The organism is Nostoc sp. 'Lobaria pulmonaria (5183) cyanobiont', from assembly GCF_002949795.1.
Lineage (GTDB): Bacteria > Cyanobacteriota > Cyanobacteriia > Cyanobacteriales > Nostocaceae > Nostoc.
The window spans coordinates 1,021,200-1,078,870 of record NZ_CP026692.1 but is presented as its reverse complement, the minus strand read 5'-3'; the positions used below and the strand labels follow the sequence as shown (position 1 = coordinate 1,078,870).

Annotated in this window: 42 protein-coding genes and 3 pseudogenes (2 of these 45 cut by a window edge); 22 read left to right on the top strand and 23 right to left on the bottom strand. The window is 42.0% G+C overall.

The window, feature by feature from the left end; genetic code table 11:
* The 4 genes from NLP_RS04535 to NLP_RS04520 form a co-directional block, all read left to right on the top strand.
* On the top strand, nt 1-736 hold the 3' portion of the coding sequence (locus tag NLP_RS04535) for an ABC transporter permease (protein WP_104905343.1). It extends 161 nt beyond the left edge of the window; 736 of the gene's 897 nt are visible here — the last part of the coding sequence; its start codon lies off the left edge, out of view; its stop codon occupies nt 734-736.
* 65 nt (nt 737-801) lie between these two features.
* Complete coding sequence (locus tag NLP_RS04530; RefSeq protein ID WP_104909773.1) at nt 802-1,011, top strand: hypothetical protein; 210 nt, start codon at nt 802-804, stop codon at nt 1,009-1,011.
* Between the two features lie 82 nt (nt 1,012-1,093).
* Nucleotides 1,094-1,996 carry an ROK family protein gene (locus NLP_RS04525; protein ID WP_104905342.1) on the top strand — a complete coding sequence of 301 codons (903 nt, stop codon included), beginning with the start codon at nt 1,094-1,096 and terminating at the stop codon, nt 1,994-1,996.
* A gap of 3 nt (nt 1,997-1,999) precedes the next feature.
* Nucleotides 2,000-2,638, top strand: a complete 639-nt coding sequence (locus tag NLP_RS04520; RefSeq protein ID WP_104905341.1) for a type I restriction endonuclease subunit R — start codon at nt 2,000-2,002, stop codon at nt 2,636-2,638.
* A 139-nt stretch (nt 2,639-2,777) separates the two neighbouring features.
* On the opposite strand, the gene NLP_RS04515 is transcribed toward NLP_RS04520, so the two are convergent.
* Together NLP_RS04515 and NLP_RS04510 are read right to left on the bottom strand one after the other, a co-directional pair.
* Nucleotides 2,778-3,200, bottom strand: coding sequence for a hypothetical protein (locus NLP_RS04515; RefSeq protein WP_104905340.1), 423 nt, complete (start codon nt 3,198-3,200; stop codon nt 2,778-2,780).
* Between the two features lie 108 nt (nt 3,201-3,308).
* Nucleotides 3,309-4,946, bottom strand: coding sequence for a CTP synthase (locus tag NLP_RS04510; RefSeq protein ID WP_104905339.1), 1,638 nt, complete (start codon nt 4,944-4,946; stop codon nt 3,309-3,311).
* A gap of 84 nt (nt 4,947-5,030) precedes the next feature.
* Here NLP_RS04510 and NLP_RS04505 point away from each other — a divergent pair, with 84 nt between their 5' ends.
* A complete protein-coding gene (locus tag NLP_RS04505) occupies nt 5,031-6,785 on the top strand; it encodes an N-acetylmuramoyl-L-alanine amidase (RefSeq protein ID WP_104905338.1) in 1,755 nt (584 codons plus the stop codon).
* A gap of 131 nt (nt 6,786-6,916) precedes the next feature.
* On the opposite strand, the gene NLP_RS34625 is transcribed toward NLP_RS04505, so the two are convergent.
* The 4 genes and pseudogenes from NLP_RS34625 to NLP_RS04495 all read right to left on the bottom strand — a co-directional run bounded on the left by NLP_RS34625 (nt 6,917) and on the right by NLP_RS04495 (nt 10,967).
* Nucleotides 6,917-7,885: a tetratricopeptide repeat protein gene (locus tag NLP_RS34625; protein WP_325034752.1), complete on the bottom strand. Its 969-nt coding sequence runs from the start codon at nt 7,883-7,885 to the stop codon at nt 6,917-6,919.
* 18 nt (nt 7,886-7,903) lie between these two features.
* Nucleotides 7,904-9,064: pseudogene (gene rpoD, locus NLP_RS34620) on the bottom strand (RNA polymerase sigma factor RpoD); the annotation flags it as partial.
* Nucleotides 9,065-9,953: 889 nt separating this feature from the next.
* Nucleotides 9,954-10,184: a hypothetical protein gene (locus NLP_RS32790; protein ID WP_158680285.1), complete on the bottom strand. Its 231-nt coding sequence runs from the start codon at nt 10,182-10,184 to the stop codon at nt 9,954-9,956.
* Between the two features lie 3 nt (nt 10,185-10,187).
* Entirely contained in the window at nt 10,188-10,967 is a 780-nt protein-coding gene (locus NLP_RS04495; protein ID WP_104905336.1) for a Uma2 family endonuclease, read from the bottom strand.
* A 163-nt stretch (nt 10,968-11,130) separates the two neighbouring features.
* On the opposite strand from NLP_RS04495, the gene NLP_RS04490 reads away from it, so the two are divergent.
* The gene (locus NLP_RS04490; protein WP_104905335.1) at nt 11,131-11,508 is read left to right on the top strand and encodes a hypothetical protein; all 378 of its coding nucleotides are present in this window, start codon (nt 11,131-11,133) and stop codon (nt 11,506-11,508) included.
* Nucleotides 11,509-11,593: 85 nt separating this feature from the next.
* Here the strand turns inward: NLP_RS04490 and NLP_RS04485 are convergent, their stop codons facing one another.
* Complete coding sequence (locus NLP_RS04485) at nt 11,594-12,103, bottom strand: pentapeptide repeat-containing protein (protein WP_104905334.1); 510 nt, start codon at nt 12,101-12,103, stop codon at nt 11,594-11,596.
* Between the two features lie 303 nt (nt 12,104-12,406).
* On the opposite strand from NLP_RS04485, the gene NLP_RS04480 reads away from it, so the two are divergent.
* Complete coding sequence (locus NLP_RS04480; protein WP_104905333.1) at nt 12,407-12,886, top strand: YraN family protein; 480 nt, start codon at nt 12,407-12,409, stop codon at nt 12,884-12,886.
* Between the two features lie 70 nt (nt 12,887-12,956).
* Here the strand turns inward: NLP_RS04480 and NLP_RS04475 are convergent, their stop codons facing one another.
* Nucleotides 12,957-13,346 carry a hypothetical protein gene (locus NLP_RS04475; protein ID WP_012412259.1) on the bottom strand — a complete coding sequence of 130 codons (390 nt, stop codon included), beginning with the start codon at nt 13,344-13,346 and terminating at the stop codon, nt 12,957-12,959.
* Between the two features lie 272 nt (nt 13,347-13,618).
* Here NLP_RS04475 and queA point away from each other — a divergent pair, with 272 nt between their 5' ends.
* From queA to NLP_RS04460, 3 genes and pseudogenes are all read left to right on the top strand, one after another.
* Nucleotides 13,619-14,776 carry a tRNA preQ1(34) S-adenosylmethionine ribosyltransferase-isomerase QueA gene (gene queA, locus NLP_RS04470; RefSeq protein ID WP_199784762.1) on the top strand — a complete coding sequence of 386 codons (1,158 nt, stop codon included), beginning with the start codon at nt 13,619-13,621 and terminating at the stop codon, nt 14,774-14,776.
* Nucleotides 14,777-14,889: 113 nt separating this feature from the next.
* A pseudogene (locus tag NLP_RS04465) lies at nt 14,890-15,983 on the top strand (tetratricopeptide repeat protein).
* A 113-nt stretch (nt 15,984-16,096) separates the two neighbouring features.
* The gene (locus NLP_RS04460; RefSeq protein WP_104905331.1) at nt 16,097-16,939 is read left to right on the top strand and encodes a methyltransferase domain-containing protein; all 843 of its coding nucleotides are present in this window, start codon (nt 16,097-16,099) and stop codon (nt 16,937-16,939) included.
* An 855-nt stretch (nt 16,940-17,794) separates the two neighbouring features.
* On the opposite strand, the gene NLP_RS04455 is transcribed toward NLP_RS04460, so the two are convergent.
* The gene (locus NLP_RS04455) at nt 17,795-18,538 is read right to left on the bottom strand and encodes a response regulator transcription factor (protein WP_104905330.1); all 744 of its coding nucleotides are present in this window, start codon (nt 18,536-18,538) and stop codon (nt 17,795-17,797) included.
* Between the two features lie 162 nt (nt 18,539-18,700).
* Here NLP_RS04455 and NLP_RS04450 point away from each other — a divergent pair, with 162 nt between their 5' ends.
* Nucleotides 18,701-19,762 carry a YheT family hydrolase gene (locus NLP_RS04450; RefSeq protein WP_104905329.1) on the top strand — a complete coding sequence of 354 codons (1,062 nt, stop codon included), beginning with the start codon at nt 18,701-18,703 and terminating at the stop codon, nt 19,760-19,762.
* Nucleotides 19,763-19,856: 94 nt separating this feature from the next.
* Here the strand turns inward: NLP_RS04450 and NLP_RS34025 are convergent, their stop codons facing one another.
* Nucleotides 19,857-20,024: a hypothetical protein gene (locus NLP_RS34025; RefSeq protein ID WP_199784761.1), complete on the bottom strand. Its 168-nt coding sequence runs from the start codon at nt 20,022-20,024 to the stop codon at nt 19,857-19,859.
* A 491-nt stretch (nt 20,025-20,515) separates the two neighbouring features.
* Between NLP_RS34025 and hetI the strand changes: the two genes are divergently transcribed.
* Nucleotides 20,516-21,235: a 4'-phosphopantetheinyl transferase HetI gene (gene hetI, locus NLP_RS04445; protein WP_104905328.1), complete on the top strand. Its 720-nt coding sequence runs from the start codon at nt 20,516-20,518 to the stop codon at nt 21,233-21,235.
* 76 nt (nt 21,236-21,311) lie between these two features.
* Here hetI and NLP_RS04440 read toward each other — a convergent pair whose 3' ends face one another.
* The 7 genes and pseudogenes from NLP_RS04440 to NLP_RS34610 form a co-directional block, all read right to left on the bottom strand.
* Complete coding sequence (locus tag NLP_RS04440) at nt 21,312-22,115, bottom strand: SDR family NAD(P)-dependent oxidoreductase (protein ID WP_104905327.1); 804 nt, start codon at nt 22,113-22,115, stop codon at nt 21,312-21,314.
* Between the two features lie 677 nt (nt 22,116-22,792).
* The gene (locus tag NLP_RS04435; RefSeq protein WP_104905326.1) at nt 22,793-24,307 is read right to left on the bottom strand and encodes a thioester reductase domain-containing protein; all 1,515 of its coding nucleotides are present in this window, start codon (nt 24,305-24,307) and stop codon (nt 22,793-22,795) included.
* A 2-nt stretch (nt 24,308-24,309) separates the two neighbouring features.
* On the bottom strand, nt 24,310-25,986 hold the full coding sequence (locus NLP_RS04430; RefSeq protein ID WP_104905325.1) for a PfaD family polyunsaturated fatty acid/polyketide biosynthesis protein: 1,677 nt from the start codon (nt 25,984-25,986) through the stop codon (nt 24,310-24,312).
* Between the two features lie 207 nt (nt 25,987-26,193).
* On the bottom strand, nt 26,194-30,942 hold the full coding sequence (locus tag NLP_RS04425) for a PfaB family protein (RefSeq protein ID WP_104905324.1): 4,749 nt from the start codon (nt 30,940-30,942) through the stop codon (nt 26,194-26,196).
* 221 nt (nt 30,943-31,163) lie between these two features.
* Complete coding sequence (locus NLP_RS04420; protein WP_104905323.1) at nt 31,164-32,882, bottom strand: SDR family NAD(P)-dependent oxidoreductase; 1,719 nt, start codon at nt 32,880-32,882, stop codon at nt 31,164-31,166.
* Between the two features lie 248 nt (nt 32,883-33,130).
* Complete coding sequence (locus NLP_RS04415) at nt 33,131-38,581, bottom strand: type I polyketide synthase (protein WP_104905322.1); 5,451 nt, start codon at nt 38,579-38,581, stop codon at nt 33,131-33,133.
* Nucleotides 38,582-38,929: 348 nt separating this feature from the next.
* Nucleotides 38,930-39,192 (bottom strand): annotated as a pseudogene (locus NLP_RS34610) (hypothetical protein).
* A 1,335-nt stretch (nt 39,193-40,527) separates the two neighbouring features.
* Here NLP_RS34610 and NLP_RS04405 point away from each other — a divergent pair.
* From NLP_RS04405 to NLP_RS04375, 7 genes are all read left to right on the top strand, one after another.
* Nucleotides 40,528-41,736, top strand: a complete 1,209-nt coding sequence (locus NLP_RS04405) for an ABC exporter membrane fusion protein (protein ID WP_104905321.1) — start codon at nt 40,528-40,530, stop codon at nt 41,734-41,736.
* Nucleotides 41,737-41,803: 67 nt separating this feature from the next.
* Nucleotides 41,804-42,982 (top strand): ABC transporter permease DevC, encoded by a 1,179-nt coding sequence (devC, locus tag NLP_RS04400; RefSeq protein WP_104905320.1) that lies wholly within the window; start codon nt 41,804-41,806, stop codon nt 42,980-42,982.
* Nucleotides 42,983-43,189: 207 nt separating this feature from the next.
* Nucleotides 43,190-44,194, top strand: a complete 1,005-nt coding sequence (locus tag NLP_RS04395) for an NAD-dependent epimerase/dehydratase family protein (protein ID WP_104909772.1) — start codon at nt 43,190-43,192, stop codon at nt 44,192-44,194.
* A 221-nt stretch (nt 44,195-44,415) separates the two neighbouring features.
* Nucleotides 44,416-45,426: a glycosyltransferase family 2 protein gene (locus tag NLP_RS04390; protein ID WP_104905319.1), complete on the top strand. Its 1,011-nt coding sequence runs from the start codon at nt 44,416-44,418 to the stop codon at nt 45,424-45,426.
* 51 nt (nt 45,427-45,477) lie between these two features.
* Complete coding sequence (locus NLP_RS04385) at nt 45,478-45,945, top strand: DUF2141 domain-containing protein (RefSeq protein WP_199784760.1); 468 nt, start codon at nt 45,478-45,480, stop codon at nt 45,943-45,945.
* Between the two features lie 129 nt (nt 45,946-46,074).
* Nucleotides 46,075-47,334 (top strand): glycosyltransferase, encoded by a 1,260-nt coding sequence (locus NLP_RS04380; protein ID WP_104905317.1) that lies wholly within the window; start codon nt 46,075-46,077, stop codon nt 47,332-47,334.
* A 410-nt stretch (nt 47,335-47,744) separates the two neighbouring features.
* Nucleotides 47,745-49,022, top strand: a complete 1,278-nt coding sequence (locus NLP_RS04375) for a glycosyltransferase (RefSeq protein WP_104905316.1) — start codon at nt 47,745-47,747, stop codon at nt 49,020-49,022.
* Between the two features lie 539 nt (nt 49,023-49,561).
* Here the strand turns inward: NLP_RS04375 and NLP_RS04370 are convergent.
* Nucleotides 49,562-49,747, bottom strand: a complete 186-nt coding sequence (locus NLP_RS04370; protein ID WP_104905315.1) for a response regulator transcription factor — start codon at nt 49,745-49,747, stop codon at nt 49,562-49,564.
* 119 nt (nt 49,748-49,866) lie between these two features.
* Between NLP_RS04370 and NLP_RS04365 the strand changes: the two genes are divergently transcribed.
* Nucleotides 49,867-50,706, top strand: coding sequence for a sulfotransferase family protein (locus tag NLP_RS04365; protein ID WP_104905314.1), 840 nt, complete (start codon nt 49,867-49,869; stop codon nt 50,704-50,706).
* 96 nt (nt 50,707-50,802) lie between these two features.
* Nucleotides 50,803-52,329, top strand: coding sequence for a calcium-binding protein (locus NLP_RS35465; protein ID WP_158680283.1), 1,527 nt, complete (start codon nt 50,803-50,805; stop codon nt 52,327-52,329).
* An 8-nt stretch (nt 52,330-52,337) separates the two neighbouring features.
* Here the strand turns inward: NLP_RS35465 and NLP_RS32780 are convergent, their stop codons facing one another.
* The gene (locus NLP_RS32780) at nt 52,338-52,475 is read right to left on the bottom strand and encodes a hypothetical protein (protein ID WP_158680282.1); all 138 of its coding nucleotides are present in this window, start codon (nt 52,473-52,475) and stop codon (nt 52,338-52,340) included.
* A 174-nt stretch (nt 52,476-52,649) separates the two neighbouring features.
* Between NLP_RS32780 and NLP_RS04350 the strand changes: the two genes are divergently transcribed.
* Nucleotides 52,650-53,018 carry a hypothetical protein gene (locus NLP_RS04350; RefSeq protein ID WP_104905312.1) on the top strand — a complete coding sequence of 123 codons (369 nt, stop codon included), beginning with the start codon at nt 52,650-52,652 and terminating at the stop codon, nt 53,016-53,018.
* 284 nt (nt 53,019-53,302) lie between these two features.
* On the opposite strand, the gene NLP_RS04345 is transcribed toward NLP_RS04350, so the two are convergent.
* The 4 genes from NLP_RS04345 to NLP_RS04330 form a co-directional block, all read right to left on the bottom strand.
* Nucleotides 53,303-53,827, bottom strand: a complete 525-nt coding sequence (locus NLP_RS04345; RefSeq protein WP_104905311.1) for a DUF2085 domain-containing protein — start codon at nt 53,825-53,827, stop codon at nt 53,303-53,305.
* 42 nt (nt 53,828-53,869) lie between these two features.
* On the bottom strand, nt 53,870-55,981 hold the full coding sequence (argZ, locus tag NLP_RS04340) for a bifunctional arginine dihydrolase/ornithine cyclodeaminase (protein ID WP_104905310.1): 2,112 nt from the start codon (nt 55,979-55,981) through the stop codon (nt 53,870-53,872).
* A 292-nt stretch (nt 55,982-56,273) separates the two neighbouring features.
* Complete coding sequence (locus NLP_RS32775) at nt 56,274-56,453, bottom strand: hypothetical protein (RefSeq protein ID WP_158680281.1); 180 nt, start codon at nt 56,451-56,453, stop codon at nt 56,274-56,276.
* 449 nt (nt 56,454-56,902) lie between these two features.
* On the bottom strand, nt 56,903-57,671 hold the 3' portion of the coding sequence (locus NLP_RS04330; protein ID WP_104905308.1) for an AraC family transcriptional regulator. It continues 203 nt past the right edge of the window; only the last 769 of its 972 coding nucleotides appear in the window; its start codon lies beyond the right edge, outside the window; it ends in the stop codon at nt 56,903-56,905.

Below are 57,671 nucleotides of genomic sequence, written 5' to 3'. Positions count from 1 at the left end.
CAAAGATTTTCTCTCTAATCCAATTCACGAGCCACCCTCAGCTAAACATTGGTTTGGTACTAGTCGCCTGGGTTATGATGTGTTCTCCCGGACATTGTTCGGCGCTCAAGCTGCTTTGCAGGTGGTGATTTTAGCAACGGCGCTGAGTATGATTATCGGTGTGCCTTTGGGGATGCTCAGTGGGTATCTCGGCGGGAAATTGGATAAGGTGTTGCTATTTATTATGGATAGCATCTACACTCTACCGGGGCTACTCCTATCTGTGACACTGGCGTTTGTGGTGGGACGTGGGATATTGAATGCAGCGATCGCTATTAGCATTGCCTACATCCCCCAATATTACCGGGTTGTTCGCAACCACACCGTCAGCGTGAAAACTGAAGTGTTTATCGAAGCTGCTCAAGCAATGGGTGCTTCCACTTGGGTTGTGCTTTCTCGTTATCTGTTTTTCAACGTCATTCAAAGCGTACCCGTCCTATTTACACTCAATGCCGCTGATGCGATTTTGGTATTGGGCGGTTTAGGCTTTTTGGGGCTTGGACTTCCCGAAGAAGTGGCAGAATGGGGACATGATTTAAAACAAGCCCTAGAAGCTCTACCTACTGGTATTTGGTGGACTACGCTTTTCCCTGGTTTAACTATGACATTTATGGTGGTAGGGTTATCACTACTTGGTGAAGGGTTAAATGAATTTGTCAATCCCCGATTACGGAGAGAAAATAGAATCCGACAGTAATCATTGGTCATTAGTTTTAGACAAATGACAAATGACTAATGACAAATAACAATACAGAGATTTATATGAAAGATAATCTAACGTTAATTGCTGCCGCTACTGGCGGGTTTATCCTTTCCATTGCTCTTGCTGGTATCTTAAGAGGTGCGCCAATTACAGCTTGGCAGGAGCAATCGAGTTTCCGCAGCACGACTTTTGCTAATTTACAGAAATCGGAGTTGAAAGCTGCGCGTCTTCTCCCAAGCGGAGACACTGCGCGAACAGATCGGGGTTGAAAACGACTCGCGCCCAATAATAGGGAATAGGGAATAGCTGTTCACCAATTACCAATGCCCAATGACAAATGACAAATGACAAATGACAAATGACAAAATTCAAGTAATTGGCATTGATGTCGGGGGAACAGCAATTAAGCTGGGGCGTTTTGCAGATGATGGTACTTGTCTGCAATCTTTGACTGTGGTATCTCCTCAACCGACAACGCCGGAAGCGGTGTTGGCGGTGCTGGTAGATGCGATCGCTCAAATCGATCCAGATAATCAAGCTATTGCGATTGGTGTTGGTACTCCTGGCCCATCCGATGCCGCAGGACGCATTGCTAAAATTGCCATTAACTTACCTGGATGGCTCGATGTGCCTTTAGCAGACTGGTTAGAAGCTAAAACTGGCAAACCGACTGCGATCGCTAATGATGCTAATTGCGCTCTTTTGGGAGAAGCTTGGCTGGGAGCCGGTCGCCATTTTCAAAATCTGATTCTGCTAACTTTAGGTACTGGGGTTGGTGGCGCAATTATTCTTGATGGCAAACTATTTATTGGACATCAAGGAGCCGCCGGGGAATTGGGTTTAATTTCCTTAAATCCTGATGGCCCAATTTGTAATAGTGGCAATCGAGGCTCTTTGGAACAATATGCCTGTGCTACTGCAATTCGCCGCCGCACTCTCAAGGAACCCATCGAATTGGGTTTTCTTGCTCAACAAGGAGATGCCGCAGCCTTGACTTTTTGGCAAGAATATGGCGGAAACTTGGGAATTGGTTTGACGAGTTTGATTTATGTACTCACACCACAAGCGATCGTCATTGGTGGCGGTATAAGTGGCAGCTTTGAGTTTTTCTTACCAGGTGTAAAGGCAGAAATTGAGAAGCGAGTTCAGCCTTTATCACGAGAAGGTTTACAGATATTGCCAGCAGAGTTAGGCAATTTTGCCGGGATAGTAGGTGCAGCAAAGTTGGCATGGCAACTCTATTCAGGATTTTAGATTATGGTTCAAACAATCCCAGCTAGAGACATCAGTCTTTACGAATTAGAAGAAAAATTTGGTTTACAACTTGCCACAGACACCAACTTTTTTACAGAATGGACAGAAAATTTACCAACTCTGACTGATGGTGAAAAGCAAGCGATCGCGCGAGTAAAAAGCAACTATTTAAACTTGAATAAGCATCGTCTGATGTCAGAAGAGGCGGTAAAGATGGTAGTACTGTCTCCTTTACTCGATTTAGCTGGGTTTTATCAACTTCCTTTTGAGATTGAAACCGAGACTTCTGTTGAGATTTCTGCTGAAGACGATAGCTTTATCGTTAAAGGAAACATTGATGTTCTTGTCATCCAAAAACATTTTTGGGTACTTGTCATCGAATCTAAAAGCAGTAAATTTGATGTGATGACAGCCCTACCTCAAGCACTAGCTTATATGCTTGATCGTCCAAATCCTGCACAACCGACTTTTGGCTTACTAATTAACGGTAGGGAATTTGTTTTTGTCAAATTGATTCAACAAGAACATCCGTGGTATGCACGATCTTATGCGCTCTCAATTGAACGTGATTCCGAATCACACCAAGTACTCAGTATATTGAAGCGCCTTGGAGAATTAATCATGCTTTTACGCCCTGAATGACCAAATTGTGAACCATAACCTGACCAAAAGTTAAGGCCATCTCAAGAGTTATAGCCAAAACGGAACATCAAATTTTGTATCAAAAGAGCAAACAGATCCCAGCAGTAACAAAAAGTTGGGCAGACCTTACTAATTAATACTAAGACAAAGAATATCCTGTTACTTTCTTAACGTATTTCACAACTTTTTCATAAGATTCAGGATTACTTACAGGGTTGATAATAATAGGAATAGTGCCATCTGGCAACCAAAAAGTTATCCTGCCGTTCGGTTCATGACAAAAGGAACTGATGCAGTTGAGATTAATTACATATTCATTTTTTTCGTAAATTATTTTCACCCAGTGGGCACAATCTAATTCTAATCCTGTCACACATTCTAAATAATCAAGAATTTTTTGATAGTCTTCCAGGTTACTTTGTGGGTTAATTACTATGGGAATAGCACTATCGGGTAGCCAAAAAGTAACTCTGCCATTCAGTTCATAACAAAAAGCATGGACGCGTTCAAAATTTACTACATATTCTTTCCTTTCGTAAAGGATTTTCACCCAGTACGCCACAACATCTCCTCAAGTCCAAAATTTACGAATGATGCACCCTGTATGTCCAAATCTGCTGAAGCTTTAAGTTAATGTTGTAATTAATTTTGAATTATGAATTATGAATTTTTATGACACCTCCAATGGCGTTGGTGTACTAGATGTCGAAAGAGAAAGAGCGATCGCTGTTTGAATGAATCCTTTAAACAAGGGATGAGGTGTACTGGGGCGTGATTGAAATTCTGGATGAAATTGGCAAGCAAGAAAGAATGGGTGCTTGGGTAATTCCACAATTTCAACTAAGCGTCCATCGGGAGAAGTACCACTAATTACATAGCCAGACTTTGACAACAAATCGCGGTAAGCATTGTTGAATTCATAGCGATGTCGATGTCGTTCATAAATCACATCTTCTTGATAAAGCTTAAAAGCTAAAGTATCAGGGAGAACACGACAAGGATATAATCCTAAGCGCATTGTACCCCCTAAATCCACTACTTCCTGCTGTTCTGGCAATAAATTTATTACCGGATCAATTGTATAAGGGTCAAATTCAGCACTATTGGCATCTGTTAATCCTCCTACGTTTCTGGCCCATTCAATCACAGAACATTGCATACCCAGGCATAAACCCAAGAAGGGAATTTGGCGATCGCGGGCGTATTTAATCGCGGCAATTTTACCATCCACCCCCCGAACCCCGAAACCTCCTGGTACAACTATGCCATCGACACCCTCAAGATAATTTTCGGCTGATTCAGTTTCCAAATCTTCTGAATTTACCCAACGCAGACGCAGTTTGCCATAAGTGGAGATTGCAGCATGGTTCAACGCTTCCACTACAGATAGATAGGCATCACTTAACTGCACATATTTACCAACAATGGCAATTTCTACCTCGTGCTTAGGACTATGTAAGCGTTTTACCAGGGTTTGCCACTGCGTCAAATCTGGTTTACGTTGTTCCATTTGCAGCAAGTTCAGCACTTGTTCTGCCATTCCTTCTCGTTCTAGATTCAGCGGTACTTCATAGATACTTTTGGCATCTTGGGAAGTGATGACGCATTCTTCCGGCACATCGCAAAATCCCGACAATTTCTGCTTTAATCCTTTGGGTAAAGGGCGATCGCTCCGACAAACTAAAATATCTGGTTGAATACCAATGGATCTCAGTTCCTTAACTGAATGCTGTGTTGGCTTAGTTTTCATTTCACCCGCAGAGGCAATCCACGGCACCAGTGTTACGTGCATATACAGCACATTCTGCCGTCCCACCTCTTTACGGAACTGGCGAATCGCTTCTAAAAACGGCAGTGATTCAATATCTCCCACCGTCCCGCCAATTTCTGTGATTACTACAGAAGGGTTTGTACTTTTAGCTACTCGCAGAATCCGCTCTTTAATTTCATTGGTAATATGAGGAATAACCTGTACAGTACCGCCATTGTAGTCTCCGCGCCGCTCTTTATTGATAACTGCCTGGTAAATCGAGCCAGTAGTCACACAATTTAAGCGCGACATTGAGGTATCGGTAAAGCGTTCGTAATGCCCCAAGTCTAAATCTGTCTCCGCACCATCCTGGGTAACGAATACTTCCCCATGCTGAAAAGGACTCATTGTGCCAGGATCAATATTAATATAAGGGTCAAGTTTGAGAATCGACACCGAATATTTGCGCGACTTGAGCAAACGCCCTAGACTTGCTGCTACAATGCCCTTACCAATACTGGAAACTACGCCTCCAGTAACAAAGATAAACTTAGTCATAGTAGTTTGAATTTCTAACGACTTCTAAAAATACATCCCGTCATTGTGCCACAGTTATTGTGGTGTCATCTTCTGTGATTTGCTGTGAAAAACCTCTTAGGACTAGTAATATTAGGCTTTATTCTCTCTTCCTCCATAGCATTGGCACAGCCATCTCTTATAGTCATTTTTCCTCAGACAAACTACCAGACAAGTGCCCAAAAAATCTTTTTTCTGGGCACTGCACCACCAGATGGTCAGGTTTTGATCAATAGTAAGCCAATTACCCGCAGCAAAGCTGGTCATTTTTCCCCTAGTTTCCCCTTGCAATTGGGGGAGAATCTTTTTACTGTGCGTCGCCAGAATCAAGAACTTAAGATTAAGGTGATCAGGCTTAACACTAGCCCTGAGTTACCACAGGGGGTAGCCTTTGCGAAAGATTCCCTGACTCCCGCAGTTGACATTGCCAGATTACCGGGAGAAGTAATTTGTTTTAGCGCGATCGCACCCCCTAATGCTAATGTCTCTGTAACCCTGGCTAATCAAACTACTGCCCTTTTACCGCAACCTCAACAAGCACAACTACCAAGTAATTTGGCTGCTTTGACAGGGCAAAATCAGCCTCATGCCCAGTTTAGAGTAGGTAATTATCAAGGTTGCACCACAGTGGCAACAGCCGCCGATCTAGGAAAACCTCAATTTCAACTAACGCTTGACGGCAAGACGATAACTCAACCAGGATCTGGTAAGATTGAAATCCTCTCAAGAGCTCAATTGCCAGTTTCTGAGGTTACAGTAGAGTCAGGCGTTGCTCGTACTGGCCCTAGCACCGATCATTCTCGACTCACACCACTGCCCAAAGGCACACGCGCAACAGTGACAGGTAGGGAAGGTGAATGGTTGCGCCTAGATTATGGCGCTTGGATTAATAGTAAAGAAACCCGCATTCTACCTGGTGCAGTTCCGCCACAAACAATAATTCGCAGTGTCGGATACCGTCAACTCCCTAGTGTGACAGAGATAGTTTTCCCCTTGCAAGTTCCTGTACCCGTGAGCGTACAACAAAGTGAGGGTGCTTTCGCTCTCACTCTCTACAATACCACTGCCCAAACAGACATAATTCGCCTGGATGATGACCCCCTAATTTATCGCCTTGACTGGCAACAGGAAGCCCCAGGACAAGTAAAATACACCTTTAACCTCAAAAAAGCTCAACAGTGGGGATACAAGCTGAGATACGACGCTACAACCCTGGTTTTGGCTTTGCGTCATCCGCCTAAAATCGGGAACACAAGACGCAAGCTTTTAGCTAATTTCAAGATTGTACTAGATCCAGGGCATGGCGGTAAAGAATCTGGTGCCAGTGGCCCAACTGGATATTTAGAAAAAGATGTAAATTTGGTGGTATCTAAGTTGCTGCGCGACGAGTTGGTGAAGGAAGGAGCAACGGTAGTGATGACGCGGGAGGATGATAAGGAGGTTTCGCTAGTAGAACGTCAGACAATTATTAGTCGAGAAGAACCTGCGATCGCTATTTCCATACATCACAACTCTCTACCCGATGATGGTGATGCCGAAAAAATCAAGGGATTTGCCGCTTTTTGGTATCAACCACAAGCCCATAACCTCGCAATGTTTTTACATAACTATGTAGTCAAAAAACTCGGCAAACCTTCTTATGGTGTGTTTTGGGATAACCTGGCGCTGACACGTCCGACAGCTGCACCATCGGTGTTGCTGGAATTGGGTTTTATGAGTAATCCCGATGAATTTGAGCAGATAGTGAACCCAGAGGTACAGAAGAAAACAGCTGATGCGATCGCTCAGGGGATTACTGAGTGGTTTATGAGTGTTAAATAAATTTGGAGGTACAACACTAGTTCCTCATTGTATTTGGTGAAGTGCGATCGCTCTTTTTTAGCTAGTTGCTGCTCAATGTTGCGATCGTTCTTTGTTTAAGCTTTTTGACTTTTATAGTGCATCTAGTGGAATTATGAAGCGTTTTTTAAGTCCTCCATTGCACCTTGGTAATCTTTCAGGGCAGCACGAATGCTACTTCGTTTGTTATAAGCTTGAGAATTGTTAGGATTAATACGCAGTAATTGATTTAAATCTTCAAGTGCTTGTTGATAGTTTCCCAGATTGTAATGAACACTACCCCGGTTATAGTAAGCTTCGGTAAAGGCGGGATTGATTTTCAAAACTTGGTTATAGTCCTTAAGTGCTTTGATATAGTCACTTAAGTTCTCATGCACAAGTCCACGGTAGTAGTATGTTAGAGTATCTTCACAATTAATTTGCACGGCTTGGGAATAATCTTCAAGTGCTACTTGGTAATTTCCCAGGCAATAGTGTGCAAGCCCCCGCCGACTGTAAGCTTCAGCAAAGTTGGGATATATCTGTAAAGTATAATTGTAATCCTCAATTGCTCTATGTAAGTCTTTTAAGCGATAATAGGCAACTCCTCGGTGAAAATAAGCTTCAGCAAGGTCAGGCTTAATTTTCAATGCTTGGCTGTAATTACCAATGGCTTCCTGCATCTCTCCCAGATTGCTACGGACAAAACCACGGTAGAAGTAAGCTAAGGCTTCATTGGGATTAAGGAATATTATTTCGCTGTAATCCTCAATTGCTTTTAGATTATCTCCCAAACTGTAGTGAACATGACCCCTCTGGTAGTAAGCATCTATATATTGAGGGTTTAGGTTAATAGCTTGAGTAAAATCTTCAATCGCCTCTTTCTGAAATTCTCCTTTAGTATTGGCTAGCCCTCTTTGGTAGTGTAACTGGGCATTATTGGGGTTAAGCTCTAGTGCTTGGGTAAAGTTCTCAATTGCTCCCAAAAAATCCCGATCTCGATAACATATTAGCCCTTTTTGAACATAATTAGGAGCATTTTTTGTCTTTCCGGTATAATTCTGGTTCCCTTGAGATTGTTGTTTATATTTCTTCTGTTGCAAGTCATGTGGTTGGCATCCACGGATATAGTCTTTAAGAATACTATTACGGTTGGGGTGGCGTAACTTGCGGAGTGCTTTCGCCTCAATTTGACGAATCCGTTCGCGGGTGCTGTTAAAAATCTTACCAATTTCCTCAAGGGTTTTCATGTGTCCATTATCAAACCCATAGCGCAGTTTTATAACATCACATTCACGAGAACTAAGACTTTCGAGAACTTTTTCTAAATCTTCCCGCAACGTATTTTTATAAACTTGTTCTTCTGGGGTTTCACCATCGTATTCAATAAAATAGCCCAATTGAGAATCTTCTTCTTTCCCAATGGGCGTTTCTAATGAAATAGGTAACTGAGCTGATTTAGCAATAAACCGCAACTTCTCAATGGTCATTTCCATACGAGTGGCGATTTCTTCTTCTGTGGGTTTGCGACCCATTTCTTGAGATAGCAGTTTGGTGGTTTTCTTAATTCGAGAAATGGTTTCATAAAGGTGAACTGGAAGATGAATAGTGCGAGATTGCTCGGCAATCGCCCTGGTAATTGCCTGACGAATCCACCATGTAGCATAAGTAGAAAACTTGTAACCTTTTTCGTGGTCAAACTTTTCTGCGGCGCGAATTAAACCAAGACTACCTTCCTGAACTAAGTCTTGGAAACACAAGCCGCGATTCATATATTTCTTAGCAATTGAAACCACAAGGCGCAAGTTGGATATCACTATCTTATCTTTCGCCCTGCGACCAACATGCAGCCGATAACGAAAAGCTGGTAATGGGAGTTGTACAGCTTTTGCCCATTCACTATCCCAAGGATCGCGATCCAACTGCTCACAGAGTCTTTCCCGCACCCTCTCTAATTCCATTAAGTCAACTATTTTCCGCGCCAATTCGATTTCTTCATCCGCACGCAGCAGGCGAATGCGACCAATTTCTTCTAGATAGAGGCGAATTGAGTCTTCTGTGTAGTGCTTTTTCTGAGTTTGCTTCCAATGATGGGAGTTCGCACTCCTACCAAAGTAACCATCTTCTTCATCTAACGGAACTTCTAAAAACTCATCTTCACCTTCATCGATGATCAGCAAGTCCTCTTCTTCGTCTGTTAAGAGTTCTTCTAACTCGAACTCAGGCTGATAAATACTGTCGAGTATTTTGTTAGCTACGTTGTTAGTCTGGTAATCACAAATACCAGGAAAACTATTAATAGGAAACTTATAACGGGGCAACTTGATTATTTTACAGACAGGACGAGGGGTTTTTGAGTCATCTATTTTGTGCGTTTTTTCTTTTTCTACAGAGATGTCTTTAGATATTGAAAATGATGCTTTGTCCACAGGTGTCTGATTAGTTCCACCAAAAAGACACATCAGCGATCGCCATTGTTCATCAGTTAAATTTCTTTGTCTACTTTGAACACTCTGAGTAAAATTATGTTTTAAAGTATAAGGTTTCAAATCTTCTCTAGTCAGTACAACACCTTGAATGTTTGGCAAATTATGAAATCCTTTATTTTGCCACTGTTCTTGGCTAATAAAGGGAATAACAACTCTAAAGTTTAAGTTCAATGAGGCGCAAAAATCTAGCTGTTTACGCAAATGGTTTTTAAGCGCAAACATCTGGTATTGTGCTTGGTTAACTGGTTTTATGCGGTCTTCATACCAGTTTTTCATTTTCCATTCAGCACCCTTAATAGCTTCTATATCATTGATGTAGCATCCTTTACATTCAATCACCCATAGTCCTAGCTGACGATGGACAATAAGAATATCAATCTCTCGCTCAAGATTTCCATATCTGTCAAATAGCTGATAACAATGAAATGCCTCACCAGAATCATCCCTGAAGGCAGATTTTACTTGTTGCCAAACTTCTTTCTCGGCATTATTATTGGCATCAAAAATATTGTCTGGATAGAATTCCATAGAATCTCTAATTTAAATAATCGTTACTAAACTTAATTATTTAGGCGGATATCATCTGCACAAAATGTTGTATTTATTGACGGCTATTATTAGGGTTCCCAGAACTGAAGTTGTTTTTAAGGTCACTTCTTACCAAGTGTCAACTACGATGAAATCATAAGCATCTTAGTCTGTCATATTTTGAGGCGATCGATCGCCCCACTGCAAACCCAAAAGATGGAGCCATGCAGAAGATAGCAAAAACATCTCTCAAGTTATTGAAAGGTGCGTTGGCGTAGCCCGTTGTAGACATCGCTGATTTGCCTACTAATGAAAAGCTAGTTGAAGTCTGTGGTAAGCTTTTGCCTGTAATTACTAAGTTTTTCGGTTTACCATAACTTAGCAAATATTACTCTACATCTGGATCGATACCCATTGCCCTGAGCCGTTCTGCTAATTGTGCAGCTTTTCGTTCTGCTTGCTCGGCTCTTTGCCTTTGCAACTCGGCTTCTTCTTGACCAATCAGTAACAGATTTCCCTCTAAATCCCACCAGCGCAACCAAAATTGCTGAGGATTATTCAAGTAGCTTCCCTGCCATAACCCTACTTCCACTCCTAAAGGAGTAATTGGGTAGTGGCCTCGCTCATTAGGCTGCATTTTGTGGTATGAAAAATCTACCAGGTGATAAACCTCAAGTTTGCCATTACTAATTTCATAGATTGCATAGTAGGGAATTCGGATTATTCGCTCATATACCCAGAATTTACCTGGTTTTGCGCCTTCCTGACTACCAGCTAAAGGTAAAGGAGTGACATCTCGTTCTTCATCACCATTACCACTAGCTAGTTCTATGGCAATCAATGGAGGTATGTATTCCCGCCACAAAACATAAGAGCGACGGTTTTTGCCATCTAGCCTTGATGATACACCAGGGACATAAAACCAGTCGGGTGCTGCTGCTCCTTTTTCTGGTGGATTGGTTTCTCGCCAGTAGATACCACAATCTTGACCAATGCAATACTGTCCATCTGGATGTACGCGTTGCAAAACTTGAGCAATTGAGTCTGTCAAAATGACGGTTTGGGGATGCTCTTGAAAATTTTTCACAAACGTACCATCAGACTCTGGTAGTTGAGTGTGATCGGGAAACTGGGGTGGTATGGCAATATCAGCAAGTGTTTCACTCATACTTTGAAAAGTATTGCAGCTATTTATATAGTCCTTTACGCTTCCCATCAGGTATTACCAAGTAGTATAACACCTTGCTCTGTCTTGATTTCAGTGCTTCTACCCTGCCAGAACCGCTTTGATTGCGGGTAGAAATATATGAAATCTTATATTTTGAAACTGTATGTATTTTAAAATAGGCGGGATTGTGGGAGCGATCGCTATTTTATTGTGTAATGGCAGTGCGATTGCTCAAGATGTACAAAGATATATCACTGTAGGGCATGATAAATTAGGAAACAGCGTAGCTCTGGACACGGAAACGATTAAGGGCACGATATACAAGCTTTACGGGATCTATGAAGATGGCATCTTCGAGACTACCTTTGATGCATCGTGCAAAGAATCGCGGCTATTTCGCAATCGCATTGCGATTTACGGGCCAGAAGGACAGCTACTTGAAGAGGATAAAGAAAAAGGAGAAATCCCTTTTGTAGCAAGTTCTTCACCAGGCAAAGGTATGAAAATTGTTTGTCAAAAGATTGGTGCGAGTGGTTGGTAGTTGCTCAATATTTTATGAGTAGGGAATGGGGAATAAGCAATGCCCAATGCCCAATGCCCAATGCCCAATTCCCAGCTAAAAAATACTAAGGACAAAACAACGTGTCACGCGTATCTCGTCCTGTAATAGGATTAGTTCCCTTAGCAAGTTTGCACAATTTTTTTTGCTCATCGGGACGCAGCAGCGTATCGGTAAAATCTGCCCCATCAATGATTGCACCATCAAATCTGGCATTAGCAGCAAAAGCACCCTCCAACAGTGCATTTGTTAAATTTGCTCTGACTAAACGAGCTGAGTCTAAAGTGGAATTTCTCAAATCAGAACCCTCCAAATTCGCAGACTCCAAATTTGCTGCAAAGAAACTGACACCGTTCAAATTAGCTCGGCTGAAGTTGCTCTGGCGAAGATTAGCTTTAGTAAAGCTAGAGTCTGTTAAATCACGTCCTGAGAAATCAGCCTCGACCAAAATTTCTTTATTATATTCAAGTGCCAAAGCTGTTGGAGCAAAACCGACAGTTGCGGTGATGCTAACTATTCCCCAGAGGAATAAGCTGAGTATACTTGCCCAAATCCGGGCGCTTAACTTAGAATTCATTCTATTTTTAGCCAATGGCGAACCCTCCTCCATCTCATTATCCTTGAGTCAGAGATGTTAGCGCAAAAATCCTTTAAAAATATTTTTATGAATACTAATTCAAGTTCATACGACGATTTGAACATTGCCTTCACACGACTTCAGGCTATTCAGTGGGATACGCTGGGAATGGGGGAGAAAGACGAATAGACTTACAGAACTGATGTTAGAATTTCTGTCGCGGGTAAGACGATGAATTTCGGGTAACTGCTAGAAACTCTTATTTTCCTGTTGAATTAAATAACCGATAATACTAAAGTTTATATGCATTATCAAGATATTGGTTCATTAGGAGAAGACCTAGTAGCCGAATGGTTGCAATCTACAGGTTGGATAATTCTCCATCGTCGCTTTTCTAGTCGCTGGGGAGAAATCGATATTATTGCTGAATATGATGGACGAACTGGGGAAAAACACCTTACTCAGCACTCATTATTGGCATTTGTTGAAGTCAAAACCCGTAGTTCAGGCAGTTGGGATGCCGGGGGAAGAAGCGCAATCACTCCACAAAAGCAGACAAAAATCTGGCGTACAGCTGGAATATTCTTAGCCCAGTACCCTGAGAAGGCAGATTATTCTTGTAGATTTGATGTTGCTATTGTCTACTGTCAAAGGATATCAAAAAATCTGACTGGAGTTACAGCAAATCAGGAAGCTTTAGCTACTTCATTAGTATCCGGATACAAGTTTAAGCTGCAAGAATACATTCTGGCAGCTTTCGACTCTTCAATTGATAATGGTTAATTGGTAATAGATAAAATATCTTAATTACCAATGACCAATAATTTTGTAGTGACGTTACAACCAAATAGTGTTACGCCAAAGTTTCTGGACAATAACCTAAGCCCCGGACAAACTGTTGCCGAAACGCTTCAATTTCGTCTCTTTCTGGGCTACCATGAGAAACGATCGCTACTTGATAGCGACGCATCACATCCACAGGGCACTGTCCGGCTTCCAAACTCCAAAGTGCCATTTGCACCCTCATTGGCGGTTCATAGCTAATTCCTAATTCATTTAGAAAAGCCCGAAAGTCGCCATCTTCTTGGGGCGAGACTTGACCTTTGAGTTTGATCCTAACCACCCAGCCATCAATTTGATGAATTACGGTGACGAACGAAACTGGTGTCTGGGGTCTAGCGTGGAGGTGTTGAACGACCCTCAGGGTTAGACTGGCATTTGCCAGATAGTACAAGTATTCCATGTTTGTTGGTGCTTGGGATCAAAGCCAATGCTACATATCTATATTCGTCAATCAGTGCCTGTTCCCGGTAGGGTAAAAGCCCCCGTTTTTAGATGGGGAGGTTTACCCAATTTTTATGTTAATTTTTCCGTGTTACTTAATAGTAACAATCTTATAGCCTAGCGACAAAACTGAGCGAAGATACCTTAAAGTTCCTTTAGAAGGGAAAACTTAACCCAGCTTTTTTAAGAGAGTATAAATACTAAATAAAGCACAAACTAGTACAAGCCAATTTGAAAGATACTTCTAACCCACAAGAAAAAGATTTGGAATTAGATTGCTCGGTAGCTAGCTATGACTACAAACTACCTCCAGAACTCATTGCCCAAAATCCAGCAGTTCCTAGAGATAGTTCGCGGTTACTAGTAGTTGATTCTCTCACTTCAGGCACCGAAACAGCACCCCTACACCACATTTTCCATGATTTGCCTGCACTGCTGCGCTCTGGTGATTTGTTGGTTATGAACAATACAAAAGTCATTCCAGCGCGGCTTTATGGTCATAAATCCACTGGTGCTAAAATCGAGGTGTTGCTGTTGGAAGAACGGCAGTATAACTGTTGGTTAGCTTTAGTTAAGCCAGGAAAAAGCTTCAAACAGGGAGCGAAGATTGTTTTTGAAGCAAGGCAATTGGGGATTGGGGATTATAAAGATTCTTCCCCAGTCCCCAGCCCCCAGCTAACGGCTACGGTTCTAGAAACAGATGCAGCAACCGGGGGGCGTTTGTTGCAATTTGATGTACCAGAAGGAAAGACTTTGGTACAACTGTTAGAGGTATTTGGGGAAGTACCATTACCACCGTACATCACTACCTCATCAGCAGCTGATGAGCAGTATCAGACAGTTTATGCCAAACAGCCAGGAGCGATCGCAGCTCCAACGGCAGGATTACACTTTACCCCAGAATTATTACAAAAGTTGCGCGATCGCAAAATCAATCAAGCTTTTGTGACGCTACACGTTGGTGTCGGCACATTTCGCCCTGTGGAAGTAGAGGACGTAACTACCCATCAGATGCATGAAGAATGGATTGAAGTTCCCGCTGCTACAGTAGAGCAAATCCGCGCCACTAAAGCTGCTGGCGGTCGAATTATTGCTGTGGGAACAACGGCAGTACGGGCTTTAGAAGGGGCGGCTCAATCTGGTAATTTACAACCATTTTGCGGTAAAACAGATTTGTTTATTTATCCCGGCTACCAATGGCGGGTGGTGGATGGTTTGATTACGAATTTTCACTTACCGCGTTCTAGTTTGTTGATGTTGGTAAGTGCGCTAATTGGCAGACAACGGTTATTAAATATATACAACGAAGCGATCGCTTTTGGATATCGCTTTTATTCATTCGGTGATGCCATGCTAATTTTGCCGTCAGCTGTGGGAGTAGGGAGTTAGGAGTAAAGATGCGATTAATCGCGTCTGTACAAAAGTTAGAAATTGGGGATTTTTCTTTCGTGGTGGGTACTCTGATTTATGAGGAGTGAAGAATAAGTACAAGTCTGCTATTAATGTCTGAAAAATACCCATTTTCTCATTGGTTAAATTTATTTTGTCAGGTAACACTTGGTGGCTGTTCTGCATTTTTGCTCTTGGCTGCACCGACAATTACTAATTTGCCAGTCAGCAAGCTGCTGGCAGAAACTGCAATTTCTCAGAATCTCGAAGCAGCTAGCTTTTTCCAGCAGGGAGTCACGCGCTATAACTGCCAAGACTTACAAGGTGCAGAATATGCCTTTGGCCAAGCGTTGCAGCGAGATCCTAACCTTGGGGCAGCACGGAATTATCTGGGTAATATATTTAGCAAAATCGCTTGGATATAGCTTTACAAGAATATACAGAGGCGATTAAAGTTAATCCCAATTTTAGCGAAGCTTATTACAACTTAGGGTTAGTGTTGCACCGCCAAGGAGAAAAGGATGCAGCGATTACGGCTTATCGCCAGAGCTCAGTGATAAATCCCACAAGGGTGGCAGCACTGTACAATCTAGGTTTGTTGCTGTACGAACAAGGAAAGTTAGAGGAAGCGATCGCTGCATACCAAAAAGCAATTAATCTAGATAGCAGCAATGCCAAAGCTTATCTTAACTTAGCGATCGCCTTGCAACAACAAGGTCAAATCGAGCCTGCGATCGCCAGTTATCGCCAAGCTTTGAAGCTAGATCCTAAAAATGCCACAGCCTACAGCAATATAGCAAATTTGCTAGCAATGCATGGTCAAGCTTCTGAGGCTATTTCTGTTTATCGGCAAGCTATTCGCCTAAATCCGAAAAGTGCCTCAGCTTACTATAACTTGGGAGTAACTTTATATAATCAAGGCGAACTCAAAAAAGCCAGTGGAGTCTTAAAACGCGCTCACAATGAATATCGCGAGCAAGGCAACATTGAACAAGCCCAGAAAATTGAACAGCTAATGCAGCAAATTGCTCATAAAAGTGGGCAACAGCAACCTCAAGCTAGTCAAACAGCTACTCCTTCTCAGAGTTCAGATTCTACCAGTAATCTAGTACAAACATCTGAGCCAGAGATGCCAAATCAATCAGAAACGCCCGCGAACCCTGTCTCAGTTGAACCACAATCTACTTCAACCACTGCCGGAGAATAACAATTCAAAATTCAAAATTCAAAATTAATATTCTCACCTTATTTAAAAACATACATGGTAGCCTACCTGTATGTTTTTTTTGAATTATACTTCGTCTCAATACTACTTTTTTCATGAGTGCAACACTTTACCAGCAAATTCAGCAGTTCTACGATGCTTCCTCTGGTCTGTGGGAACAGATTTGGGGCGAACATATGCACCACGGCTACTATGGGGCTGATGGTAGTGAGAAAAAAGACCGTCGGCAAGCGCAAATTGATTTAATCGAAGAACTGCTCAATTGGGCGGGGGTACAAGCAGCAGAAAATATCCTCGATGTGGGTTGTGGGATTGGTGGCAGTTCTTTATACCTGGCAGAAAAGTTTAATGCTAAGGCCACAGGAATTACTTTGAGTCCTGTGCAAGCTGCCAGAGCAACGGAACGCGCAACGGAAGCGAATTTGAGTCTTAAAACTCAGTTTCAGGTCGCCAATGCTCAAGCAATGCCCTTTGCTGATAATTCTTTTGATTTGGTTTGGTCGCTGGAAAGCGGCGAACACATGCCAGACAAAACTAAGTTTCTCCAGGAATGTTATCGGGTATTGAAACCTGGTGGCAAGTTAATTATGGTGACTTGGTGTCATCGACCGACTGATAATTTACCACTGACGGCAGATGAGGAAAAGCATTTGCAGGATATTTATCGGGTATATTGTTTGCCTTATGTAATTTCTTTACCAGAGTATGAAGGCATAGCCCGTCAACTTCCATTAAACAATATTCGCACCGCCGATTGGTCAACCGCCGTCGCCCCCTTTTGGAATGTAGTAATTGATTCGGCGTTCACTCCCCAAGCACTTTGGGGCTTACTCAATGCCGGTTGGGCTACCATTCAAGGGGCGTTATCACTGGGGTTGATGCGTCGCGGTTATGAACGCGGGTTAGTTCGGTTTGGCTTATTGTGTGGGAATAAGTAGAAACGTTATTTGGGAAAAGACCGCGCTGTTTTATTACAGCGCGATCGCACTACAATTTTAGAAATTCAATGATGGCTAATGTCTACCTTCAGAAACCTTACTTTGCTGTGAAATTGCCTATAGTACCACCAGCTTCGAGCGAACACCATAAAAAGTAAGAAAAGTGTCATATCTGACTGAATTTCTTTTTTCTGGTCTGGTTTTTTAAACTGGCATTTCCTGATAGCAACTATAACGCCAGTAAAGTTTTCTCAAACGCACGTGACAGAGTAAAACGTCTGAACAGTGAGGACAACTATAGGAATCCAGTTTGATTTTTTTAAAAAATGACAAGAGAATACAGAAGCGTATATAAGTATAACTGCAAACAATAATAAATCAGCATCTACAAGCGAGTATCACCGAATAACAGGAATTTATAGCTCTGTGTCGAATGGCACAAAGAAAAGCAAAAAGCCATGACAGATAAAGATTCCAAGCTTTAATCCCATTGAGCAGTGGACGGATAGGTGAGGCTATGTCTATGATAAGCTGCGTCTACGCTCTATGAATGCAGACACAAAGAATTTGCTGCCCTATCTTTGGTCTTAACTGTACGATAAATTGACGATCGCCTACCTGCGCGGCTGCGATCGCTTACTATATTGCTATCCCAAAGTCCTATTCTCTCATTGCTTATTATTTTAGACCAATACCCTTGGGATAAAATAATTTCCCGATAGTAGAGGCGTTGCATTGGAACATCTCTACTATCGGAAAATCTCACCAATAACCTTAACAAAACGGTAAGGAATAATAGTTTCTGAGAGTTATTGCCTAAGTGATGGCAAAGTTTAAGGTTAATTTAGCGTGATTTCATTCAACGACTGTTACCGAAGCCCCTTCGTTTGATGGAGGGATACCGGGTAATTCAAGACAGTATCCAGCACCATATACTGTCTTGATATAGCGGGGGTGGCGGGGATCTGGTTCTAGCTTGGTTCTTAAGTGGCGAATATGGACTCGAATCGTTTCTATGTCATCATCAGGATCGTAGCCCCAAACTTCTCTGAGGATTTCGCTGGGAGAAACTGTTTGACCGTGGCGTTGCAGCAAGCAGTGAAGTAGCTCAAATTCCAAGTGAGTCAATTTCACCGTCTCGTTGAACCATATTGCCTCAAATCTTTCGGGAACGAGGGTTAATGAGCCATAGTTGAGAATCTCACTATGCTTTGCAGCTTGGGGAATCCGGTCAGTACGCCGCAAAAGTGCCCGCACCCGCGCCAGCAGTTCTTCAACTTCAAAAGGTTTGGTGAGGTAGTCATCTGCGCCAGCATTGAAGCCTTCCACCTTATCCTGAGTTTGGCTCAAAGCCGTCAACATTAACACCGGAATCTCAGAGGTGCGATCGTCGCGCCGCAGACGTTGGCAAACAGTAAACCCATCTACCCTGGGCAACATTAAATCGAGCATGATCAAGTCTGGTTGTAGCTGGAGAGCCAGCGCTTGACCTTTGATGCCGTCTTCAGCTTGACTAACATCGTAGCCAGCCATTTCCAAGTTGACGGCAACTAGTTCTGAAATCGCTGGGTCATCGTCTATGACAAGAATCCTCGGCATTCTTAAAAAATTATTACTACTTATTAAGGATAATTAACAACCTTTGATAGATACAAAGATTTTTGAATCGATTCTAAAAAAGATTTTAAATCTTACATAAATATTAAGATTAAATGACTGTGAAATCAAGACTCAACTCAACTAAACGAAATCTTATAGTCTATGATCTGTTATACTCCCCCCTACAATCCGTCTTGGTTTTTACAAAATGGTGTAATGATGACTATATACACCGCTTTGTGGGGAAGCCGTTACTGGGAAAGTACTAATCAAAACCCAGAACCGTCTTATCACGAAAAAATCTTTATAGGTGGGCAAGGTGTGCCAATTTTTGGCTTGGTTGCCATTCCTGAAAATGCTCATAGCACAATTATTGGTACTTATGGCATTACTGGAGAGTTAAAGACGGAATGGTCTTTGAGGGTGCTAGGACGTAAAGCCTACGCTCAAGGGTACGCTGTAGTGTTATTTGATTGGCGTGCCCACGGTAAAACCGCCGACTTGTCGCCAACTCTGACTTCTGATGGATTGTATGAGGGGGAAGATTATGTTCGCATTGCCGCTGCTGCTAAGGCAATGGGATGTCCGGGAAAATTCTGGTTTACAGGATTTTCTTTAGGAGGGCAATTGGCGCTATGGGCGCTGAAAGTCTCTGGTGAAGTGATTAGAGAGCATGGAGATTTAGGGCTAGAAGATAGCGATATTGGTGGTGGTATGGTGATTTGTCCCAGTTTAGATTCTGAGCGATCGCTATCTTATCTGGTAACAAAACCCTTTGGCAGATATTTGGAAGCAGGGATTGCCCAAAATTTAAAAAAACTAGCGTGGCGAATCCATGATGCCCACCCTGGAAGCCTTAATCCAGAAGCGATTGAACGGGCGAACAGCATTTGGGGTTTTGATAATGAATTGGTAATTAAGCAACTAGGTTTTCCTTCTGTGGAAGCATATTACCAAGCTAGTAGTGCTTTACAAGTATTGCCACAAATCTCGAAACCGACTTTGATTCTATATGCTGCTGATGACCCACTTTTTGACCCAGCCATTATACCGGAATTGCAAGATGCCTGCGATCGCAATCCGGCAATAGATTTGTTCCTCACTCAATACGGCGGTCATGTTGGGTATTTAAGCAGTAAAGAGTGCCAGCGTCAGGTACAAGATTCCGATCCTTGGTGGGCATGGAATCGGGTTTTAGAATGGTTGGAGCAACAAAGAAAATAATAGGCGAGAAAATATTCTAGTTGCTAGGATACTCGACGAATGGAGTCGTATTGCTTAAAAGCCCAAAATAGAGAGGATGGCATTGACCCAGAAGCTACCACAATATTATTGGTAAACCAGCAATAACAGAAGCAATACCTGTCCAGAGAGTAAAGCGCTCAATATCTAACTCATCCAAAGCAACGCTCATTTGCCTAATTGCTAGTAGCAGCGCCGCTAGTAGCAGTATAAAGAAGGCAAAGTACTCCAAATTAATAATCATTCATCCTCACTATGTTCTACAAAAAAGTAGTTGTAATAGGTTTTTAACAAGCTTTGGCAAGGTTTTTTTGTTCCAGATTTAACACTTTCGGAGAAAAACTATTTACTACTGAAGAGATATCTACTTCAGAACACTTGCAGACATTGGTCGTAGTTCCTTTGAGTAATGCTGTAATAGCTAATGTTGTAGCCAAAATAAAATTTGCGATTCTCTGTCAAGAGTTTTAAAGTATTCTCTCTCAGGGGATTTAACGTGGAGTTGAGGAGTATACATCTAGAGTAATAAATTATAATATTTAGCCAGCAAAAGCAATTGCGGCTACCTGTATTCATGTTTACAACTAGACTTAATATCTAACAACACCTATGACAGATTCTAGGAAAAACACGCGCAGTTGTATATAGTAATGCTAAAGCCTCAAACCAGATCCACCCATAATAATCGTCGTAATTAAACAAACTATTAAAGTACAACTTTGACTTTTTGACTCAATGACCGCTTCTAATGATATTTGGCTACCTGCACCGACGGATTTAACTTTGCTACCGGATGAGATTCATGTCTGGCACATAGACCTTGAGCAACCGGAAACACAACTGCAAAATTTAGCAGCAACTCTTTCCAGTGACGAAACGGCTCGTGCTGAACGGTTCTATTTTCAGGAACATCGACAGCGTTTCATTGCTGGTCGTGGTATTTTGCGAACTATATTAGGTCGCTATTTGGATATCAAGCCATCACAAGTAAAGTTTAATTATCAACAGCGTGGCAAACCAGTATTAGCAGATGCATTTGCTGATAGTGGACTGGCGTTTAACTTATCTCATTCCCAAGGTTTGGGTTTGTGTGCGGTGAATTGCACTCGTCAAATTGGTGTAGACCTAGAATATATTCGCCCGATGTCTGATTTAGAAGCTCTTGCCAAACGGTTCTTTTTACCGAGAGAATATGAGATGTTGCGATCGCTATCTCCCAACCAACAGCAGGAGGTATTTTTCCGTTACTGGACTTGTAAGGAAGCTTATTTAAAGGCAACTGGAGACGGACTATCCCAGTTAGAGCAAGTTGAAGTATCCCTGACTCTCACAGAACCAGCCAAGTTACAGATAACTGAAGACTGGAGTCTTTTTGAACTAGTACCTGCTAACAATTATGTTGCTGCTGTTGCAGTGGCGGATTTTGGCTGGGACTTAAAATGCTGGCAATATTAATGTTGATTAAGCTCATTTCCTGGGTAAAACAAGAGAGATTTTGTGGACAAATGACAAATGACAAATGACAACCAGCTTACTTATCTTCCTGCATATTTCGTACAATTTTTGTTACCAGCTTTCTGGGTACAAATCTGACACTTTTTGCAAGTAATTTATTCATAAAGCCAGGAATCGCAATGGTTTTGCCCTTCATTAAGGCGTGAAAACCAATTTCGGCTACTGTTTGTGCATCCATCATCCTCTTACCCTTGAGCAACTTAGAGTCAGCCATTCCCGTTCTTTCATGAAAGCCAGATGCAGTTGAGCCTGGGCAAAGAACTGTCACAGTGACACCTGTACCTTCTAATTCATTAGCGATCGCTTCTGAAAAAGATAAGATATAGGCTTTAGTCGCAAAATAAACCGCCATCAAAGGCCCAGGTTGAAAGGCAGCAGCCGAAGCGACGTTTAATATTTTGCCATTACCTTGCTTTACCATGCCCTTTACGAATAGCTTGGTTAAATGGGTGAGACACACCAAATTTACCTGTAGCATTTCCAATTCAGTAGCTAGGTCTGTTTCGTGAAATAATCCATAGATACCAAATCCAGCATTATTTACCAGCACGTCAACATTAATATCGGCTTTTTGCAACTCTGTGAAAATTTCTTCAGGAGCTGTTGATATTGATAGATCCTTAACAATAGTTTTGACAAAATTTCCAAATTTTTCTTGGAATTTAGCTGCAATTTCTACAAGCTTTAACCCATTTCTGTCTACTAAGACCAGATTGTAATCATGAGCAGCAAAAAGACATGCTAATTCGTATCCAATTCCACCAGCTGCCCCTGTAATAAGAGCAGTTTTTTTACTCCGACCTTGATGTGTTGTGTTCATATAGGAATATTGGTGAATTCAACTTGATGAAGCTGCGTTGCATTTACAGTGGTTCTCGTTCTACAATTAAGTGCGCGTAATACCTGAACCAACGATAAACGTCTTAAGTTATTACCCTTTCAAATGCTTGTGTGATGCGTTAGATAGATGTAGCAATCCAAACGCAAATTTAGGATTTATGCATCGAAGAAGTTGAGCATTTAAGAAGTTCGGTTATTTCAAACTCCTAGCGCTGATTTTTGTAAGTAATCAAAAGCTAGCAGGTAAAATCAAACTTTTGTGCCCGACACTAACCATTCTATCCTCGATTACTTCTGTCAAGAGGTAGATACTAAAAATTTACCTTATTGAGCATAAAAAAACAGGGCAATTATCTTGCCTCTGTTGGTGTATCAGTTGTTGCTGGCATTTGAAATATTAGCTATTCAGTAGTACTGGGTTTGAAAAAATTGACTAAACAAAATTATTTTGTAGGGTGTGTTACGGCTTCTGTAACGCACCAAGAGTATCTAAAATAGCGAATTACGTTCCTAAGCTTAGAGATCCTCCTAAATCCCCCTAAAAAAGGGGGACTTTGACTCCAGTTACCCTCTTTTTAAGGGGGGTTATGGGGGATCTCTAAATGCCTAAAATCACAGCAAAACACTTTTTAAACATCCTACACAAGCTATGAATGCCTAAGCGATATTTAAGAAACCAGTTTGAATCAAATAAGCAGTATAGGTCATAAACAATTGAGAGTCAATCGGAGGGCAAGCAATAGAACTGCCTGCCAATGCATGAAGAGTATCTTGACAGCTAATATGGGGTCTTCTAGCTTGTAAGTACAAATCAGGAATAGTCAGTTGTTCATCAGACCAACGTTCTAGTAAAAAGGGTCGCAAGGTGTACAAAGGATTATCCACAGAAGTCACATTATTAATTAACTCTGATTGCCATTTCTCATAGGGAATCATCTCAACAGAATAACCAAATGAGCGTATCCACTCAACTAGCATTTTCAAAGCAGCAGGTTGGGGATGTTGTAAATTGAAAGCTTTGCCTATGGATTCTTTTTGCTGTGATAGATAAACAATCGCTTTACTTACATAGTCCACAGGAGACATATCCAACATATAATCTACATCAGGGAAATATCCCATTTGTAGACAGCCCTTGGTCATCAGATTGATAAAGTCATGTGTGTTACAAATACCTGTTTTGCTATCACCTGAAATCAGTGGAGGTCTATGGATAGTTACAGGAAGTCCGCGGTCACGAGCAATTTTGACTAACTTTTCAGCTACCCATTTAGTTTGGGAGTAACCAAGATAAATACCTTCCCAATGATTGAATTCATCCTGTTCTTTGACAACCTTGCCAGCATAAGCAGTAGATTCAAAAACAGCCACACTAGAAACGTAATGTACAGGCTTGACTTGAATTTGACAAGCCAATCTCAAAACTTCCTGCGTTCCTAAAACATTGGCTGCCTTCAGTGCTGAGTAAGGAAAAACATAATTCAACAAAGCTCCACTATGATAAATAGTATCAATATTGGTAGCTAAAATTTGAAACTGTTCAGAGCCAACACCTAATAAGGGCTGAGATAAATCGCCGACAATCGGAATAATTCTGGAGTTAAATTCTTCCTGCCAAATTGCATATTGTTGCAGATTATTTTGCAGTTTGCTTTTGCCTTCTTCGGCATTAGCAGCACGTACTAAGCAATAGATATCCGCATTAGTTTTCTGAAGCAATTCCCGGATGATAAAGGCTCCTAAAAAGCCTGTTCCTCCAGTTAAAAAGATATTCTTGGGTTCACCCACAAGTACGTTAGATGCAGCACCAGGATGAATGGTAGGGTCAAGAACAGCCTCGGCACTTAAATCTAAAACAGAGGGTGCAGTGTTGGCATTAGAGGATGTCACCCTTGTATCTTGAACTGGTGAACCTTCTTGCACTTCTTCAGCTAAACGCTGTGAAAGAGCTTCAATATTTGGGTAATGCCACAGAAGCAATGGAGATGGTTGAAATCCTAGCAACTTTTCTAAGTTACTTACTAGAATCATTGCTTGGGCTGAATCCAACCCATAGTTTTCTAAATGTTCTTTGACATCTATTTCATCAGTTGGTACTTCTAGCAACTTAGCTAGGTTAGATACCAAAAATACTTGAATATCGTCTGCTGTGAAAGACTGTTTTATAGTCATTTTTAAATCTCCAACAATGATGTAGAACGAACAGGGTGATACTGACTGTAATAATCGGAAGTTTGCAGTCCTTGAATTTTCAAATTTTGGACACGATACAAAAAGGCTGCACCAGTCATAATTTGATTAGCAACATCAACTACACCACGATTATTTGGTTCAGACAGGTAGGAACCGCGTACCCAGTCATTGAAACCGCCCATTGCCGGGCCACACCAAATTTGATAATCTACTTCTCTACCTTTTTCACCAGAACTAGACCAACGAGAAGATAATCCTAGATACCATCGGAAAATCAACGCCATTTTCAGTTTAGGATTATTAACTGCTTTCCCAAGTTTCTCAGGATTCTTTTGGGACAAATAAGCCGCAGTTCCTTCCCATACTTCAGCAATAGTTTTGCGAAAAACTTGTTTTTCTAATTTCTCTCTTTCTGCCAAAGGAATCTCTTCAATGGAATCATAAGCGCGGTAGAGTTCAAATAACTTCTGCGCTCGCATCGGGAACATTGTACCCCGTTTGAGAACTTGTAATTTGACTCCCATTTCAAACATATCTGCTGCTGGGGCCATAATCATATCAGCCATTTCTGCTTGGGATAATAACTTTTTGGTATGTTCACAAGCCCCAGATTCAACGCATGATTGATTAATGGAACCGGTCATTACATAAGCAGCACCCATCATAAAAGCTGCTAATGCTGATTGAGGTGTACCAATTCCCCCTGCTACACCGATTCTAATGGGTGTTTGGTAATGATATTGCGCTTGAATTTCATCCCGCAAGGCAATAAGAGAAGGCAGCAAACAAACCAAGGGACGGTTATCTGTATGACCCCCAGAATCAGCCTCGACGGTAATATCATCAGCCATTGGAACTTTGGCTGCAAGGGTTGCTTGTAACTCGGTAATTAACCCTTGCTCAAGAAGTTCTTTGAGTATTCTGGCTGGTGCTGGTTGCAGAAATTTAGTCGCAACTTCTCGGCGAGAAATTTTGGCAATGACTTTATTTTTGATTTCAATTTGATTGGCGTTATTTAACCCCAATCCAGCAACACGATAATAAACAATGTTGGGGGTCAAGTCGAGAAATGCAGATGCTTCTACTGTTCTCACTTGATATTTGAGGTATAAATCTACAGACCGGCGTTCAATCGCAGGTTCATTAGGACTGTGGATTAAATTAAAGGCATAAGGCCCTTGAGGTAAAGCTTGTTGAATGCGATTTATGGCTGCTTCCAAACGTTCTGGAGTTAAACCACCTGCACCAAAAGAACTTAAAATTTGCTCTTTTCCTAGTGCAATGACCATTTCTTCGGAAGCAATTCCACCAGCCATTGCGCCAGTAACATAAGCATATTTTACTCCATGAGAGGAGATAAAATTGGGATCTCCAAATTGTTGAATGTGGATTGGGGCTGCAAATGTTAAGAGTTCTACTTGTGCTGTTGTGCCATTATCACCAGGGGATAAATACCCCTCATTAGTGACACCGATTTTTCCGGCAACTTTCACGATGTAGCAGGGTTTATTTAACACCATCAATTTATCTTTGATGGTTTGTTTCTCAAAAGATACTGTTTCTAAAGAACCTTTCCAAACCTGGTTTTTGTTATAAGACCAAGCAGAGAAATTAAGGCCATTATCGTGTTTACTTAGTACCGTATCTACGGTTGTCACGGCAGTTATCCCTCGGATTACAAGCAATGGATGATAAAGTTGAAGGAGTCTATATTTTCATACCAATTCTCTATGAAGATGCACGTAATAATTTTTAAACGAACTGCACTCGCGCAGCGTCTCGTTAGAGAAAGACGCGAAGGGCGCCAAGGAAGAGATAAGTTAAGAATTAGGCGGTGCAAGTTGAGAGAGAATTGGTATGAGATATTAAGATTCTTCGTTAAGCAAGTTTTGGGCGCAAGCTAGTTGTAATTGAATGATTTCGCTCATTTGTTGACTGTAATCTTGTCTAGCTTGTAAGAAGGCAGTGTGCGCTTTAGTTATCTTTGAATTATTAGCATTAAGTTTTTGATACTGTGTCTTATTTAAATCGAACATGCTGATGATGCTACTAATTTTTTGAGTGATGACAGGTGGCGAAGAAAGAAGAACTTGCTGTCTAATTGCGCTTGACTCAGAAGATTGTAATTGTTCTTTCGTTTCAAAAACGTTATCAATGATATTTTTCGGTTTTACTTCTTCTGGCTGAGGCAATATGTTAGAGGAGTAATTTTCTTCTTGGGTGATTTGGTTGGAAGTATTAAGAGAATCTGTGATTTCAGATTGTTGGACATCAGGTATATTTAAATGCTGTTTTTTGAAGCGATCGCTCCTAAGATCCGCAGCGAAATCTTCCACAAGTTTACGATTTTCGTCGCTCAAAATTGTAGCAGCGATCGCTTTTCCACCCAAGGTAACTGTTCTTAATGTTGCTTTCTTTGAATTAACAGTTTCTTGGGCTTTGCTGTACAACGGTGATAAATCCACATTCACCTGATGACTGAGTAGTTTTGCTAATGCTTTAACCATTGAAGCATGGTCATCCATCCCTCTACGATTTAGAGAGACTGTGATATGTTCTTTGTCGCCGAGGATTTTATTAATCCATCGTGAACAGACACTACCTGCACCTGCTTCTAAAAATATTCGGACTCCATCACCGTAGACACGGTTAACTAATTGCGGAAAATCTAGTTCTTGGCACAATCCTTTGGCAATGTTGTGAGCAATGGCATCACTTTCAAGTGCAACTGGTTGATAATCTGCGGCAGAATAAAATACAATACCGGGAAGAGTTTGCGATGGTAACGTGTTTACCTTCTTGATTTCCTCGAATTGCGATCGCATCGCTTCACAATGTATCACATGGTCGAAGGGGGCGGGGAAAGCGTTGCAACCTAAAGTTTGAATCACTCGCTTACAGGCTGCATCATCACCAGCAATTAATACTTCTTCCGGTGTGTTGATTTGAGTTAAGTAGACGCGATTCTCATGCTTGAGGCATTCTCTAATTTGGGATGGAGTAGCCATGAGAACATAGGTATTCCAAAAATTGTTGTTTGGTGAATCTGTTAATCCCCAATATTCACGCACAGCATTTTTCGGACCAGATAACTTATCACCAAATAGAGGTGATGAGTTTAAGGTGTTACTTCCACCCTCAAAATTACTCCAAACTCCCTGGGCAACCATCATGCTAGTTTCACCCAAGCTATACCCAAAAACGCATTGCGGCTTGACTTGAAAATCATCTCGAAAAATTGCCGTCATGTATCTAGCAAAGGCGATTTCACTTTCAAACATTGCCAGTGAATCATCTAACAATTGCTTTTCAAGAGTTTCTAGTTGCCTAGTTGTCAATTTAGCTAAACTTCTGGGATAAACCAACTTTTCAACATCGGCAGCCCGGTTGTAGAGGTTGTTGCTTTTTAAGTCCTCGAATACTTTCGGGAATAAACGGAATACACTGCGACCAATGCCAATATAAGAATTGACTGCTGCGGGGTAAACGTAAGCAACTGCTCCGGTTTTACCCAATGGTTTCGCTGTGAAATAACTACCTAGTGGTGTTTGCCAATCTGTCCCTTTCTCAAAAGCATTATTTATACCTTTGCGGGCAGATTCAATTTCTTTGAGTAAATCTTTTGTGTTACGTCCTGCGATTGATAAGACGTATTTTGGATTAGAATGCTGTTGAAAAGTAGCGAATGTCTCGCTGGCGGTAGCTGATAAAGAAGAACTAGCTTCTATGGTATTTTGGAGATTGTTGAGAAGATCGGGGATAGTGGAGCGATCGCTAACTGCGATTGGAAACAAATGAAAAGGCATTTGTTGCAAATATCTGTTGTCGCGCTCCTCTTGGCTGGGTTCTTCCGATAAGATTAAATGGGCGTAACTCCCATCTATACCCATGCTATTAATTGCTGCTATTCTGCGTGTACCGCCTTTATCGACAAACCAAGGTCTTGATTCCATTGCCACATAGAAAGGGCTACCTGACCATACTTGCGGTGTTTTGACACCAGACCATTTGGGTGTCGCAGGAATATACCTGTAATAAAGACAGAGAGCAGTTTTGATTAAGCTAGCAATTCCTGATGCTGTATAGGTGTGGCCGATATTGGCTTTGACGCTGCCCAATGCACAGTGCAGACCATTGCCCACTTTCGGATAAGCTTGCAGTAAACCTGTGATTTCCGCTTCATCCTCCTGGGGAATGCCACTACCGAACACTTCCACATAATTAATATCTGTGGGTTGAATATCTGCAATTTGGAAAGCTTGTTTGCAGACATTACTGATAGCTGAGGCATCAGGTTTTACCAGAGCGTTACTCACAGTAGAATTACCTTGTGCGAAACTCATGGCATCAATTACTGCATAGATGCGTTCATTGTCTTCCTTAGCAGCTTCGTAGCGCTTCAGGACTACAGCACCCGCACCTTCGCCAACCATCCAGCCATTGGCTTGTTGGTCAAAACTCAATGTATTGACACCCGTATTAATTGCTGCAAATTGGTTGCGGAACAAGACATTTTCCACACCACCAGCTAAATCCACTGCACCCACAACGACTGCATCAACTTCTCCCGTAGCGAGTAGCATTTGCGCCACTTCCAACGCTTTCAGGGCAGAATTTTCGCCAGCGCTGATGGTGAATGCCGGGCCAGTGAAATTCCACAAAGCAGAAATCCGACTCGCCATGATGTTGGCGATGTGACTCACATATTCGCCGATTTCTACTGGTTGGTGAATGCTATCTTTAACAATAGTTTCCAGTTGGGAAAGGTGTTCCGCAGGTAAAGATATGTCTTGGGCGAGTAAGCCATCCTTAACCTGCCAAGATAAATTCCATCTTTGTTGTAGCTGATGCACAGAGAATTCTGTCTCAGCAGCGACAATAACTGCTACATTGCCACCCTCCTGTAGTTTCGCATCTTTCACGGCGCGATCGCTAACCTTGAGGAGTAACAATTGTTGTGGGTTTAACTTTTCGATTTCATTTGGTGGGATTTTGCACGATAAAGTATCGATTTCAAAATCTTTGATATATGCCCCAACTGGTGATTTCCCGTCTGTTAAACCGTACTCTTTCAGGACATTTTCTTGATTTTCTATCCCATGCCATCTTTGAGGCGGTAGAGAAGTAAAATGCTGTGTACCATCGTAAATACTGCGTTCAAAAGCATCTAAACCATTACAGTTACCAAAAAAGGCATCCATGCCGACAATGGCGACTTTCACAGGTGGAAGAGGTGCTGTTAATTCAACTGGTTGTGTAGTAGTTCCTTGTTCTAAAATCAGATGAGAATTAGTGCCGCCAAAACCAAAAGCGCTAATAGCAGCCCGTTTAATTGGTGCGTTATTATTAGGCCATGCTGTAGCTGTTCTAACAATTTTATCGGCGGAAATTGTACTTTTTTCTGATGTTAAAGGGTCAGAAACATTTATGGTTGGTGGAATTACACCATGAGACATACTCAAAATCACCTTAGTCAAGCCAACCATACCCGCAGCAGTTAGTAAGTGACCTGTATTCGCCTTAGCAGAACCTACCAAAGGCACAGCTTGATTTTGACCAAAGAATGTTTCTATAGAGTTGAATTCGGTTGTATCTCCTAGTAATGTGCCAGTGGCATGACACTCTAGATAATCGATGGTTTTGGGACTAAAGTTTGCCTCATTATAGGCTCGTTCAAAAGCTAAGACTTGTCCTTTAGGATTAGGGCTAAGTAAGTGTTTACCTTTGCCATCATTGGAGAGTCCATTACCGCAGATAGTAGCGAGAATATTATCACCATCTCTGACGGCATCAGAATATCTCTTCAGCATCACCATTCCAACACCATCGGCAGGAATTAACCCTCTAGAAGATTTATCTAAGGGGCGACTGATGCCGTTTTCTGCATACCCTTGAACCCCGGAAAATAACATCCGCACGAATAGCGAATCTGCACAACTGATGGCTCCAGCTAACATCACATCAGCTTTGTGTGACCATAAGTAATGAGATGCTAGTTTAATCGCATAAAATGATGACGAACAAGCAGCATCTAGACATAAATTAATCTGGGACAATGAGAAGGCTTGAGCAATGATAGATGCTGGTAAACCAGATATCATCGCATTGTATAAAGAGGCTTTAGTTACACCTGGGACAGCTAAATCAAAGTCTTCATACTGCAAAAGTTCTCTGACAGCAGGAGTAATAGCTTGCTGGTAAATTGGAGAGAATAGTTGATTAGATAATTTTGTCGGGAATGACAAATTACCTAAAATTACGCCGCATTTTGCCAGGACATTTTGATTATCCCAATAACCACTTTGTACAATTGCTTGTTTGGCGGCATACAATGACCATTTGAAGGTGTTATCTAAACCAGCAACAAATTCTGATGGTAGATTGTATTCAGAAGGATTAAACTGGAAGTTGCGGATGTATCCGCCTTTGAGGGAATAAGTTTTGTCTGGTGTACCTTTAACTGGATTGTGAAAGATTGTCGGATCTACTGCGATTTCTTCGACTGTTGCAGAGGATGTCGAATCTTTTTGAGCAATAATATTTTGCCAGAATTCTTCAGGATTTTTAGCATCGGGGAATAGGCATGATAATCCGATGATCGCTATTTTTTCCACGATTTATATGCTCCGAGTTTGGGTATTTAGCAAGAGATAATTAAAAGGCAGGATTTACGCTGTTCCCCAAACTTTGAAGTGGCAAGATATAGCAATCCTATTTGAGTTGTGAAAATTAGTTTTTTTAACGAACCGCAAAGGGCGCAAAGGACGCTAAGAAGAGAAAGAATTTCACAGAGATTTTAGGAATGCTATAGGTGTTAAGTGTTAAAGGAAGGTTATTAGCTTCGGAGTAGTTTCATTGACCAAATGATGGCGTGGGCGCCGAGCATTCTTGAGTATATTTTTCCTTGGCGGTCGTGTATGATAAAGTTTGCGATCGCACTACTTGGTGTCTTAGCTATTACTTCACAAGAAACGTAAAAAGTTTCGTTATGTGGGATCATTTTAAACTGTTCAAATTTTTCTACTTTTCCAGGTAAACAACCTTCTTCATGAAAGTGTTGTGTCCAAATCCATAAGGCGTGCATACTCAAGTCAGTTGTATAAGGATTTACCCATTGGACAGGGAATTGTCCTTGTTGCTGGGCGCTGAGTTCTGGCCAAAGACATTCTGTTGTAATTTTTTCAGGACTGATGTTTAAAACTCTTTTAACTTCTTGAAAACCGGGGCCGTGAAATAATGTAGCCCCACCATTTTGGTAAAAATCTTTTCCGGTAGTGGTGATGATATTATCTTGTTCGAGATTGAGAGATTCATAGATGGGTGCATCTGGGATTTCACGCTGAAGATTAAGTTGAGCGCTAAAATGAAAATGGGTTTTTCCTTCTGGATTTTTACTCGATATTTTTGCTTTAAGTTCGATTCTTTCAAGATTAACTTTGGAAATTTCTTCTATTTCTAAAATATGTTCCTTAGCTAATGTCTCATTGAAAGTAATTCCCTTTAAAACTTTGAAATCTTGGTAATAAAACAACCGATAACCTGGATATAATTGTTCACAAGCATTGATAATCCAGGTCATTGCACAAGTTGCGGGTAAAACCGGAGAACCAGCAATAGTATGATCGTGTAAAAATGGATTAGCCTCCAATGTCATTTGGCGACGAATTTGATAAGTTCGTAGTTCTGAATCTAACTCCGCCGCCATTGGAACGAGTGGGCTACCAATAACAACTTGTGCAGTTGCATGATTGGTATTATCCATTTCTTTAACGAGCATTTGTGCCCCAACTGCAATCGGAATTATTTCAATTTTTCGCTCTTGAAAAATCTTCTTTAATTCTGCTGTCACCATCCCACTATCCCAAGCACCCCAGTTGATAGCGACTACATGACATGAAGGATAGCTTTGCTTAAATATATGGGCTGATTTGTTCAGAATTTCATTAGCGATCGCATAATCAGATTGTCCAGGATTTCCGTAAAAGCCTGTTACTGAAGAAAACAAAACTAAATGCTGAAGTTGATTAGGGTTAACACAAGCCAGGAGGTTTTCTAATCCCTGAACTTTGGCAGTGTAAACTTTTTCAAAATCATCTTCTGTTTTCTTTTCAATTAACTTATCGGCTAAATTTCCAGCGCCGTGGATGATTCCGGTAATTGGGCCGAGATGTTGTACAGCAGCCGCAAGTTTTTCTTGTAAAGCCTGCGTATCTGTAACATCGACGCTGATATATTCTGCTTTAGCTCCGGTTTTTTCAATTGCGGCTAGAGTCTTTTTAATTTCGCGGCTGGAGGTAATTTTGTTATATATTTTTTGCACATTCATGGGTGTGGGCTTCTCTCCTTGAGAAAGAAGATTTTCCATGATGCATTTTTTCAATGCGGATTCATCAGAGTTTTGAGCAAAATCTGGCTCGGTTTCTAATAGTTCAGAGCGACCGAGGAGGATGAATTTGCAGGGTTGCTGCTGTGCTAATCTGATAGTACACTCAGCCGTAATCCCTTTTGCACCGCCGCTCACGACAAAGACAGATGATGGAGATGTTTGTATCATAAATCCTCGTAAATACCTGCATAAATTGGGTTTTTTGTTATACGAACCGCGAAGACGCGAAGAACGCGAAGGAAGATAAATAGGTAATTTTGTAGTAGGAAGGGAGTAAGAAGAATGCACCATAGCAGCCCTAAAAGATTTGTGAGATTCTCTGTTTATTTCCTTTCTTCGCGCCCTTCGCGCCTTCGCGGTTCGTTAAAAACAGTAACTTTCACAACTCAAATAAGACTGCTATATCAAAGAACTAATTAATCAGCGATAATCGTGACTCGTCCTTGTGCGCTATATCCAACTTCACTGATATAAAGATTGGGGTCGTGAAGCTCGGCTATGATGTTTTGTACTGACTGTTTAGCATCAAGTCTGGGACTTAGGTCGATCGCACGGGTGAAAACTTTTGGCCATTCCCATCTGAGAGTTTTGCTTAATCCAAATAAACCAGCGCCGATCGCACCGAAGTTGACTTTGTATTCTAACCCAAAGGCTCCATCGAGGTGAGCTACTGTGCAGAAACAACTACGTCCATGCTTTGCAACTTCGTTTAGAGAAGGTTTAAGGTGTTTCGCCATCAAAAATACGTGCTTGACGATCGCCTTTTCTTGTTCGTTATAGGAAATACTTCCGGTGTGATTTCCTACATACATCGGATGCAGATGGATAAAGGCCCCAATCGCTCCGCAGTGAGATGCGATCGCTTGTAATTGTTGTTGAAGATGTTCTTCACTCAAGTTTGCTAAGGTGACGCGGGTTACTCCTGTGGGTAAGGGCGCTTGTTGGGCGATCAGCGATTGGGGGAAGCTGATAACTACTACTTTCCAGCCTTTCTCGATTAGGGATTCGGTTAATTTATAAGTGGTGAGGGAACCATCATCGGTGATTAAACCGATGTGTCCCTCTGGTAATGTGAAATCCAAATAATCGGGCTGTGGTAGGCTTCTGAGTTTGACGGGATGGCGCTGGATATTATGCTCTAATTCCGGTGGCTGCTGTTGGACAAACTCAGGTTCAGACTTTTTTTTTTCACCTCCAGCCAACTGCTGTAGGTAATCGACTATTTGACCGATGGTGCGGAGTTCTCCGAGTTCTTCGATATTGGGCTTAGGTAAGTTGGGGTACATTTCTTGCATCGCCCCTAAGATTTCTACCCGTTTAATTGAGTCAATCCCTAAGTCGGCTTCCATGTCCATTTCCAGTTCCAGCATCTCGACTGGATAGCCAGTTTTATCACTGGTGATGGCTAACAGAGTTTCACCTAAGTTGGCAAATTCATCACTTGTAGCGGGTTCTGGTTCTGGGGTGAATGCGACAACTAGGCTTGGTTCAGGTGAAGTGACTACCTCAACTACGCTTGTCTCAGGTGAAGTGACTACCTCAACTACGGGTGCAGTCTCTACTGGAATCTCGGTTGCTTGTTGTACTTCGTGAATTGCAATTTCTACAGTAATACTTTTGGAAGCATGGGATTGCAGATACTCTACAACTTGACCGATGGTGCGTTTTTCTGAGAGTTCTTCTAAATTGGGCTTGGGTAGGTTGGGGTACATTTCCTGTAGCGCCCCTAAGATTTCTACCCGTTTGATGGAGTCAATCCCTAAATCAGCCTCCATATCCATATCCATTTCCAGCATCTCGACTGGGTAGCCGGTCTTGTCGCTGGTGATGGCTAAGAGATTTTTATCCAAGTCAACAATGTCGATGGTTGCGCCAGATACAGGTGCAGCAGTTGTGGGTGCTGGTTCTGGGGTGAATGCAACAACTTCGTTGACTGGAGGTGAGCTAATTTTAACTACAACCTCGGCTTGGGGTTCTACTACTGGGACAGGTGGCGCGACTACAGGTTCTACTGTCTCGACAGTGGCGAAGTGGGGAGTGGGTAGAGACGCGATTGATCGCGTCTGTATTGGGGATACAGGAGTTTCAACTACAGGCTCTACAGCAGCCGCGAGAGGTTCTTGGGTAACATTTTTAGCTACAGGCTCGGCTACAGGTAAAGGTTGACTTTCTACTATCTTGGTCGGTGCATCAGCAACAGTTGTTTCTGCTGTGAACGGATAGCGTACCCCATTGCTTATCTCTGTTAGTTGGGTTACTCCCTCACCAGAGATGATTTGAGAATACTCTTGCTGTATGAGTTGGAAAAAGTTTTTAGTATATTCCAACTGCTCTTGGAGATATTGCTCATGGATGCGTAGGGTTTCACCTTGTTGGGAATGAAACTGCATCATGCTACGCTCTAAGCTTTCCATGACAACAAGCTTCATCTTGGCAGTTTCGGCTGTTGATTTACTTTCGCTCAACAAGGAATTCTGCTGCTGCATCAGTTGGAAAAACGCTTTGGCGTATTCCATTTGATGGTTGAGATAAGTACCGTGAACTTGTAGATTCTCAGATTGATTTTCCTGAAACTGTGTCAGAAGGTATTCTAAACTTGCTAAAAGTTGTTGGTAATTTGTAAGTTTTTCTGGCGTTGGTTGCATCTTAGATTCCTGGGCTGGTTGTGAAAGGGTCACAGGATTCATTTGTTGCTCTGGTTGGGTGATGATATTAGAACTCACACCGTTCATTACTGGGGTGGATTTTTTATGTCCGTTAGTCTCGATCGCAGCGAGAGTTGGCGTCACACCTGGGCTGCTAAACAAAGGAGCCGCATCAGGATATTCAGGAGTGGGTAATGTGACTTTATGCCCATCCTGCAAAGCTAGAGCGAAGGCATTTTTCGTTTTTTCGGATCTGTAGTTTATCCCGTTTAAACGGACATTTAATGTCTTCTTCGTCTCAATTGGGGGGATAGTTTGGGGAAGTTGGTAAGGATCTAAGTTATTCAAAGCCAGACCAATTACCCGCAACTGCACAACTGCTTCTCGCAAGGAGCGATCGCTATTCTTTTGAGTGCTGGGGTTCAAAGATACAGTGATATGAGGACGATCGCCAAGGATATCTTTTACCAAGTTGGTGAGAATTTTCCTCGGCCCAAATTCCACAAAGCAAGTACCACCATCTGCATAGATATTTTCAATTTCCTGTTTAAACAGCACTGAGTTGGAGAGGTGCGTTTCCAGGATTTTTTGAATATTTAGGGGTTCCTTGGGATACTGCTTACTGGTGACGTTGCTGTAAACAGGGATTTTGGGACTTTGGAATTTGACCGACTTAGTAGCGATCGCAAAGGATTTTTGAGCAAAGGCGATTAGCGGTGTATGGAAAGCTGCTGAAACAGGTAGCAATACAGCTGTATATCCTTTCTCGTGTAAAGCCTCTCTGACTCTCACTATTTCTCCGGTAGGGCCAGCCAAGACAAATTGAGTTGGAGAATTTTGATTAGCGATCGCAACTTGCGGAAAATGTCTCAGCACTGCTTCCACTTTGCTGATATCTTCTTTGACAGCCAGCATACTTCCCGCATCATGATCTGGGTCTTCGGGTGCAGCCATTGCTTGACCCCTAGCTTTCACTAAGAACAAGTAATCTTCCGTACTCAAAACCCCCGCAGCCCAAAGCGCTGTCAGTTCACCAAAGCTATGTCCCGCCACAAAATCTGACTTGAACCCAGCTTGTTGCAGTATGCTGTACATCCCTGCACTCAACACCCCGATGGCTGGTTGAGCGTATTCTGTGCGTTGTAAGGCAGCTATTTGGACATTTTTTTCTACCTCTGTAAACACAGGATGAGGAAAAACTATCTCTGACAACGGCTGCAAATTATCTTTGAGCAACAGGCTATCCATATAACCATGAAGACGACGCATCAAAGGGAAATTCATCACCAGTTCCCGGCCCATCTCCAAGTATTGCGAACCTTGACCAGAAAATAGAGAGACAACTTTTCCACCCAACTCCATACCAGAAGCACGGTAATAAATCCCTTGGGGATGCTCCCAAGATGCTGCTGTTCCTTTGTGTTTCAGCCAGTCAATGCTAGTTTGTAGCAACTTGCAAGCTTCTTCGATATTCTCAGCTACAAATCCAAATCTGGCAGCAGAGAGGGGAATCTGTTGTGATTTGCACTCATTGACTAATTGTGCATAGTGCGTTTTGGCTTCAGGCGATTGCAACTTAGCTAAAATCTCTTCAGATTTGCTCAACAATTGGTCTACTGTGGGAGCAAACAACAGCACTTCACTAGCACCACTATGTAAGCGGTAGGCGTGGTTTTGGTCGGCTTCATATTCTTCCAAAACAACGTGATAGTTAGTGCCGCCAAACCCGAAAGAACTTACACCTGCACGTCTTGGCGCTTCCCCTTCTGGACGAATCCAAGGTCTGGTTTCGGTATTCAGATAGAATGACGAATTTTTAATATTAAGTTTGGGGTTCGGCTCGGTAATATTAATGGTGGGCGGTAATACTTTGTGATGTAGCGCCAAAGCAGTTTTAATCAAACTCGCCGCACCCGCAGCCGCTTTTGTGTGTCCGATTTGTGATTTCACACTACCCAAAGCGATGTGCTGCTTTTTGTGATCATGCACATCAAAGAAGTCTTTTAAAGAACCGAATTCTGTCGGATCTCCAGCCATTGTACCGGTGCCGTGTGCTTCCATCAAACCAACAGTAGCGGGAGAGAAGCCGGCATCTTCATAAGCGCGTTCTAAGGCTTTAACTTGACCTTCTTTGCGGGGAGCATAAATACTCTTGTAACGCCCATCGCTGGAAGTACCAATACCTTTAATTACGGCATAGATTTTATCGTCATCACGTTCGGCATCTTCTAACCGTTTGAGGACAATCATCCCAATACCTTCACCCAGCATCATCCCATCAGATTTAGCATCGAAAGGTTTGACATTTTCACTAGGAGAAACAGCCGGTGTTTTGCTGAAGGATATGAAAGCCATGATGGTGTTATCAGTATCAACACCACCAGTTAGCATCATGTCAGAACGATGCTCAACTAGTTCGCTAATTGCCATTTTTAAAGCACCGAAGGAACTAGCGCAAGCGGCATCAACTACGCAATTCATTCCGCCAAAATTTAGGCGATTGGCAATTCTACCCGCGACTACGTTAGCTAACATTCCAGGGAAAGCGTTCTCATCCCACTTCACATAAGCGCTTTTGATTTTCTCCACAATTTTTTGCGTATCTTCATCGGATAAACCACTGCTTTTAAGTGCCTTTTCCCAAATCGGATATTCCAACCTAGCTGAAAGTGGCATTCCTAATTGCTTGGCCATCGCCACACCTAAGATTACCCCAACCATTTCGCGATTAAACTCACGTTTTTCGCCATAACCTGCATCTTCCATCGCTTCTTTCGCAACCACTAAACTTAATAGTTGCGATACATCTGTAACTTCCAAAATGCTAGGTGGTATACCGAATTCCATCGGGTTAAAATCTACCTCTGGAATAAATCCACCTCTTTTACAGTAGGTTTTATCTTCGGTAGTTCTCGGATTTGGATCGTAATAATCTTCGACATTCCAATGAGTCGAAGGAATATCAGTAATACAGTCAATTTTGTTTACTATATTTTGCCAGTATTCCCGCAAATTTCTGGCTTGAGGCAATAGAGAAGCCATCCCAACAATGGCGATAGGATTGTGTTGTAATTGTCTGTTAATTTTGTTGATTGACATTGATTTATCTGATTTGTCTGATTTCATGTTTTTTTCCTCTATAGACTTCATTACAGCCTTTTCACAATTATTGATAAGGCTCTCTAACTCCGCTAAGGCAGTATCAATTGAATAAGCAGACATAGGGCATAGTTAGTACTGTGGATTGTGTAGCTACAGTAATTTCTGTTGCCTACTAAATAATGAAAATCTCTCATCTTGTAAAGCAGCTAGCTATCCTATCTGTGCTAAATGCTTTTCTCCAAATCGACACCACACGACACATACTGCCCTGACAAAGCCTTAGATTTATAGGCGATTTTGGCACACTGCGATCGCTAAAAAATGTTAGACAACGCTAGACTCTTGATATTGTGGCAATAGGTGAACCAATTTTGGATTTTAGATTTGCGTTAGTGAGTAATCAGGCGTAGTTACGAGCATCTTTTAGATTTGTTTTACCCACAATAAGTGGAGGATAAACCAAAAAAATCAAAATCCAAAATTGGCACGGTCGATGACGTTGTTAAAACTAGTAAAATAGTCTTGGAGTGTAATAGCTGCTTGACCAGTGAATTCAATCCATTTGTAATAGTAGAGATTTTGAGCAATGGTATCCTACTGGAGCGAAGAAAACTGAGGAGTAGCTAGGGAAACAGAAACGTTTTTTCATCCGAACCCGTTTGATTATCTAGCCTAAACACAGCGACATATCTGGTGTTAATAACAATGTTCTGTGTCTCAATTAATGTCATAGCTAGTTTCAACGTCCGGGATAATATATTTTATGGGATTTGACCCAGTAAAGTTGACAAGTTCGTTACAGAAAAGACACCACCTTTAATCCGAGTTTATGCAAATTGAAAAATTAATTAAACGATCGCTAGGTAATGACAACGCAGTTATCTTTAGTTATTTTTAATTTAAAAATATCAATTAAATAACTAGTTTCTATAACCACTTTAAAGCATTGAATTAATAAAAACACTAACATACTTTACAAAAACTAAATCATTCCTTTAAAGTTATTTTATAAATAACCATATACTCTTACTGATATAAATTTTGAATAAAATTCAGAATAATAGTATAATTTATGACTATGTAAATATGTGATAGATTTTGACATTTACGGGTTAAACATAAATATTCTCTTGATTAGGTTAACACTACAAATCTGTTGTCTAGTAAGTAAGAATCCAATGAATACATAGATAAATTGAATAACTACAAGTATTATTTCTCAGAGAAGCATCATAATTGAGTCAAAGTTTTTGGTTATTTTTTAATATAAGTCAAGTTAAGAAACAAAGTAGTTATTTATAAAGCAAATATTAATTTTTAATATGTTGCTTGATAAACATAATATAGGTTAAATGAATCTTCAGTAAAAAGTAAACCGAAACAAAGCTCAGATTTTGCATCTCATCTACCAACGAACCCGCTTTGCAAGTCCCTTACAGCGCTAATAGCTTAAGTAAGGGCAATTCATCAATTACCCCAACTAGAAATCGCTATAATAATGTCTTATATTACACAACCTCGCTCGTAATAATCTGTTAGTAATATCAAATCTGCTTAATCACCAACTATTTATAGGTATTCAATTGCTAGACAAGAGATTAGCGATCGGTACATTTTCTCAGGACTTAATCTTACTATGATGAAATATTTTAGTGAGAGAATCAAGACTTATGCAAATTAAATTAGTTGACAAAAATCAACTTTTAGTGCATACTTGATAACAAGTTTATCCAGATTTTGATCTCATTTTTATTAGCGCTTCGTTATTTTTAAAAGTTAAGTTTTCTGACTAGCGCTATTGTATTTTACGCTACGGGATTAGATGAGAAAATAGGATATAACTTAGGAAGCTTTGAAGTAACACGCCATTAATTTTCACGCCACAATAGTAAGTTTGGGCGGTAAAAGCGTACAACAATTCATATAAAACCAATTTAGACCCATCCACTTGATTTAAGGTAGAAAACCCAGAGGAAAAACCCTCTTGGTAATTTGCGGATGAGTCTATTCTAATCAACTAAATATAACCAGGATATTCCCTAAAAAAGTAGAATTGGAATGAAAATATGGCAGTAAATAAAGAAAGTCGATTATTCACAAAACCCGTAGGCCGATCGCAAGTAATTTTAGCAGCTTCTCTCACTTTAGCAGCTGGATTAATCGCTTTCTATAGTTTGACACCCTATTGGTCTAAAGCGAAAGTTGTGACAGCGCCAGCAAACCCTCCCAAAGCTGCCACGCCTGCGAAAGTTGCCGTGACAGCCTTGGGACGTTTAGAGCCAGAAGGCGAAATTACTACTTTGACTGCTCCTACTTCTAATAATGGGGTGCGAGTAGATAGACTCTTGGTGAAAGAAGGAGATGCGGTTAAAGCAGGGCAATTATTGGCCTATCTCGAAAATTATGGTCGTTCTAGAACCGCATTACAACAGGCTATAGACCAACTGCAAGTTGCCAAAGCTAAACTAGCGCAGGTGAAATCTGGAGCTAAAACCGGAGATGTCGATGCTCAAAAGGCTGCGATCGCCCGTTTAGAGCCACAATATAAAGGGGACGTTGCTACACAACAGGCGACAATCGACCGCATCCAGGCGGAAGTAGACAACGCTCAAGCTGAGAACGATCGCTATCAGCAATTATATAAACGAGGTGCGATCGCGGCTTCTGTAGCAGATACCAAAGCTTTGCAACTAAAGACTACACAACAGCAGCTAACAGAAGCTCAAGCCACCCTCAAGCGGACTCAAGACACATTCCAAGAACAACGCAAGCAAGCACAAGCGCAACTCACCAGTATTAGTGAAGTGCGTAGTGTAGATGTTCAAGTAGCACAAACCGAAGTTAACAGTGCAACAACTTCTGTTCAACAAGCAAAAGCCGACTTGGATTTAAGTTACATTAAATCTCCCATAAATGGCAAAATTTTGAAAATTCACGCCAAAACCGGAGAAGTAATCAGCACCAATAGAGGATTTGCTGAGATAGGTAAAACATCTCAAATGTATGTGATTGCAGAGGTGTATCAAACCGATGTTCAAAAAGTGCGTGTAGGACAAAAAGCCACAATTAACAGCACTGCATTTACTGGAACAATAAAAGGAACTGTAAAAGAGATTGGTTGGCAAGTTGACAGGCAAAACATCTTTAGCCTAAACCCTGGTTCAGATACAGACCGCAGAATAGTTGAAGTGAAAATCTCCATCGATAATCCCGCAGATAGTCAAAAGGTCGCTCGTTTAACTAACTTACAAGTGGATGTCGCCATTCATATTTAGTCATCGGGCATAAGTCATTCACAAATGACCAATGACAAATGACAAATGACAAATAATAAATAAATCCATGATTTTCAAAATTCCTTTAGCATGGCTACAGCTAGCCCAGCAAAAAGTTCGTTTATTAGTAGCTGTAGCCGGTATTGGTTTTATTGTGCTGCTAATGTTTGTGCAACTTGGTTTTCAAGATGCCCTCTATTCTAGTGCAACCGCAGTCCATCAGAATCTCAAAGGAGATTTATTTTTAGTTAGTTCGCAATATAAATCTTTGACCTCAAATCAAAGTTTTTCACGGACTCGTTTATACCAATCTTTGGGGTTTGATGGTGTAGAGTCAGTTAGCCCCATGTATTTGCAATTTGCCAAACTTAAAAATCCGGCAACTAGTGAGAAATATTCAATATATGTTATTGGTTTCGATCCAGGTAAACCTGTGATGAACATCCCAGAAGTTGAGAAAAATTTAGATAAACTCAAAACTCCCGATGTTATGCTTTTTGACCGGGGTTCTCGCCCAGAGTTTGGGCCAATAGCTGAAAAATTTAATGCGGGAGATACTGCACAGACAATTGAAATATTTCCCTTCAATTCATTAATTGGTTATAGAGTGAGAATTGGTGGCTTATTCACCTTAGGGCCTTCCTTTGGGGTAGATGGTAATTTACTTGTTAGTGACTCAACTTTCTTGAGGATAAATCCTAATACTCGTCCAGCAGAGATGATAGATATTGGTTTGATTTCCCTCAAACCTGGTACTAATGCAGAAACAGTACTGAAAAATTTACAAGCAAGTTTGCCTAATGATGTCCAAGTTTTTACACGTCAAGGCTTTATTGATTTTGAAAAAAAATATTGGGCTGTCAGAACACCCATTGGTTTTATTCTTAACTTGATGTTAACAATGGCTGCGGTTGTTGGTGTAGTTATTGTTTATCAAATTCTTTACAGCAATATTGCTACACAGTTCGTTGCTTACGCCACTTTAAAAGCCATAGGTTATGCCAATAGCTATTTATTAAATGTGGTATTTCAGCAAGCTTTGATTTTAGCAATCTTAGGTTATATCCCAGGATTTATTACTTCTGTCTTGTTATATAGTTTTGCAGCGGAAGCAACTAAGCTGCCAATAATTATGACCACTAATAATGCAGTAATTGTTTTAACTTCAACAGTTTTAATGTGTATAACATCAGGAGCACTTGCTATCAACAAACTCCGCTCCGCAGATCCAGGAGATATTTTCTAAATGATTACTAGCAGTAAAATAATCAATTTATTTTGCCACGATAGATACTGATAGCTAAGTATTAGTGCAGCCTCTCTACAGAAAATTTCTTCTTATACCAATTTTAGATTTTAGATTAAAAGTATTTACCAAAACTCAGATTTGGTGTTACTTCAAGTCTTTTATCTAAAAACTCAAATTCACCTATTTAACAATAATTTCGATTTTATGAACCTCAAAGACAAAACTCTCCTAATTACTGGGATTAATGAATTTGTCGGTTTGCGTACAGCCGAGTTAGCCATAGCGCAAGGGATGAAGGTTCGCGGACTACAAAGTTCTACAGCACAGAACAAACAATTACAGAATTTAGGTGTAGAGGTAATTATTGGTAGTATCACCGATTCTACTATTGCTCAAAAGGCTTGTCAGGGAGTAGATATCGTTTTACATACAGAGCAAATTGCGGAAGAAGCTGGTGCAATTAAGCATTTTCGTGATGTGAATGTTGGCGGTACTGTCAATATGGCTAAAGCCGCTAAACAGTCTGGTGTCAAAACATTTGTGCATCTTTCCAGTGTGATGGTTTACGGTTTCAACTATCCTAATGGTGTTACAGAATCCGGGCCACTATCTGGCGAAAATAATCCCTACTGTCAAACTAAAATAGAAGCTGAAACAGCAGTCTTAGAACTGAATAATCCTCCAGATTTTGGCATCATCATTATTCGAGCCGGAGATGTTTACGGTCCAGGAAGTATCCCCTGGATAGTCAGACCAATTCTGATGATGCGCCAAAAATTATTTGCTTGCGCCAATGATGCTAAAGGAGTAATCAATCATGTATATATAGATAACCTGATTGATGGCATCTTTCTCGCAATAGAAAAAGAAATTTACGGTGAAATATTTAATATCACTGATGGACAAGAAACTTCGTGGAAAGAGTATTTTATGCGTTTAGCAGCAATGGAAGATTTACAAGCACCCCTTTCATTATCGAAAGATGAAATCAAGTTGTTTCTAAAGCTACGTGTTCAAGGACAAAAGCTTTTTCGGAAAAAAGTTGATATTCTACCAGAGTCTATAGATTTTATGACTCGTCCTTACGCTTGTTCCATTGCCAAAGCCCAAAATCTGTTAAATTACAAACCAGTAGTTGACCTAGAATTAGGAATGCAGCAAACACATGAATGGCTGCAAAAAACAGATATTCAAAGCTTGATGAAATAGTTCACATATTTTTGGGAATTCAGGTGTGACGAGTCGGAATTCAGAATGATTGCAAAATGAATAAGCTAGAAGACACTGGATTTACTTGAAATCATTAAGCTTGGTATCAAAGTATTCTTAATTCTGACTTCTGGATTCTGAATTCTGAATTTTTATGTTGCATCTACCTAACTACGATTAAGCATAAACTAATCCACAGATTTTCCGAATTCTTGTTTTCTATGAGTAACAATCAGCCACGATTGAGCATCGGATTACCTGTATACAATGGTGAAAAATTTATCAAAGAAGCCATAGATTCACTCTTGGCTCAGACCTTTGAAGATTTTGAGCTAATTATTTCAGATAATGCATCTACAGATAAAACTGAGGAAATTTGTAGAGCTTATGCCGAGCAAGACCAGCGTATTTGTTACTACCGCAATGACAAGAACATCGGTTGTGCTGGTAACTTTGATCGCGTCTTGAAACTGTCTTCGGGTGAGTATTTTAAATGGGCAGCCTATGACGATCTACATTCTCCAGATTTTATCAAGAAGTGTGTTGACGTACTTGACCAAGATCCTACCATAATCTTGTGTCACTCCCAGGCATATTTCATTGATGAACAGGGGAATTTTATCCAAAATTACGATATCAAAGTCAAGGCAGATGCACTAAAACCACACGAGCGTTTTCACGAATTGCTGACTAAGCACTTATGTTATCAATGTTACGGGGTAATTCGTGCTAGTGCTTTGAAAAAGATACTGCCTATGGGTGGTTATGGTAATGCAGATGGAATTCTCTTGTTAAGACTTGGTATTCTCGGTAGGTTTTATGAAATTCCTGAATACCTGTTTTTCGTCAGAAGTCATCCGCAACAATCAATGAGTATGTTTTTTCCCAATTATTTGTTGTTAACAAATAAAAATCAAAAATCCTTCTTGAGTATGCTGCCTGATTTTTATGCGTATACAGTGTGGTTTGATTCAGCAAAGAAAGGAAAAATTTTATTGCCACATTGGAGAATGATTTGGGAGTATATACTCTCCATCTGGTGTTGTCCCCTGAGTTTATATGAGCGGCTGTGTTGTCATATAAGTCTGTATCAGCAGTTAAAAGGGACAGAATATCTTTTGCTGAAAGATTTGCTAATGGCGTTGCAAAAACTTTGGAAAGCTTGGAACCCAGCATCAATTAAAGAGGAGCAAGTCATACTTTCAAAGAATCAGTTCGCAAATAAAGGTTGACTAACGCAGCTTTTTATCAGCCCCAAAATCACCTATTCTGACTACAAAATTATGCTGAAACTATCTCAACTATCTCATGTTTTGCTTGCTACTTTAGTGAGCATCAGCTTTGCGAAAACAGTGAACGCAGAGCCAACTACAACACTTAGTGTTGTAGTAAATGGAATACATCACCAAAAAGGTGAGATTTGCTTCCGAGTTTATGCAAATGAAAAAGGATTTCCTATGAGTAGTAGTAGTGAAGCTCAAAGTGGCTGCGCTAAGATTAATGGCAGTTCGGTAAAAAAAGAATTCTCCGGTTTGAAACCTGGAACTTATGCTGTCGCTGTGGTTGACGATCAAAATGGCGATCGCAAACTCAATAAAGACTTTTTCGGTATTCCCAAAGAAGGTTTTGGGATTTCTAAAAATCCAACTGTGTCCATACAAACAGGTACACCAAAGTTTCGTGATGCCAGTTTTGTTGTAAACAAAAATACAACAGTTAACATCATGATGAAATATTCGCTTGATTCGTAAAGGCAACTGGGGAGAGGAAGTTAAAAGGTAAAAGGCAAAAGTAAATAGAAAAGAATCTTTTGCCCTTTTACTTTTTACTTTTTACTTTTTAATGCCCAATCCCTCATTCTGTCGGAGACTAAAAATTTAATGGAAGATTTGGCAATATTTCTGTCTAAGTCTTTGATGAGTTGGCTGGTTATTCAGGTGTGTTTCACGCTTGTCTTTATATGGTATCTGCGCTCGTCTAAAAAAAACTTATTACCAGACGATCAGTTACCCAAAACAGCAGTAATTCTTTGCTTACGCGGAGCCGATCCGTTTTTGCCTAGATGTTTGCGATCGCTCCTAAATCAAAACTATCCACAGTATGATTTAAAATTAATCGTTGATAGTCACGAAGATCCCGCTTGGAAAATTGCTAGTGAAACCATCACTGAGCAAGAAGCGACTAATGTTCAAATCAGCCCTTTGAGAATAGTACGCAACAGTTGTAGTCTCAAATGCAGTTCTTTAATCCAAGCTATTCGCGATCTAGACGATTCTTATAAGGTGGTTGCTTTAGTAGATGCTGATACTATAGTTCATTTAAATTGGCTGCGAGAATTAGTCAGTCCTCTAGGTGATGCGAAAGTCGGCGCAACAACCGGCAATCGTTGGTACGTACCGACAGGCAGGTATTGGGGTTCTTTAGTGCGGTACGTCGGCAATGTGTCCACAGTAGTGCAAATGTTTATCTTCCAAATTCCTTGGGGTGGAACTTTGGCTGTGAAAACAGAAGTACTTCGCCAAACAGAACTGCTAGATAAATGGGGACAAGCTTTAGGCGAAGATTTCATGATGCACAATATCCTCAAAAAACATGGTTTTCAGGTAAAGTTTGTGCCTTCGCTGCTAATAGTCAATCGTGAAGAGACTGATTTATTCAACTTAATAGACTATCTCAAGCGCCTTATGCTTTTTTCTCGACTGTATCATCCCCGTTGGTTGGCTCTGGTTAGTGAAGCTGTTTCTAGCATTTTGTTTCCGACTCTACTGATTATTTTAGTTCTAGAGTCGTTGTTAGAGGCAAAATGGGAAGCTGCGGCTCTGTTCTTAGTCTGCTATGGAGTCTACACTGTCGGATTACTCTTGATGATGCTGGTGTTGGAATTAGAGATACAGCGAATGGTTCGCTCTAATGACCAGGCGATCGCCAAATTATCAGTTGCTACAATTATCAAAATGTTGATTGCGATTCCCCTGACACAGTGGGTTTATGGGTTAGCGATGCTATCATCCCTGTGGACATCAACAGTCACCTGGCGCGGTGTCAGCTATCGCGTTAAAGGGCCGTGGAATGTCCATCTGGTGGAATATCGCCCTTATCAATGGTTGGATCAGCCTATTAATAGCAAGGTTTCTCTTTGAATTAAATTGCTAAATATCAACTAGGGCATGAAAGTTATTACACTAAACATTCCCTATTATTGAAATTGTATTATCTTATATTTAGTACAACTATGTTAGCTATAACCCTTGTCAAAAGATCCGCTTTTACTTGTTGAATACCAAAATGGATTTGCATTAATGGCAAGGGTTTAGACAAATGCATTAAGGGGAATTTTGACTTAGCATTTTGGATGTTTTGATAGTTTCAATCCAGATTTATAAACATCTACTTCAAAATCGACAATCTCGGCTATTTGACAAGGCGTAAATCATTAGTCTAACTGTATTAACGGGAATTTATGAGCCAAATAATCAGGATGTTCATCAAATATTTGCTGCGTAAATCCTAAGTTAACAACCAGCAATTTTGTGAAATATTCCCCTTTATTATGACTAAGCAAAAACTTCGCATTGCACTGTTTACAGGGTTATACGCTCCTTTCTTAACTGGTGTTTCCGTTGCAGTTCACCAACGAGTTCGTTGGTTGCTAGAACAGGGACATGAGGTTTTTCTAATCCATCCCCAAATCAACGATCGCTACCCCAAAAATGTTGGCGATCGCCCCATGCCAGGTTTAGAGGAAATTCAATCTTTTCCCAATTTCTCTGCTTACGCATTCCCTACAGAACCACTGGTATTCTACAAGTCTCTTCCTCAACCGTTGAACTATCGACATTGGAGCGATACCAAGTTGCTGGAGAAATTTCAGCCTGATATTATCGTGGTTGAAGAAGCAGCGCAAATGAGAGGTTTATACTCATTTTTCTTGCAAGGTTATGGTCGCCCTATCGGCACTCAATACGCAAGACGAACAGGCACGCCAATAATATCACTCTTCCATACAGATATTGTTGCATATATCAAATATTACTTTGGAGATCGCTTCTTTAATTTGGTTCGTCCGATTATTCCCCTTTTAGTTAAGCAGTTTAGTGAGTCTTATAACTTCAATTACTTCTCTTCTAAAGAACAACTGACTAAATACGAAGAACTGAAATGCCAACGCGCTGAATACGTCGCTTATCAAGGCATCGATTGCGAAAAATTTCACCCGCGAAATATCTGTTACGATCCAATTCCCAATGATAACCGACCAACTCTGTTGTTTGTCGGACGCATCACCCCCGAAAAGAATGTCAACCAATTACTTGATATCTTTCCAGTCATAGCTGCCAAAATTCCTGATGTGCATCTGGTGATTGTTGGTAGTGGGCCGTTAGATGAAGAGATCCGTCAGCGTGCTAAAAAGTTTGGAGCGGGTATTACTGTATGGGGTGAATCTCACGGTACGGAACTTCTAGGTTGGTTTGCTAGAGCAGATGTTTTTGTCAACCCCTCCGTCACCGAGAACTTCTGCACGACAAATAACGAAGCGCTAGCGTCTGGAACCCCTCTGGTTGCTGTTGTTGCACCGTCAACCTCAGAACAGGTATTTCCTGGTCGTAACGGTTTCCTTGCCCAACCTAACAACCCTACAGACTTTGCCCAAAAGGTAATTGCGATTCTGGAAAATCCCGGTTTGAAAGCAGATATGACTAGACACGCTCGCCCCTCTATACTTGACTTTGATTGGTCAGCATGTATGCAAAAACTTGAACACAAACTTTACCAAATCGTTGAAGGAGCGCAGAAGGTTGAGGTAGGTACAGGCAATATAAGACGATAACGATAACAAACACGGGGCGATCGCTAGTATTTACAGTACTAGCGATCGCTAGCACTGCAACTTTTTGCACCAACAAGTTTTAGGATTAGTAGAAGCTGTGAGTTAATAAAACTTTGAATTTTTCCCTTCCCTACTAGGCTGCACCTTAGTTGCATCAACCTGCAACATAGTTGCATCGACCTGCAACATAGTTATATCAACCTGCAACATAGTTATATCAACCTGCAACATAGTTGCATCGACCTGCAACATAGTTGCATCGACCTGCAAAAATTAAACACCTTGCTGGCGTCACAAGAGTAATAGCGTTGGCGTAGCCCACCGTAGGTATCGCTTGCTGGCTTGACCAAAATTAATTATCTTAAAACTTTGCAATATAAGAAATTGTTTAGAAATAACTTGGTGTTTTACCAATATAGGACTTACGCAGAATAGATCCCCCAACCCCCTTAAAAAGGGGGCTTTTCAGATCCCCCCCTTTTTAAGGGGGGTTAGGGGGGATCGAGGTTTCAGGTTTTCACTGCGTAAGTCCTACAATATTAAACACATCCAACTCGCACTGCTGTAGTTGCAGTTTCAGTGCGGTTTATTACTCCTAACTTATTTAATACCTGGCTGACATGATGCCTGATCATAGAAGTACTCAGTTTTATTCGTTGAGCGATCGCTTCATTACTCAATCTTAAAGCCAGCAGCGCTAACACATCTCTTTGTCCCTTGCTCAGTTAATTGCATTGATCAAGGTGATGACTGTACAATTCATAGCGCTAATGATTAAGCAAAATTTGGGCGATCGCTTTGTCTCTGCGGTTAAAGCCCACAGGTGCAGGATTTTTATAACCAAATGATTTCCAAAATCCACTTGATCTCCGGCTTACCTCGTTCCGGTTCTACCTTACTCGGAGCCTTACTGCGGCAAAACCCCCGGTTTCACGCCAGTATGTCTAGCCCTGTGGGTAGTCTGGTGAACCGAATGCTGGAAGCCATGAGTGAAGACAATGAATTTTCCGTCTTCATCACCCCTGAGCAAAAACGGGCATTAACCTTAGCTATTTTTTCCACATTTTACCAGTCGCAAGCTGATAAAGAAGTCATCTTTGACACTAATCGTTTGTGGTGTAGCAAGTTGTCCTTAATTCAAGAGCTATTTCCTACCTCAAAGGTGATTTGCTGCGTGCGGAATGTCGCTTGGATTATGGATAGCATCGAACGGCTGATTAGAAAAAATGCTTTTGATGTGTCGCGGATGTTTAATAACGCTGGTGAACGGTCTACAGTTTACACGCGCACCGAAGCCTTGAGTCAAGGGGGACGGTTAGTGGGGTTTGCTTACAACGCCCTCAAAGAAGCATTCTATAGCGAATACAGTGCGTCCTTACTTTTGGTGGACTATGACTTATTAACCCAAGCACCTGATAAAACCATATCGCTGATTTATCAATTTTTAGAAGAGGAACCCTTTGAGCATGATTTTGCCAATGTGGAATACGAAGCTTTGGAGTTTGATAATCGCTTGAATACCAAAGGATTACATCATGTGCGTCCCAAAGTCGAGTTTCAACCGCGACTGACAATTTTACCGCCGGATTTATTTACTCAATATGATGGGTTGTCTTTTTGGAAGAACCCTAGCAATAGTCTGGCAAATGTGATTGTGGCTCAACCAGTAGAAGCGGTGAGTTAATCAAGCTTTGAAAATCTGTGATGCTGCTTCGAGCTAGAGGCATAACGCGTCTGACAAATAACTGCTCATTTACCTACAACATTCGTAAAAAATCAAATGACAAATTTCATCGTCAACCAAGCCACAGATAACGGCACCGGCAACACTAAAGGCAGCCTCAGTTATGCAATTCGCCAAGCCAACCAACTAGCAGGGAATGACACGATTACCATTGATAGCGATGTCCGCGTCACCTCTGTGCCGAAAACCTTGGTGAACAGCAATATCACGATTGTGGGTAACAACCACAAAATCAGCGGCGATGCCAATAACAACGGCATCAACGACAACGGCGACGTGCGCCCCTTATTTATCTTGTCGGGAAGCGTTGATATTTCTAACTTGACGATCACCAACGGACGATCCCAAGGCGGAGATAGTAGCATCGGTGGCGCCGGTGCTGGACTGGGCGGTGGCTTGTTTATCTATGATGGCAATGTTTCTTTAACGAATGTCGCTTTCAGTAAGAACACAGCCCAAGGTGGCAATCACGGCAACGTCTACAGCGGCTACGGCAGCGGCTTGGGCGGCTTCGGCGGCGGCTACGGCTTCGACGGCAGCTTCGGCAGCTTCGGCAGCTTCGGCGTCGGTGGCCTCAAGGTCATCGGCGGTGACGGCGGCGACGGCGGCTTCGGCGGCGGCGGCGGCTACAGCTACTACGGCGGCGGCGACGGCAGCTTCGGTGGCGACGGCGGCTTCGGCGGCGGCGGCAGCGGCGGCGGCGGCGGCAACTACGGCCACAGCAGCCCCGGCGACGGCGCCTTCGGCGGCGGCAACGGCGGCTACTACAAAAACGCCGGCGGCGGTGGTGCGGGACTGGGGGGTGGGATTTTTGTCCGCAGTGGTTCTTTAACCCTCAGCAAGACTAGCTTTACCAATAACACGGCTACAGGCGGCACTGCGAGTGAGAGTAACTCAGGTCTTGGCTTGGGTGGGGGGATTTTTATCATCCAGTCCCTCACCAATACCAACGGCAATAACCAAGGAATGCCAACTGTCCTGCCAACTGTTACGGCTGTAAATAATCCTACCTTCAGTGGCAACCGTGCAGCTAATGATGCCGGGACATCCACCAATAATGATAATGTCTACGGCACAATTACTCCCCTCAACCTGACGGGAACTCCGAATGCAGATGTCCTTACCGGCACAGCTAGAAACAACATCATCAATGGATTAGCTGGTAATGATATCCTCGTTGGCGGTGCAGGCAATGATACCCTGATTGGTGGTGCCGGTGCCGATCGCTTCCTTTACAATACGAATGCTCCCTTTGTCCTGACTGCTATTGGTGTAGATACCATTAGTGATTTCAAACACTGCCAAGCTGACAAGATTGTCTTAGATAAGACTACCTTTAATACTCTTGCCTCTATTCCGGGAACAGGTTTTAGTAACGCCAGTGATTTTAAAATAACTTCTTCAGCGGCGACTAGCACGGCGAAAATTGTCTACGACGCTGTGAGTGGGCAGTTGTTCTACAACCCAAATGGCAGCGCGGCTGGTTTTGGCAGTGGCGGTCAATTTGCGACTTTGACTGGTGCGCCAACTTTAACAGCTACTGACTTTATTGTTCAAGTGTAGCAAGAAGTTTAGTATATAGGCTGGGCAACTAGTTTGTTCAGCCGACAAGCTTGCTGCTGCAACTTAGATGCATCGACCTGCAACTTAGATGCATCAACCTGCAACTTAAATGCATTAACTTGCAACTTGGATGTATTGGCTTGCAATTAAGTTGCATCGACTTGCAACTTAATTGCATTGACTCGCAACTTTGATGCATCGACATGCAAAAATCAGCTTATCCCTTCCCTAACCTTGTTTTATCTAAAAATCTCACCTTACTGTTAGTTTTAGAGTTGTAATGGGCACATTAAATATGTACCTTACAAGAGTATATTGATATGTCTACCCAAGATACAACACGCCGTTTGCGCCCTCAATTAATTAGTGAAGATGTGACTTCATGGCATGGTTTGCAAACCATCAGTACATACGACACAAACCGTGCTGATGCCTCTGCTGCAAATTTACAGCAAGCTTATCAAGCTATGTTGACACAGCAACAAGCCGAAACCGAGAAATTAGCTTTATACCGTGCTGCTGCTGATGCTGCGCGATTAGCAGAATGGGAATTTCACAATGCGGTATTAGCCATGAAAGAAGTTGTGCGCGGGCAATATGGATTAAATAGCGATCAAGCCCAAGCGGTTGGATTGAAGAAAAAATCAGAGTACAAGCGTCCCAGCCGTAAAAAGTTAGTCGCATCATGAGCTAGCAAAAATTAACACACTCAACTCTATATGCGATCGCTCTTTTATCTTCTTCACCACCTTAGCTAACGTTAACGCAAGCTAAAACCGAGGTGGGGTGCTTTTATTATCCTCTTGCATTTTTGTATTTGCATTGCTGTGCTATTTAAACGCAACCTACGGCAATGCGATTGTTTCGGCTTGCAATGCGATTGTTTCAGCTGACAATGGCATTGTTTCAACTCACAATGCCATTGCATCGGCTGACAAAAATTAATCCACTCTATAAAGTTGTGCGATAAAATCTACAATTGGGTCAAGCTAGTCTTAGCACCATGCCACCCGTGGAAGATCGGCATAGTAAACAATCCCCACGCCAAACCTGTAATTAACCCAAAAGGCGTAACCAGATAGTTATTAAAACTCCACAAACCAAAAATCTGTGCTGCCAATTCCAAAGGATAAGCCATCATCAGCACACTTGCTAAAACTGCACCACTCCCGCCATACTGATTTAACCAGTAAAATCCTTTACCACCAGTTACGCCATACAGCAGACGAGTAATTAGCAAACCCGTGACAGTGCCGTAGCAGCGCATACACACAGCCATAATAAACGGTGGTGCTAAATCTAACCCCATATTTGGTTGCGGACAGACATGATTACCCATGAAATAAATGATGTCCGCAATCCCAGGAAGCAAAGACACTCCAGACGCAGCCAAAAAGGGAGCGATAGGCGGGCCAAAAACCATCCCTACCAACAAGAAATCAGCTATAAAACTGACCCAATTAATCTGCAACTCTTCACTAAAAGCTACTCTTGTCATCTTCCTTTCTTCGCGCCCTTTGCGTCTTCGCGGTTCGTTCTCTTAACCTACCTTATTTACATAAGGACTTGTCAACTTATCCAACTGCTGAATCAACAGACTGAGGAATAATCCCACATCCGTCACCACACCCACCGATTCTACAGAACCGCGATCGCTTAACTTAGTCACCACAGCTGGATTAATATCGACACATACCATTTTCACACCTGCCGGGGTCATATTTCCCACGCCAATGGAGTGCAGCATCGATGACAGCATCAAAATCATCTCTGCACCTTCTAGGTGTTTGGCATATTGCTCCTGTGCTTGAATCAAATCCATTTGGGTATCAGGCAAAGGCCCGTCATCCCGAATCGAACCCGCAAGCACAAAAGGTATATTATTGTGGACGCATTCATACATGACGCCACTTTTAATTGCTCCCGCCTCCACAGCTTTGGGAATGCTGCCATAACGGCGGATACTATTAATTACCTTCAGGTGATGGCGGTGTCCACCATGCACGGCGACACCCCGCTTCATATCTACACCCAAGGAAGTGCCCATGATATTTTGCTCGATGTCGTGAACTGCGATCGCATTACCAGCCAGCAGAGCCTGTACATATCCTTCCCGAACCAGTTGCGCCAAGTGTTCGCCGCCACCAGTGTGAATTACTACAGGGCCAGCCGTGACAACTACTTTACCACCAGCATCGCGGATTTTACGCAATTCCCAAGCCACTTGTTCAACGACTAATTCCACGCGCCGTTCGCTGGAAACTCCCGCCGACATAAAGCTGAATTCTTGAGTGCTGCGGAGTTCCCGCGATTCAGTTTTGCGGATAGTGCGGATACCTAAAACGTCTACAATTACCTGTTCGCCAACTTTTAAATCGCGAAGGATTTTACACCGAGCAACTAAACCTGTGGAAGTTTGAGTAATAGCGATCGCGCCATCCATGCGTTGATTTTCCACCTTCACCCACTGACCATTAATTCGCACTTCAGTGGGATAAATGGTACTGACGTAGAAATCATCAGGTGCAACGCCATCTTGAATTACTGGCTCTAGTTTGGCATCTCGCTCATCATGGGGTAAATCTACAGCACCCAATTCAATCAACCGGGAGATGATTTCTTCCATCACCTCATGGGATGGTGCTGATACTCTCACCTCGGCGGCTGAGGTACTTTGCCGTTGTTCTCCCAAGTTGAAATTCAGGACTTTGAAACTTCCCCCAGCATCTATAATCAAATCCAAAGCGCGGTTAATTAAGCCAGCATCTAGCAAATGTCCTTCCATGCGAATGACGCGGCTTTCTACCGAGACATTGGCATGAATTTCATCTCTAACTGGTTCTGTCACCCGCAAAGTTAAGCATTTAGCTGCACCACCAGCTTTGAGAAATTCCGTAAGCGGCGTTTCCAGCACTTGGAAACCTGCATCCGCAAGACGGGTTTTCAAAGCATCACTCGTTTTGTTCATGATGACGATGCTATCCACATTTACCGCATTACAAGCGAAGTTGACTGCATCAGCCTCTTCAATTGCAATTCGCTTTTCTGGTGCGACTCGCATTTCAATTAAGCGGTTGGAGTAAGAATCAAAAGCACCGGGATAGTAAAGCAAATAGCCATTTGCTAGGGGACAAAAACAGGTATCTAGGTGATAGAAACGTTCGTCTATTAATCGTAGGGATAGCACCTCAATATCCAGCCATTTAGCTAGATAAGGGTGAGAATCTAATTCCGAGCGGAAACCGTATCCCGCCCATAACCAGCGTCCTTCCCGATCTAGCAGTGCGTCTCCTGCTCCCTCAAAGGGCAAATCTTTGGGAAGTTCATTGACTGTATAACCATTTCCCTCAAACCATTGCTTGAAGTAAGGTTCCTCTCCCTGACGTTCCTTGTGCAAAAAGCGACTGAGGACGACATTATCGCCCAGAACTAAGCCAGCGTTGGCAGTAAAAACCAAATCAGGCCAGCCTTTTTCCGGTGGTACTAAATCTACAATGGCGTGTTCTTTGAGGATTTGATGTAGTCCCTGCCACTGTTCCACGGCGCGATCGCGCGATGATTTGTGAATATTCCCTTCCATCCAAGGATTAATCACATAGTCCACGTCGTAGTGGTCAGGAGGGCACATTAAAAAGCGAATCCGGGAAGTCATAAAAATCTTACAAGCGTTTTGTATGCTACAAGCTTACTTTGAATACAGACTTTTGTTTTTTTTACAGGTAAAATCCGCTACTAGAGCTTCTATCTTTTGATCGTTGAAGACTTTACAAAGGCTTCAATCATCAATTCTATGGTAATAATACCAATTCAAAATTCAAAATTAAGAAAGCCTAATTTAATCTGGGTTTCCAAGAAAGTGGGGCAGGGGAAAACACCGTTAAAAGCCCTAAATAGTAAATACAGCAGTTTGCAAGTAAATGAGGTACAAAATGCAAGACTCAACATCAGATAAAAATAGTTTCTACCTCCTGCCTCCTGGCTGCATCGCTGTCGTTAGCGCGTAAGGTGGCAACCGCAATGTTAGTAGCTATGTTTTTAGTGGTGGTGACACTATCAGGGTTAGCTACTGGGGGTGTATTAGAGGGCGAAGCAACTAGTACCGCAAGGCGGAAGTCAAAAGTCAAAAGTCAAAAGTCAAAAGTATAATGGAATGGGCTTTTTAGGGATTTTAAATGGTTGCTTTATTTACGCCGTGGCGTACTAGATCAAATTCATCGGCATTGGCACCGAAATCTGTATCAAATGCTCTCAAATCCACAGTTTATAGTATGCTAAGAACAAGCAACTAACCATCATACTCGGCAGATATAGTCAAGCGATCGCTCATTTTCCCAGCGTTCGCTTTTAACTTTTTACCAACACCTGTGGCTTCTTGGTAGCAAAAGCCCCCGCAAGTCTAAGTGCAGCAGTGGGGTTTGGGTGAGCAAAAAACTCTTCAATCGCGGGGCAAAGGTGATTATGTATGTCAATAAAAATACACTGAATTGACCATAGCTCATGCCTTTGTAGTTTCCGGATGATGGACTTAGTTTTTGGTCTATACATTTGGCTATTTCCATCTTTTTTAGCCATATCAACGTGTGATACGTTCGACCTGATTAGCGAGGGCAGATTCCTCCTCGCTATGGGAAGGTAGAGCCGGAGCCTGACCACGGCTATATTGCCGTGGCGAACAGCCCATGATCCGCTTGAAGGCTGTGCTGAAGGCTGCTTCGGATTCATAGCCAAGCGCCAGTGAAATGACAGAAACCGGATCGCTCGAATTCACCAGCTTGTCCCCCGCCACCAGCATCCGCCAGCGTGTCAGGTATTCCATCGGTGACTTACCCACCCTCTCTTTGAATTTCTGGGCAAAGGTCGATCGCGACATGCCGGCGCACTCCGCCAGTTCCTGTAATGTCCAGCGATACCCCGGCTCTTCGTGCATGGCGTTGATCGCCGCGCTCATCTGTTTATCCGCCAGAGCGAATAGCCACCCAACTCCACCGTTCAACCCTTCCGCCAGATGCAGCCGCAGGGCCTGAACCAGCATCATCTGGGCGAGGTGCTGTGCGATCAATAGGCCTCCTGGCTGCGGCTCGCGCAGTTCCTCCGTCATCCGCTCGATAAACCAGCGCAGCGCGGCCTTGTCCGATTCTTTCTGGAGATGCACAATCGGCGGCAGCACCCCCAACAGGATGCTGGCGTGATTGCCGGTCAGGGCGAAGTGCCCACAGACAAGAAAGCAAACTGCGCCGCCGTTGAACGAGCCGATGCTCCCATTCTTTGAGGCACGAAACGTGAAGAAGTCAACAGGCGGCAAGGTCAGGTCGCTCGCAAGGCGGAAGGGCCGCCCACGCGGC

Excerpts from the sequence above, each read along its gene's own strand:
- devC (WP_104905320.1), top strand. The coding sequence starts at position 41,804 with ATGATTTTCAAAATTCCTTTAGCATGGCTACAGCTAGCCCAGCAAAAA.
- NLP_RS04365 (WP_104905314.1), top strand. The coding sequence starts at position 49,867 with ATGATTTCCAAAATCCACTTGATCTCCGGCTTACCTCGTTCCGGTTCT.
- NLP_RS04475 (WP_012412259.1), bottom strand. The coding sequence starts at position 13,346 with ATGGAATACTTGTACTATCTGGCAAATGCCAGTCTAACCCTGAGGGTC.
- NLP_RS04530 (WP_104909773.1), top strand. The coding sequence starts at position 802 with ATGAAAGATAATCTAACGTTAATTGCTGCCGCTACTGGCGGGTTTATC.
- NLP_RS04455 (WP_104905330.1), bottom strand. The coding sequence starts at position 18,538 with ATGCCGAGGATTCTTGTCATAGACGATGACCCAGCGATTTCAGAACTA.
- NLP_RS04385 (WP_199784760.1), top strand. The coding sequence starts at position 45,478 with ATGCTGAAACTATCTCAACTATCTCATGTTTTGCTTGCTACTTTAGTG.
- NLP_RS04405 (WP_104905321.1), top strand. The coding sequence starts at position 40,528 with ATGGCAGTAAATAAAGAAAGTCGATTATTCACAAAACCCGTAGGCCGA.
- NLP_RS04490 (WP_104905335.1), top strand. The coding sequence starts at position 11,131 with ATGTATTTTAAAATAGGCGGGATTGTGGGAGCGATCGCTATTTTATTG.
- NLP_RS04415 (WP_104905322.1), bottom strand. The coding sequence starts at position 38,581 with ATGTCTGCTTATTCAATTGATACTGCCTTAGCGGAGTTAGAGAGCCTT.
- argZ (WP_104905310.1), bottom strand. The coding sequence starts at position 55,981 with ATGACTTCCCGGATTCGCTTTTTAATGTGCCCTCCTGACCACTACGAC.
- NLP_RS34025 (WP_199784761.1), bottom strand. The coding sequence starts at position 20,024 with ATGATTATTAATTTGGAGTACTTTGCCTTCTTTATACTGCTACTAGCG.
- NLP_RS04435 (WP_104905326.1), bottom strand. The coding sequence starts at position 24,307 with ATGACTATAAAACAGTCTTTCACAGCAGACGATATTCAAGTATTTTTG.
- NLP_RS04420 (WP_104905323.1), bottom strand. The coding sequence starts at position 32,882 with ATGATACAAACATCTCCATCATCTGTCTTTGTCGTGAGCGGCGGTGCA.
- NLP_RS04440 (WP_104905327.1), bottom strand. The coding sequence starts at position 22,115 with ATGAACACAACACATCAAGGTCGGAGTAAAAAAACTGCTCTTATTACA.
- NLP_RS04495 (WP_104905336.1), bottom strand. The coding sequence starts at position 10,967 with ATGAGTGAAACACTTGCTGATATTGCCATACCACCCCAGTTTCCCGAT.
- NLP_RS04350 (WP_104905312.1), top strand. The coding sequence starts at position 52,650 with ATGTCTACCCAAGATACAACACGCCGTTTGCGCCCTCAATTAATTAGT.
- NLP_RS04510 (WP_104905339.1), bottom strand. The coding sequence starts at position 4,946 with ATGACTAAGTTTATCTTTGTTACTGGAGGCGTAGTTTCCAGTATTGGT.
- NLP_RS04390 (WP_104905319.1), top strand. The coding sequence starts at position 44,416 with ATGAGTAACAATCAGCCACGATTGAGCATCGGATTACCTGTATACAAT.
- NLP_RS04485 (WP_104905334.1), bottom strand. The coding sequence starts at position 12,103 with ATGAATTCTAAGTTAAGCGCCCGGATTTGGGCAAGTATACTCAGCTTA.
- NLP_RS04450 (WP_104905329.1), top strand. The coding sequence starts at position 18,701 with ATGATCTGTTATACTCCCCCCTACAATCCGTCTTGGTTTTTACAAAAT.
- NLP_RS35465 (WP_158680283.1), top strand. The coding sequence starts at position 50,803 with ATGACAAATTTCATCGTCAACCAAGCCACAGATAACGGCACCGGCAAC.
- NLP_RS04525 (WP_104905342.1), top strand. The coding sequence starts at position 1,094 with ATGACAAATGACAAAATTCAAGTAATTGGCATTGATGTCGGGGGAACA.
- NLP_RS04345 (WP_104905311.1), bottom strand. The coding sequence starts at position 53,827 with ATGACAAGAGTAGCTTTTAGTGAAGAGTTGCAGATTAATTGGGTCAGT.
- NLP_RS04380 (WP_104905317.1), top strand. The coding sequence starts at position 46,075 with ATGGAAGATTTGGCAATATTTCTGTCTAAGTCTTTGATGAGTTGGCTG.
- NLP_RS04395 (WP_104909772.1), top strand. The coding sequence starts at position 43,190 with ATGAACCTCAAAGACAAAACTCTCCTAATTACTGGGATTAATGAATTT.
- NLP_RS04520 (WP_104905341.1), top strand. The coding sequence starts at position 2,000 with ATGGTTCAAACAATCCCAGCTAGAGACATCAGTCTTTACGAATTAGAA.
- NLP_RS04375 (WP_104905316.1), top strand. The coding sequence starts at position 47,745 with ATGACTAAGCAAAAACTTCGCATTGCACTGTTTACAGGGTTATACGCT.
- NLP_RS04460 (WP_104905331.1), top strand. The coding sequence starts at position 16,097 with ATGAGTGCAACACTTTACCAGCAAATTCAGCAGTTCTACGATGCTTCC.
- hetI (WP_104905328.1), top strand. The coding sequence starts at position 20,516 with ATGACCGCTTCTAATGATATTTGGCTACCTGCACCGACGGATTTAACT.
- NLP_RS04480 (WP_104905333.1), top strand. The coding sequence starts at position 12,407 with ATGCATTATCAAGATATTGGTTCATTAGGAGAAGACCTAGTAGCCGAA.